This is a genomic window from Neobacillus niacini NBRC 15566, assembly GCF_001591505.1.
Classification (GTDB): Bacteria; Bacillota; Bacilli; order Bacillales; family Cytobacillaceae; genus Neobacillus; species Neobacillus niacini.
Genome location: NZ_BCVA01000013.1, coordinates 57,672 through 115,342, shown reverse-complemented (window position 1 = coordinate 115,342; position 57,671 = coordinate 57,672). Strand labels below are relative to the sequence as shown.

Sequence of the window (57,671 nt, the reverse complement as noted above, 5' to 3'; positions counted from 1 at the left end):
ATATCATTTACCGATACACGAAGACGGGTAATACATGCATCTAAATGAGCAATATTCCCTTTACCACCCATCGCCTCTAAAATGTTAGAAGCCAAGTCACCAGAGTTAGCTTTACCAGTTGGTGCTTGATTTTCTTCTTCCTCTAGCTCACGTCCTGGAGTTTTCAAATTAAACGTACGAATTGCAAAACGGAAACCAAAGTAATATACAACCGCAAAGACAAGACCTACCGGTATAACAATCCACGCATTTGTTTGCGGGTTAATTAACCCAAAAAGAATATAGTCAATTAAACCACCTGAGAAAGTCATTCCGATTTTTACATCTAACATATGCATAATCATAAACGAGAATCCCGCGAAAATCGCGTGTATAGCAAATAAAATTGGTGCTACGAATAAAAATGAGAATTCAATAGGTTCTGTAATACCCGTTAAGAAAGATGTTAGGGCAGCCGATGCCATTAATCCTCCGACAAAAACTTTCTTTTCAGGTTTAGCTTCATGATAAATTGCCAGTGCTGCAGCTGGTAGTCCAAACATCATGAATGGGAATTTACCTGTCATAAATGTTCCAGCTGTTAAATTCTTAACATTATCTGTAATTTGCGCCATAAAGATACGTTGATCTCCACGAACCACTTCTCCTGCTTTTGTTGTATATTCTCCGAATTCATACCAGAATGGCGAATAGAAAATATGGTGTAAACCAAATGGAATTAACGATCTTTCAATGACACCGAAAATAAATGCAGAAATTGTTAGGTTTGCATGAACCATGTTTTGCGAGAATGCATTTAGACCATTTTGAATTGGCGGCCAAATGAAAATCATCAATATTCCTAAAACAAGAGCAGATGCAGCGGTAATGATAGGTACAAAACGTTTACCTGCAAAGAATCCTAAATAAGATGGTAATTCAATTTCAAAAAACTTATTGTACATAGATGCTGCTAGTATACCGACGATAATACCACCAAATACTCCTGTTTGAAGAGTAGGAATTCCAAGTACACTCGCATAACTTAAACCATTAACATCCTCAGCTGTAATACCAAGTACGGTACCCATTGTTACATTCATAACTAGGTATCCGATAATAGCGGCCAGACCAGCAGTTCCTTCTCCACCAGCTAACCCTACAGCAACACCAACCGCAAACAAGAGCGGTAAGTTTCCAAAGATAATATTCCCGGCATTTTGCATAACAGAAGCAATCAAGGCCACCGTGCTATTATCCAAGAATGGTGCTATTTCTAAAAGTGCTGGATTTAAGAGCGCAGCTCCTAAAGCAAGTAATATACCAGCAGCCGGCAACAACGCAACTGGGAGCATTAATGCTTTACCAACTTTTTGCAAGACGCCAAAAGCTTTTTTAAACATAATATATATACCTCCAATTTTTCATATAGCTCATTAAGCGTTTTCATTTACCTCAAAAACACAAAAAAAGGCATGAGTAAAAGTTCAATTGAAATGAGACTACGGGTATAGATTACCCAAAAGCCTTGGTTTCAATTAATACTTTTCACTCATGCCTGATCGAATCAGTAACACGTAAAAAATAATAACTATTTAAATTTTTTCTGTATTCTCTGCAAGTGCATAGTTAAGTAAACAGCTTCTGCATCAAATACTTTCATTTTCAATGTTTGTTGCATCACTTTAATGAGCTTCCATGAGAGATTATAGCACACAGGATATTCTTGTTTCAATAGAAAAGATATTTTTTCCGGCTCATCTACCTTTTCCCCTTTAACCACCCTTTCAATGGTAAAACGAAGGTGTCGCACAAGTCTCATATAATCAATACTCTCTTTATCGATATCAATCTCAAACTGCTCTTCCACCATTTTTACCAGTTTGCTGACGAGCTGTGAATGCTGATTCACTTCAGATAAGTTTCTATTTGTCATGGCACTGTGAATATGGATAGCAATAAAACCTATCTCTCCTACCGGCAGAGAGATGCCCGTTTTTTCATTAATAAATTCAACAACTTCAGAAGCAATTTCATATTCATGCCGATAGAGCGTTTTTGTTTCTACCAGGAAGGGATTATTCATTTCCATGCCTTGAGATACTCTATTGATTGCAAACACTAAATGATCCGTCAATGCAACATGGATATGCTCATCTAATTGTGTATGGGTTCTTTGTTTTATTATTCCAATAGCAGATATAATCACTTCTTGTAGATCATCATCAATAAAAGGAAGCAATTTAATATAATTTTGTTGTTCCTTTTCATTTTTAAGCACAAATAGTTTTTCTACCGAATCTGTCTCGATAAAATCTCCCTGTTTCCGATTAAAGCCTATTCCTTTACCGATTAAGACAACTTCCTCATAGGAAGGATGCTGTGCAATCAAAACATTGTTATTTAATACTTTATCAATTAATAGCTTTGCCATTGCCTTCCTCCCCATTATGTCTAATGTCTAAATTACCTTAGTATTCTCATGTTATAAGAGACAAAACAAGAAGTCAACGACATTATTCGACAGCTATCCCTTATACGAAATCCTCTTGTTATGTATTAACAATCCAATATAAAAAAAGAGCCTGTGATTGCTCACAGGCTCCCTTGACTTCCTTATAGAAATAAGAAGTATAAAACGAAAATAACAAAGAATAAGTACATGATTGGATGAATTTCCTTCATACGCCCCTTAACGATCATAGTAATTGGGTAAAAGATAAACCCAATCGCAATCCCTGTTGCAATGCTATAAGTCAAAGGCATAGCAATCATCGTAAGGAAGGCTGGAACTGCCACTTCAAATTTTGTCCATTCAATTTTCCCTAATGAACCAACCATCAATGCGCCAACAATGATTAATGCTGGTGCTGTAACGGCGGCGGTAACAACTGATAGTAACGGGAAGAAGAACAGTGATAATATAAACAATGCTGCTGTAACAAGTGAAGCAAACCCTGTTCTCGCACCTGCCGCTACCCCAGCAGATGACTCAATATAAGATGTTGTCGTAGAAGTACCAAGTACGGCACCAACAGTTGTTGCTACTGAGTCAGCAATTAACGCCCTGCCAGCACGTGGTAATTTATTGTCTTTGATCATTCCCGCTTGATTCGCCACTGCCACAAGTGTCCCAGCATTATCAAAGAAATCAACAAACAATAGAGTCAAGATAATTCCAAGCATGCCCATTGTGTAGAATGAACTATCGCCTAAGGAAGAAAATGCCGCTCCAAATGTAGGAGCTAAACTTGGAACAGAGTCGACGATTTTATCTGGAGTTTCAATTAGATTAAAGATCATTCCTACGATAACTGTAATAATCATTCCGAAGAATACTGCTCCATTAATTCCTCTGGTCATCATAATAACCGTAATAATTATTCCGAAAATAGCCAGTAATGTTGGTCCAGCCGTCAAATCACCTAAACCAACCAATGTTGCATCATTGTTTACTACAATACCAGCACTCTGTAATCCAATAAATGTAATGTATAAACCAATACCCGCTCCGACTGCATGCTTTAACTCTATAGGAATAGCATTGATTAATTTCTCACGTAAACCCGTTAATGTCAGCAAAAAGAAAAATACACCGGAAATGAAGACTGCTCCTAAAGCATGCTGCCATGGAACGCCGCTTCCTAACACAACAGAGTAAGCAAAGAATGCGTTTAATCCCATACCAGGCGCTAATGCAAGTGGATATTTACCAAGTAACCCCATCACAATAGAACCGATCGCTGCAGCTAATGCTGTGGCTACAAACACTGCTCCATAATCCATACGAAGTGAATCTGGTAAATCCGGTACACTTGATAGTGTTAATGTTAGCGGGTTTACCACTAATATATAGGCCATTGCCAAGAAGGTGGTCATGCCGCCAATAATCTCACGGCGATAATTCGTCCCTAATTCCTTAAACATAAAATATTTTTGCATTAGTTCTTCCCCCTAGGAATATATATCTTTTTAAAACGAAAAAAACGTTCCGAATTCTACCGGAACGCTTGACTTGGGGCAAGTGTAAAAAAGAGGAATACCCCTCCGATTATCACTGCCTCGTAGTCAAGCCATTTACGGTGGCTCGGTAGAAACTTTTGGGCCATATCCCCAATATTATACGAGTTAAATCGACAAATTATTTACTTCTCCTTTATCTTATCAGGGATTTCCCAGCTTGTAAATAAAAAGCGAACGTTTTTAAAATTATATTTAAAAACGTTCGCTTTTAGAAGTGTTATTTTAAATTTATTCCCATTCAATCGTTGCAGGCGGCTTGCTGGTAATGTCATAGACCACTCGGTTAACGTGGGCTACTTCATTAACAATCCGAGTTGAAATTTTTTCGAGTATATCCCATGGGATACGTGCCCAATCAGAGGTCATCCCATCGATGGAAGTTACGGCGCGAATACCAATGGTATAATCATATGTCCTCGCATCGCCCATTACTCCAACACTGCGAATGTCCGGAAGCACAGTAAAGTATTGCCATATTTCACGATCAAGTCCCGCCTTCTTAATTTCTTCACGGAGGATCCAATCAGATTCACGGACAATTTCAAGTTTATCTTCAGAAATTGCACCTAAGACACGAATTCCAAGACCTGGCCCAGGAAATGGCTGTCTCCAAACAATATCATCCGGAATTCCAAGCTCTGTACCCAGTGCACGAACCTCATCTTTAAACAGCGTATTCAATGGTTCGATTAACTTGAATTGCATATCTTCAGGCAGCCCACCGACATTATGGTGAGATTTGATCGTTTGTGCAGTAGCAGTTCCACTCTCGATAATGTCAGTATAGAGTGTTCCTTGTGCTAAAAACTCAATTCCTTCAAGCTTAGTCGCTTCATCATCGAATACATAAATAAACTCATTTCCAATGATTTTCCGTTTCTTCTCTGGATCAGATACTCCTTCTAATTTAGATAAGAAACGTTCTTTTGCATCAACTTTTATCACATTCATATGGAAGCCTTCAGCAAATGTCTTCATGACACTATCAGCTTCATTCTTGCGAAGTAAGCCATGATCAACAAAAATACAAGTCAGCTGATCACCGATCGCTTTATGAATAAGCACAGCTACAACGGATGAATCTACACCACCACTAAGTGCACAAAGTACTTTCTTATTTCCAACCTGCTCACGAATCTTTGCCATTTCCATTTCAATAAAGTTTTCCATGGACCAATCGCCTTTACAGTCACAGACATTAAAGACAAAGTTTTTAAGCAGCTCATTTCCATAGACGGAATGACGAACTTCCGGATGAAATTGAACAGCATAAAGTTTTCTTGCTTCATCACTCATTGCTGCAATCGGGCAGTGCGGGTTTGTTCCATCAACGGTAAAACCAGCAGGTGCTTCCACTACTAAATCTCCATGGCTCATCCAAACGATTTGCTCCTCAGGCAAATCATGGAATAGTTTGTTTTGATTTTGAATATTCATGACAGCTTTTCCGTACTCACGGTTCTTGGCCTTTTCAACTTTTCCATCAAAGTGAACAGTCATTAGCTGCATACCGTAGCAAATCCCTAAGATAGGAAGACCCATTTCGAAAATCTCTTCATCACAGCGGAAAGAATTTTCATCATATACACTATTCGGTCCACCTGAAAATATGATTCCTTTTGGATTCATTTTTCTAATTTCCTCAGCCGTAATCGTATGCGGATGAAGTTCACTGTAAACACCGAACTCACGAATTCTACGTGTAATTAACTGGTTATACTGGCTTCCAAAGTCTAAAACCACAATCATATCTGTATTTGTCAACACGTCCACCTCTTCCAAAATATTAAGGTTAGTATTTACTTCAAAAACAAAAAAAAAACTAGAATTCCGCCTCCAAATAAAACTAGGAAGGCAGAATTCTAGCTTTCTCTTAATTGCTAAAGCCGAAAATTCTGCCTTCATAGTCAGGTTGTTTATGGTAACCCGGTAGAGACTCTCGAACCTTATTTTCGAGGATATATGAAGGAAATCTATTATTCGAAAAGCGGAAGCGCCTTGTACAGGGTTGTGAGTCTAGGACGAGCCGGCGGGAAGGTTGTTCTTCAACCTTTCTGACGGATTGGCTTATGACCGAGGAAAAAGTGTTTTCCTGTTTCACCAAGCCCTAGGCGCTGCAGCTAAACATTAATTTTACGCCTTATTGTAACAATAGGTTGTTTTATCGGTCAAGCTATTGTCTTTTTAATTAAATTTTCCCATAATTCCCGTGAATCCTTCCAGCTTCCTTCGGGGAGTTTTTGATGATATAGATATTGCTCATATCTATCCGTCAGCTTAGACATCTCTCTAGTTGCAAAGAAGGTATCAATGTATCGGGCATAATTTCGCAATGTTTGTCCCTGATTACGCTTTAAACCATAACGCTCTAATTGGTCTAAAAGGATAAGATAGGCTTTACCGATATTTTCATCTTTTTTTCTCATTCGGAACTGAAATAAATATAAACGCGGGATCCACTTTCCTCGCAGCCTATATATAAGGCCAATTGTACCAATAACTACCAAAACAAAAATGACAATCCATTTCCAATTTTTATCTAAGAAGACTTTTGCGCTAATCCAGAATCCATTAAATGAAAAAGTTTGATCTTTTTTCTGAGAGCTGCTGCTATTTTTCTCCACATCCTGCTGTGGCTTAGGTGTTGGCTGAGCTGTTGCTTCAGTTGCAGGAGTTGTTCCATCATCATTTGTATAATCAATGGAAATAGTATTGGTGAAGCCCTTTGTCGGTTCAAATGGAACCCACCCTTGATTAGGAAAATAGACTTCAACCCATGAATGGGCATTATTATTGGTAACTTCATAAATTTGTTTTGAAGAATCATCTTCACTGTACTCTAAAAATTCCCCGCCAGTATAACCTTTTACCCAGCGTGTAGGAATTCCTATTGATCGGAGCAGCACCGCCATTGAGGTGGAAAAATTATCACAATATCCTATTTTTGTTTCAAATAGAAATTGATCTACGTAATCATCATTTTCTCCCGGAATGGCAACATCACTCTGACTATAGGTGAATCCAGAGCCGCCAAAATGGCGCTCGACAGCTTTTGCCTTATCAAACCAGTTTGATTCTTTTTCCGTTATACTCTCAGCTAGCTCCCTCACTCGACCGGGCAGGTTATCAGGCAATTGCGTATATCTCGCAACAAATTCTGCGTCGATCTGTTCGGGATCTGCAGCAGTTGTTTCCCTTAGATCAGCAGCATGATATTTCGGTACCTTATACTCCATTGAATAAGAATCAGGAGCAACGGGACTAGAGTCCGTGTTGTTCAATATTGAAATTTTTTCCTTTGTTGAGTCGATTTCTAACATATAATTACGTTGGAACTGTACCCTTTGGATACCGGCCGGATAAATGAGGTGATTATAATCCATAAACATAAATAAGGAGGCACTCTCAACCCGTGTTTCAACATTAGATGGGATCGGGAAAATAGGTATTACATCCTCTCCTCCTATTCGGAAGGGAGTAGATTCAGAAGGAATCCAGCCTTTACCTGTATAATGGTCCTTTGTTTCTACCTTCCAATAATTTTTTTCAACTGCTTCACTCCGAAAAACGATACTATCATCCCCAATAAATGGACCACCCAAACGAGAATCATCTGTGCCGTAGCCTACTTTAGCAATCCCATTGCCTGGTCCGTCCTCCCTGTCATTCTTGCTGGCAGCCTTTAGATATGGAACAGGGTCTGGCCATATTGGTGCGAACTTTGGGGCTATAATGCCAGTGATAACACTAAAAGCAATCATGAAAACTAACGGTCTCATCCATTTTCGAATAGTAAAGGAATCACTAATTACATTTTCCTTAGCGAGAATTCGGTAATAGGTTAACATTCCCATTACAGCAAAACCAACTACAACCGTTCGGACAATAGCTGTTTTTGCACTATATAATGTGAATGTATCTAAAACGGTTATATAAATGAGTGTCATAAAGAAGAAAATGAAAAGCCTTTTCCGATTCAAAAGCCAATAATGGACTAAATACACCATTAACCAAAGGAGAATAAACAACAAAAAGGTCCTGAATTCATTGGTCATCCCTAACCAATTGCGAGCGATAATCATCTTAAAATTTGCAGGTAAATCATTCGTAAAAAAAGTCAGCCAAGTAACTTGAAAAAAACCTTCCTCATAATGAAACATATTAAGCGAAAAGAAGATAAACCATAGCTTTACTATCGTTTGCCAAATCCACTTCATCCTCAGAAAGGCTAATAGAAACGAGAGTAAAATAAAGATCACAAACATTTCAATATGGTCTGTTTCCGTTAATTGCTCGACTGGTCGAAGCCATTCCCATAAAAGCAAAAAACCAAACAAGTATAAAAGAAAAGACTGAAAATCTCTTTTCATCGCAAATTCACCTCCGAAAAGGCAGATGCAAATTGCCCTTCATGAACCATTATTACACGTACATTTCGTGCGTTCGCCAATGCAATTAACGATCTTTCTTCTTGAGTAGGAGATTCCTTTTCTCCTTTTATGAGGAATAAGGTAATCTTTCCTTTTCTTTGCCCTAGGAACCCAGCCTTCTCTAATAAAGGCTTCGATAATTGTGCTGACACCAGCAAGAATGATACTGTTTGCTGGGTAAACATCCCCTCGGTTTCTAACACTTTTTCAAACGAGGAAGGATTCTTTGCTTCTATCTTTGCTAAATGATAGAAAAGCTGGTGCAGTTGGGTTTCCCCGCCCCTTATAGGAAAGGAAGCTCTTTCTCGACTAATCGTCAAAAGTCCAATTTGTGCTCCCTTTTTCAAAACGGCACGTAATAAAGAAGCGGTAAAGGAAACAATTGCTTCAAAATTCTTATCAGGTACGCAATCCATTACAACAAATACATCATGAGATTGACGCTGTTCAAATTCCTTTGTCATGATTTCATTTCGTTTTGCAGAGGCTTTCCAGTTAATCCATGAAAACCGATCACCAGGCTGGTAATCCCGGACACCAATCGCCAATGTGGTATCACGCTGTACCCGTTCTCTTGAAGCAGTCATACCCTGATCAAAATGGGTTTCAAAGGGGCGGTACAGTAACTCTGTATAAGCAGGGTAGACAATGATTTTACTTACATATGTTTGAGATTTTTCTTTCTCAACTAAGCCGAGAATATCACCGGTTTTGACAATAAAACCTTGTAATATATGCTCCCCCCTTGGAAGTTCATCAATAACATAATCATAGGTAAATTCCTTCCTAAAGCCTGGCAGCAGCAATGCCTTTGCCTTCTTTTTCTGCTGGGAGTGTTTGAGGGAATCATCTAGATGATCCTCTATGAGCAGATAAACTATAGGAAAAAAAGAGTTTCTCTTTACATTTACGGTTACCTTTAACGTTTCACCGGCGTTGTAGTCATTTTTTGGTATATGTCGTGTTATTTCCAGCTCATTCAAAGAATAAAAGGATAAACCAACACAATAAAGGGCAAAAGGCAAAAAGCTATAAAATAAAAACCAGCTTACAAATCCACCTTGAAACATGGCGTAAGAAAAGGTAAGCAGAATCAAAAATAGTAAGACGACAAACTTCCATACCTTTTTGAATGGAATCCATAACTTTTTCATTGTTACTTCACAAGCCTTTGTATTGGAACAGGAATTCTTGCAATGATTCGGGTAACAATTTCTTCAGCTGAAATTCCTTCAAATTTTGCCTCTGATTTCAAAATGATCCGGTGAGATAAAACAAACGGTGCTAAATACTGAATATCGTCAGGAAGGATGTAGTCACGGCCGTACATAAAGGCATAAGCCTGTGCCGTTTTCATGAGGGCAATTGATCCCCTTGGACTGGCGCCAAGGTACACTCCAGCAAACTTTCTAGTTAGGTTAACGATATCAACAATATAGCGTTTAATCGTTGGATCCACATAGACTTCTTTGATTTCTTTTTGTAATGCAATTAATCCTTCTAGGTCAATTACTGGATGAAGGTCTTCAATTGGCGGTACCTTTTGTGCTCGATTTAAAACTTCTATTTCTTCATCCACTTCGGGGTAGCCCATTTTCATTTTCAATAAAAAGCGATCCAGCTGTGCTTCAGGCAGGGGGTAAGTTCCTTCATACTCTATGGGATTTTGTGTAGCCATTACAAAGAAGGGCTTTTGAAGCCGATGGGTGACTCCATCAATGGTTACACTTGCTTCTTCCATTCCTTCAAGCAGAGCAGATTGGGTCTTTGGCGAAGTTCGGTTAATTTCATCTGCGAGAATAATGTTCCCCATCAATGGTCCTGGCCGAAATTGAAATTCCATTTCCTTTGGGTTATAAATTGAAATTCCCGTTACATCTGATGGTAATAAGTCAGGAGTAAACTGTATCCTGCGGAAGTTAGCATTTACAGACTTAGCAAGAGCACGGACCATCATCGTCTTCCCAACACCAGGCACATCCTCTAGGAGCACATGCCCTTCTGCTAATAAGGCAATAAGGCTAAGTTCGGCAACATTCCTTTTTCCAATCATAACCTTTTCAATGTTTAAAAGAATTTTTTCTATTATGGGATTCATTTGTTCTCGGGCCACTTTATATCCTCCTTAAAAGTTCTATCGATATAGAACATTATATCTCACGTATTCTATTTTTCTTTCGGAAATTCCTGTAAAAAGAAATGAAATATTCAAAACTAAGTAATATTATTGAAGTATAAATCTCCTTAAGAACACATCACTCCTGAAGCAAGGACCATTTTAATTTTGAAAGTAAAACAACCCACACTGATTTCCAGGAGGAGCATAACCTATTATTGCTGAATAACATCATGACTAGTGTTGGGGGCAAAAGGATGAACAAAGAATCATTTCCTACTAACCAGAGACCAACTATCGCGGTCACTGGGAGTGCCGGGAAAACGACAACGAAATCGATGATTGCTTCGATTTTAAGACAACGATGGACGATATACGAATCTAGAGATGTGAATAATGCATTTATCAATACCGAAAGAAGCGCAAGAAGGCTTAGAGATACACATCAAGCAGTGGTGGTTGAATTTGGTATCGTTTACTTCGGGCACATCATCAAGCATTGCGGTTTTATTAAGCCTAATATCGGCGTAATTACGAATATCGGCACCGCTCATATAGGCAACTTTGGCGGAGACGTAACGAAATTGGCAGCAGCGAAATCAGAACTGATTCAACATATGGATCAATCCGGTGTTTTCTTATTCAATGCAGACGACGAAAATTCTAAGCACTTGCTTATCGATTCCTTTCCTGGAACCATAATAAAAGTCGGAATCAATAAACAGGCTGACTATCGTGCTGAAGAAGTGGAATATATCGAAGGCGGGATGAATTTTCGCGTAAAACTAAATGAAACCTATTTCCCATTTCACATTCCGATTTATGGTGTTCACAATATCTATAACGCTTTATTCGCTATTGCTATTGGTGACTTGCTGGGCTTTACGCCAGATGAAATTTCTCGAGGTTTGGAGCAGTACAACAAGCCTGTCATGCGGATGGCCACCATTACACTTTCCAATAATATCACCGTAATTGACGATACCTTCAGTGCGAATGTAGATGCCATGAAAGCGGCAATTGACGTTCTGACTAACGTAGGTAAGGATAGAACAAAAATTGCTATCCTGGGAGACATGAAGGGACTAGGTGTCATCTCCCAAGAAGCACATATGGAAGTAGGCGCATATTTAGCCAAGAAAAAAGTAGATTACCTTTATACGATCGGCGAGCTTGCCAAAATGATTTCTCAGTCTGCACTGGAACAAGGGATGCCACCAGAATGCGTCATTCATTTTGAACAAAAAGAAAGCCTATTTCAAGCCCTTACTAATCTATCCCCAGGTACTGCTATTTTGGTGAAAGGTGCCCGCAAATCTAGGATGGAAGATGTAGTTAAATATTTAATAGCCAATTATGGCGAAGCATAATATATTCGCTCACTCAATCATGGAAATGCATTAACGAAGAAAGGCCTTCCAGCAGTTTGTCGAACTGTTGAAAGGCCTTTTCTTTCACCATAATTAGCGATTTACCACTCTCTGTATATGGATAGCCAAATATAATTTTTCATTATTCGTGAGACTATAGTCAAATTGATTTTGGATGTAGTCATTAATCTTTTCTGTACATTCCATTGCCTCTTTATGCTTCTGCTTAAAGGACTCATATAGGAATGGATCATCATCTTCAATATAGTTCTTGCTATACAGTCTCTGTGCAAAAAATTTCAAATGCGTCACAAAACGAAAATAATTCAATGATTCCTCATCAAAACTGATCTTATAATGATATTTAACAATGTTTAAGATGTCTTGCATTACTCTCGTAATATTAGCGACATTCGGCATTTCCTCATTTAATCCTGAGTTAACGATATGCATCGCAATAAAACCAGCTTCATCCTCCGGTAGGAGAACACCTACTTTTTCTTTAACTATTCTTAGTGCCTCCATACCAATTGAATACTCGTCCTTATAAAACCTTCTGATTTCCCATAATAACGCATTTTTTATGTCGTAGCCTTTTCGGTGTCTATCTACAGCAAAGTGAATATGATCCGTTAAAGAGACATAAATGCTGTCGTTCAGAGTTCTCCCTAACCTGCCTTTAGCGAGTTGGATAATCTCCTCCGTTACTTCCATGTATTCCATCGGCACTTCATATAAAAGAGTTTTGAATCTCTCAGATATATCATTATTTTTTAATACAAAGGTCTTTTCAATCTTTTCTTCATCCACAAGATCTCCAGGCTTTTTTTGAAAAGCCAGACCTCTCCCCATAACTACTAACTCATCGTTTTTTTCATTAAACGCACTGATGACGTTATTATTGTATACTTTGGCTATTTTCATATGACCACCTATAAATATGAAATATGGTTTTATAACTCGAACAGTGATCGGAAAAAATCTAGAGATTCAAAAGTAGGAAAGCTTTAAAAGCTTTCCTACATTATAGTATATACTATAGTTTTTCTCCATTTGTTGCAATGACATCCTTATACCATTCGAAGCTCTTCTTTTTCGAACGCTTAAGTGTCCCATTTCCCTCATTATCTCTGTCCACATAAATGTAGCCATAGCGCCTTTTCATTTCACCTGTTGAAGCACTGACTAGATCAATCGGTCCCCAGCTGGTATAGCCGATAATTTCAACTCCGACTTCAATCGCTTCAGACATTTCTGCATGTGCTTTCACAGGTACTCTATGATTTATTATTTTGTGTCTAGTTTAAATAATGAATCTCCTGCTTTTACATGCTTTTGTTTCATCAGCTCTAAGCCAAATTCCTTGTGATTCGTCACAACAATCGGTGTTGTGACCGGCTTACCTTCTTTTTTGATATGCTCGATATCGAACTCAATTAGTAATTGGCCTTTTTTCACATATTCACCTTGAGCAATATGTGCTTTGAAGTACTTTCCTTCCAATTGAACAGTGTCCATTCCAATATGAATTAAAATGTCTGCACCTGAATCCGTTGTAATGCCAATCGCATGATTCGTTGGAAATAATGCTGATACTGTTCCTGAAACAGGAGCGAGTAATTTCCCTTCGCTAGGCTCGATTGCTACACCATGTCCAAGCGCACCGGATGAAAATGCAGCATCTTCAATTTCTGATAATGCCTTTACTTCTCCATTTAATGGACTTACTACTTCTTCAAGCTGAGCTTTTGTTGCTGCTACTTCCTTAGAGGCTGTTGTTGCATCAGTTGTTGACTTTAAAGATTTCTCTTGTTTAATTCCACCAAATAAATAAGTTAAAACAAATGCAACTGCAAAACCGGCAACCAATGCAATAATTGATCCGTAGAAAGACATATCAAGAGCTGAACCTGGTTTAATAAAAGCTGGGAAAACGAAGATACCCATTCCTCCGAACATCCATAACTTTCCTGCTGTAGCACCGATGATACCGCCACTAACCGCACCGCCGATACAGCTCATGATGAATGGCTTTTTAAGTGGTAAGGTAACACCATAAATCGCTGGTTCGGTTACACCAAAAATTCCTGAAATGAACGCTGAAACGCTTAGTGATTTTAATGCTTTGTCTCTAGTTTTCAATATAATGGCTAAAACTGCACCGATTTGTGCAAAACATACCATTACGGTAGTTGCTAAAACTGGGTCGTTACCCATGGTAGCCAAATTGTTAAATGCGATTGGAACAAGTCCCCAATGAAGACCAAAGATAACAAATACTTGCCAGAATCCGCCTAGAACCAAACCAGCCACAACAGGGCTTAACTCATATATCCATACCGTTGCTGCCCCTAACAAACTACCCGCCCATGTTGAGATCGGCCCGATAGCAAGGAATGTTAATGGCACCATAATTACAATTGTTAAGAATGGAACCACGAATGCTTTTACAACAGCTGGAATAATTTTCTTAAAACCTTTTTCTACTTTAGATGCTACAAAGCTTGCAAGAATGATTGGAATAACGCTTGATGCATAACTCATCATAATAACTGGAATTCCTAAGAATGTAATGTGGATTGGCGATTCAAAGAGTGTACCTTTGAAAAGCACCTGTGAAACTTCTCCTGTTGTTAATGTTGCTAATGTAGGGTGTACCAATGCTGCGGCGATTGCCATCCCGATAAACGGTGAACCGCCAAATTTCTTCATCGCTGTATACCCTAAGAAGATTGGTAAGAAGTTAAATAAACCATCACCAGCGAGATTCAATAGTTGGTAAGTTCCTGAAGTTGCTTCTACCCAGCCTAACGCCAAGATTAAAGCAGCAAATCCTTTAATCATACCTGTTGCGGCCAAAACGCCAAGGATTGGATGGAACACGCCTGAAATCATGTCAATAAATTTTGCACCCATACTAAGTTTTTCATCACTGCTTGAATCTGTATTTTCGCTTATAGCCCCAAGATTTCCTACTGTTAAAACAGCTGCATAAACATCAGGAACATGGTTACCAATAACAACCTGATATTGTCCTCCGCTTTTCATGACGGTCACAACACCATCCATATTTTTCAACACTTCTGTATTTGCTTTCTTTTCATCTTTTAACTTAAAGCGAAGGCGTGTAACACAGTGAACAACACTGGAAACGTTTTCTTTTCCGCCGACATTTGCAAGAATATCTTTTGCTAATTGCTCATATTTCATTTTTTGACACTTCCTTCTTTATTTGATTTATATATTTTTCAAATAAAAAACCTGACCCGATTAGAAACAACACACACGTAATTTTTGAACGTGATGTTTCTAATCGGATCAGGTTATGCCCACTTAAGGTAACATTCCTGCAAAGGAATTTTATTAAGTTTTATTTGATACGTGTAATTTAACATGGGTATTTGGTAAGTGTCAACGCTTTCTTTTTAAAAAATTTTGTAGATTGATAGATAACCGTAAACTATCTTATATATATAAAAATACATAAAAATAACGTTTACAAAAATCCTTGCTTCCCTAAAAAAATCATGTTATAGTAAACGCAATTAAATAAACAACCTTTTAGGATTGTTACTGGTTATGCAGGCAAAACCTAAATCACGTAATCTATGAGACCTTTATGTCTTCATTTGCGTGGTTTAGGTTTTTTTATTTGCCCAATTAGAAAGCGTAACCAAAAAAATGGAGGGATACTATATGAATCAATCAACATATCAATTTCCAGAAGGATTTTTATGGGGCGGCGCAACAGCTGCTAACCAATTAGAAGGTGCTTATCTTGAAGGCGGCAAAGGAATGAACCTTGCTGATGTTATGCCTGGTGGAAAAGTAAGATTAAAGGTTATTGGAGAACCAGGTTTTGATTTTAAGATCGATAGTGAGAAATATGTTTATCCAAACCATGATGGTATTGATTTTTATCACCGCTATAAAGAAGATATCGCTCTTTTTGCTGAAATGGGTTTTAAAACATATCGAATGAGTATTGCGTGGAGCCGAATATTCCCTAAAGGTAACGAATTAGAAGCAAATGAAGAAGGTTTAGCATTCTATGACCGTGTATTCGATGAATTAGCAAAATATAATATTGAACCAGTTGTTACGATTTCTCACTATGAGATTCCACTGCATTTAATCACAGAATATGGCGGCTGGCGTAACCGTGAAGTGATCGGTTTCTTTGAGCGCTATGCAACAACATTGTTCAATCGCTATAAAAACAAAGTAAAATACTGGTTAACCTTTAACGAAATCAATGGTGCAACACACATGCCGCTTCTGGGACTTGGTTTCTCACCAGAGACGGAAGAAACAAAGTTACAAGATAGCTTCCAAGGTCTACATCACCAATTTGTAGCAAGTGCACTTGCTGTAAAAGCAGGACATGAAATCATTCCAGGAAGTCAGATCGGCTGTATGCTTATTTATGCACCGACATACTCTTATGATTGCAACCCTGAAAACGTGATGCACGCATTACAAGAGGAGCGTCTATTTAATAATTATTGTGGTGATGTTCAGATCAGAGGAGCTTATCCAGCATTTGCAAAACGTTTCTTTAAAGAAAACGGCATCAACCTTGAGATTAAAGAAGGTGACTTAGAAATCATCAAGGAAGGTACAGTTGATTTCATTTCATTCAGTTACTATATGTCACGCACAGATAAAAAGAATAAAACACCAGAGGAAATTGGACAAGGTAATCTAATTGGCGGCGTGAAAAACCCATTCTTAAGCGCTAGTGATTGGGGCTGGGAAATTGACCCTACTGGTCTTCGGATCGCTCTTAACCAATTATATGACCGTTATCAAAAGCCACTATTCATCGTAGAAAATGGGCTCGGCGCATATGATAAGGTGGAAGAGGATGGCTCCATCAATGATGATTATCGTATTGATTATCTAAGAAGCCATATCGATGCAATGGGTGAAGCCATTGAAGATGGAGTAGATTTAATGGGATACACTCCTTGGGGCTGTATCGACCTAGTTAGTGCATCAACAGGCGAAATGTCAAAGCGTTATGGCTTTATCTATGTAGATAAACATGATGATGGAAGTGGTACGCTTGACCGCAGTAAGAAGAAATCATTCTTCTGGTACAAAAACGTGATTGCTACAAATGGGCAAGAACTATAAGAGTATAAAGGTAGAGACCAAGGAAGCATTAACGAGTTCAGTTTCAAGTCTCCCCTTATTAAAGACACAAAAATTGACGTAAGCTTTTGCCTACGTCTTTTTCTTTGTTTATCAATGTTGGGGGGCAGGTTAGACTACGCACCCGCGTTGCTAGATAAACGGAAAATTTCCGCTTAATTAGAAATTTTTTTAAAAAAGGCTTAATTAGACGGAGAAATTCCGCCTATTGGCTTGAAAAAGTGGAAATTGAGAGATTTTGCTTTGCATAGGCGGAAATCCTCCGCTTATTTTCCCCAAAACGAGCTTCATTTTGTATTTAACCGGAAAACGTCCGCCTATTTTTAACTTTTACTTGTTACTAGATTAAGGACAAAACATCTAATTTTCCCAATAAAGAAATTTGATCTCTGTTTTTTTAAGTTAATACTAAATTATAACTTTATGCCATGACGTTCAAATGCTGCTGCTTCAAGTACGGACATACCTTGTCCCTCTGCAGCCTTCGCCACTTTTTCCGAAACTTGCGGTGCAAGATTGACAGGAGCAGAGTAGGACATTTCTCTTGCGCGCGCAGAGTTTCTACGTTGGAACGGTCCCCATATTGCAAAGGTTTTGCCGGGACTTTGAATATTAACAAAAAGTGTATTTCCATCAGGGGAGAAGGTTGGTCCTGCCAATTCAGATCCACTTAGAACGTTGGCAGCAAAAGGATAGACTTTGCCTTCTGGGGTAATTCCCATAAGTCGGTCTTGACCTGAACCATCTTCTGCATACCAAAGATCGCCCCATGGAGTGCAGCAAATATTATCTGGATATTCCATTTCTCGTGCATCATTTCCCTCATAGAAAAGTTCTAATGTATTAGTGTGTGGAATATAACGGTAAACGCGTCCAAGCTTTTTGTCACCAGCAGAGGTGTCATCGAACCAGAAAACACCCTCTTGGAAGAATGCGCCCTCAAGTCTAGAAAACTTAATACAATTCTGTGCAGCAGCTTCCTCACGGCACAAATGAGGGTCTACTTTCTTCCAAACAATTTTAAATGTTTGTCCTGTTTTAAATGTGCTAGCTGCTGGATCAGTTACTGCTTCTATCGCAGCTGCAAACAGCGTACCACCTTCCTGTAACGCGCCAGGCTTTTGGCTCAGGTTATTTGGGATAAAACGGTAAAGGTAACTTGGGCTAGCGTCCTCAGTTAAGTATACGTATCCTGTCACTGGATCAATTGCACAAGCTTCGTGTGCAAAACGGCCCATCTCCTTGATTGGAGTTTTGGACATTTCGTCTTCCGGCTGCTGTGGATCTACTTCGAATACATATCCATGTGTCTCAGAACGTGTTTCTTCACAAGTTAACCATGTACCCCATGGTGTCGCTCCGCCAGCGCAATTACGAATGGTACCTGAAGAGGTTACATATTCTTTTACCACTTCTCGATTAGCTCCTACAACTAGAGCCGTTGTACCACCTTGAGCAGCTGCATCAAAAGGATTGCTTCCAAATGCTGCGCCTGCCCCCAGTTCATGGTTACGAACTAAAATAGTAGTATTGTTTGGCCCTTCGAATGCTGCCATTCCATCAAAGGCACCCGGGATTTTTGCCCCGTTTGACATTAAACCGCCTTCTGTAGAGATAATTTTGTAATGAAAACCTTCTGGTAGGTCGAGAATTCCATTTGGATCCGGTACCAGAGGACCATAACCGCCAAAACCGCTGGTTGGATTATTCGCCTTATCTGCAAATGCTTTTGATCCAAGTGCCAATACCCCTGATGAACCAATTGTAAGGGCAAGTGTACCCATTCCTCCCGCTTTTAAAAAGTCTCTTCTGTTCAAGCCATTTTTAGAAGTTTCATTATTCACAGACTATCTCTCCTCAACTATTAATTATGAATCTAGTAATAGATTAAATGAATAGTTTTAAGAGAAATCAGGATTTACGTAAATATTCAGTAAATTAATGATAAAGAATTGTAAATAGTTCTTAGTTTCATTTCAATCACAAAAAAATGCCTAACCCTATTGACTTTAGGGTCAGGCAGTATAAACTGATATCTTCTATAAAAGCCTTTCAAACGACTCCACTTCTGAAGAAAAAATCTCGATTAGATTTTTGGCCTCATTACCCAATAAATTGGAAGCTTTATTTAATAGGTCTTTGAATTTGAGCGGGTTACCTGGTGAACCTATCGGAGCATCAACCCTTGATACAAACCTTTGCCCATCCATTAGGGATATTTCTACTATACAATATCTCCCTTTTGGATAACTAACCTCTTTTTTTGGGATGTTTCCATCATAATTTCGCTTTATCTTGCGCATAACATTGTGAACTTCTCCAGAAATCGTGCCCACTGTAAAGTTTTCAATCGATAAATCTTGATCCAACAACAGCAGCGCCGTGCAATATTCAGCACTAAAACGACCTTGTTCTCCATTTTCAGGGCTAGTATGAACCAATGCTGCATCCCCATTAGGAGGAAAGAATAGTTCGACAGAGGCCACTTCACCAGCTGTAAATCTATGTTTCTTCTTAATTTCCTTCACTGCGTCTATCACATGCGCATTAGCAGAACAGCAAGGATATAATTTAAACCACAATCCAGGAGTGTCAATCGCCCACGATTCTCCCCACTTTTCAAAAAGCTGCCATGGTTCTCTCTCATTTTCTACATACATAGACAGCAATCCATTTTTGGAAAGAATGGTATTTTCACTTCCGGTGACATTATTTTTTACAAGATGTAGGATTTGCCATGCATTCTGTGCTGCCAACCCAGCATGTAAGGGTTTAATCAATGTCCCAAAATGACTTCTAGAACCGCTAATTTTAGAAACACATAAATTAAAGGCTTGAGCGATTCGGTCAGAAGAAAAATTCAAATAATGTGCGCCAGCTGCTACCGCTCCATAAACCCCTGCCGTAGCTGTCGTGTGAAAACCTTTTTCATAATGCTCTGTTCCCAATAACTTAGCGAACCGGGTCATCGTTTCTATCCCTATTAAATAAGCTTCATAGAAAGAATTGATATTGTCCTTTTCTTCTACTAAAGAGAACAACAAGCTTAAAATAACCGCAGAGGGATGACCGCGAATCTCAGAATGGACATCGTCTAAATCTAAGGCATGTGCCGAATACCCGTTAATCAGGCACGCATCAAAAGGATGTACCTTCCATTCCGTACCAATAACAGCAGCCTTATCAAGGCTGCTGTAAATTGCTGTGTTCAATACATTTTGAAAGTTTGGATCATATTTCACACTTGCAAAACAAGAAATAAAATAGTCCAATACTCCGTTTTTTAAATTTCTTTTGGTCACGGTTCCCAGCTTTTCATAATCAGAAGTGCTGTTTATCTGGCCAACAATGAATCGGGTAAAATCAGTCATTTCCTAAAACTTTTACCGCTAAATTTGCGAAAAACTCGGAAGCAACCTTTATAGCGTCTTCTTTCAAATCATACTCAGGATGGTGCCATTCTTGTGGTCCCTCTACCCCCATCCAAACAAAAAAGCCTGGAATGTAAGTTTGATAAAAGGCAAAATCTTCTCCGCCTGCACTCGGTACTGCCTCTGCAACCTGATAACCACTTTCCACTACTGTCGCACGAATGACTTCTTCGAATTTCGAATCGTTATTAACGACTGGCAAATAATCTTCCCAGTTAAATTCGACTGAACCACCATTTCCTTCAGCAATGGACTCAGCCAATTTCTTCATTAAACCTGGAATCGCTTCACGTGCTTTCGGCTGGAACGTACGAACGGTACCTTCTAACGTAACAACATCAGGAATCACGTTCCATGTGTTGCCGCCATGAATACTCGTGATACTAACGACAGCATTATCAAACAAATCCATTCTTCTAGAAACAATCGATTGCACAGCTGTTACGTATTGACTAGCAATGACAATCGGATCAATGGAATTATGAGGTATTCCTGCGTGGCCGCCTACACCAATAAACTTTATTTCAAACTTATCGACACTTGCCATCAGACCGCCTGATTTTACACCAATGGTTCCTACAGGTAAATCAGGCTTATTGTGCATACCAAAAATGGCAGAGACGCCTTCTAATGCACCTTTTTCAACAAATCTCTTTGCCCCTTGGGCCACTTCTTCTGCAGCTTGAAAAATAAATCTGACAGTCCCATGTAACTCTTCTTTCTTGCGATTTAAAAGAATCGCTGCCCCTAAAATCGAAGTAGTATGGAAATCATGACCACATGCATGCATTTTGCCTTCAACTTTAGACTTAAATGGTACATTCGTTTTTTCATTGATTGGCAAAGCGTCAATATCCGCACGAATGGCAATGGTTGGCCCATCAAATGCCCCTTTTACCTCAGCAACTAATCCTGTTTCTAAATCAAGCGGCAGGATCGAAATCCCATGCTCTGTTAACCATTTTTTTATATGTTCAGTCGTATTGAATTCTTCAAATGCAAGTTCTGGATTCTCATGTAAATATCTTCGTTTTTCAATTAAATCACGTAATAGTTCATGAGACATGTTCATGTTTATTCATCTCTTTCCAATGTTTTTAAGAATTGTTTCGTTCTTGGATTTTTCGGGTTATGGAAAATTTCCTTTGGTTCATTTTCTTCAACAATATTACCATCTGCCATAAAAATAACCCGATTGGCTACCTCTTCGGCAAATTTCATTTCGTGAGTCACGATAATCATCGTTGTTTTCTGTTGAGCAATATTTTTTATTACTTGTAGAACTTCAGAGACCCATTCTGGATCAAGCGCTGAAGTTGGTTCGTCAAATAAAATTGCATGCGGGTTCACAGCAAGCGCTCGGGCAATCCCAACACGCTGCTGCTGACCGCCTGATAAGGTAGCAGGATACTGATGAAACTTGTCCTCAAGACCAACCTTGATTAAAAGCTCTTTTCCTATTCTTTCGGCTTCCTGCTTATCCATTTTCTTCGCGACAATCAATGACTCTGTAACATTTTGCAAAGCTGTTTTATTTTTAAAAAGATTATAGTTTTGGAAAACCATGGCCGTTTCCTGCCTGAGCAGATGCGTTTCCTTTCTGCTCATTTTCGTTACATCCACTTTTGTATCGCCAATTTCAATAATGCCTTCATCCGGCATTTCTAATAAATTCAAGCAGCGCAGTAACGTCGATTTCCCCGAGCCAGACGGTCCAATAATCGCTAATACATCGCCACGATTAACATGTAAATCGACGCCATTTAATACGATATTTTCACCGAACCTCTTTTTCAGATTTGTAACAGTTATCATGGTAAAACTCCTTTACGATATATACGGTTTTTCCATTCGTTTTTCAAGCGTCTGCTGGATCAAGGTAAAGATGATAATTAAGAACCAATATAGTAACGCCAATGCTAAATAGGTTTCAAAAAATTTAAGAGATGATGCCGCTAAGATTTTTCCTTGTGCGAATAATTCCACTACCCCTAATGTAAACGCAAGGGATGTTTCTTTAATTAAACCAATAAAAACGTTGCTTGTCGCAGGAATCGCATTACGCGTTGCCTGCGGCAGGACAATTCGGCGAAAGGCTTGAGCTCTTGTCATTCCGACGGATAAACATGCCTCTACTTGTCCTTTATCAACAGAATTTAGGGCTGCACGGAAGATTTCAGCCAGAAAAGCTGCCTGTTTTAAGCTTAATCCCACAATGGCAGCCGTAATGGCCGTCATCGCAGTAAATGCCGGAAAAATCTGCGGTAACCCATAATAGATTAAAAACAATTGTACCAATGTTGGAATGGCACGGAAAAACGAAATATATATCGTCGCTAACTGTTTGAGGACTGGAATATTCGATCTTATAATTAAGGCTAAAATCAAACCGCCGATAATAGCAAATATCATCGATATGACAGCTAGAAACAGCGTAAGAGGTATGAATGATAAAAGCTCTGGGATAATTTCGACTAAATAGCCGAAATCTAGTTTAAATTCCATGTTATACCTCCAGATTATTGCTTAACTGTGATGTCTTCACCAGAGAAATATTTCTTTGATAATTCTGTTAACGTTCCATCTTCACGTAATTTTTGAATTTCAGTATCAAACTCTTTACTTAATTTCTCGCCTTCTTCCGTCTTCACAAAAGGAAAAGCAATATCTTCATATACAAATGGGTCGCCAACAAATTTCAATGGCAGGTCGCCTTTAGCAATTTCAGCAATTAAGGAAGATTTAGAGTTTACATATCCATCTACACGTTTGTTAATCGCGTCATTCATAGCTCCATCACGTGTTTCATACGTTTTTGGAATAATTTCAGGGTCAAAATTTTGTAAGTTTTTAACATTGTTAGAACCTAGAACACCGGAAACCGTTTTTCCTTTTAAATCTTCTAAACTATCATAATCGTTGTCTTTATGTGTAACAATTGTAGCCCCTGCATATGCGTAAGGCTCAGAGAAGTTGTATTTTTCTTTTCTTTCTGCTGTTACTGCAACAAAGTTCGCAACTGTGTTAATTTTACCTGTTTCCAACTGACCCATTAATCCTGCAAAGTCAGATTTTACCCATTCCACTTCATAGCCAAGGTTTGCTGCAACTTTTTCGAACACTTCTACGTCAAATCCAATTAACTTACCATCTTCTTCATAACCGTTTGGATAGCTTTGTGCTGTTGAACCTGCACGAATTACCTTTTTTTCTTCACTTTTTTCACTATTTCCATTATCTTTTGATTGTTCATTTGTACCGCCGCAAGCAGCTAAAAATAATAAAAGTGCGATACTAATAATTAATGCGATTTTTTTCTTCATCATGTTCCCTACCTTTTTTTATATGTTTTTGATAATAACAATTTTTCTAAATAAACGGTGGTGTGCCCTTTTCCTAAATCTGCCTCGCCAACCTCTTTATACCCGCGCTTAAGATACATTTCAGCAAGCCAAGGGTGTTCTTTTGCAGTCCCAAGCGTTACAGACGGACAATGAAGTTTATCTCTTAAAAAATCATACTCGACAAAATCTAATATTTTTGTAGCATACCCTTTTCTCTTAAATTCAGGAGACACCGCCACCCACCAAATATGTGGAACTTCATATGGTCCATGATGGGTACCCCATGGCATCCGTATAGAAGCAGTCGCCACCATTTCGTCCCCGTCTTTCATATAAAAACAAATATTTTCATTAATATTTCTTTTTACCAATTCCTCATCTGCAGTTGCAGCAGCAAAATGAATTCCCAATTCACGGATAGAAGCATACCCTCGTAAGGATAAATCGATTAATGCAGGGATATCCTCATTTGTCGCTTGATGGAAGGTCACATTACTCACTTAGATTTCCTCCATTTTTGATTGAAGAAATGACCTCGTCGACTTTTTGGCTTGCTAGCCCAATATACTGGCCTGGGTCTAAAAGTTGATTAATTTGCTCCTCAGAAAGGACTGAACTTACCTTTTCATTTTGAATAAGAAGTGTTTTAAATGGAATTTTTTGTTCCGTCGATTCCATTGCGATTTCATAAACAAGGTGATGTGCTGATTGTTTTCCTACTTTTTCAGATAAAGCAAACATGACACGTTCTGAAAGGACAAGTCCACCTTGAAGTTCCAGGTTTCTCATCATATTTTCAGGTTTTACTACAAGCCCTTGTAGAACTGTTATGGTACTTTTTAGTTGTGACGATAAATATAAACAAATTTCAGGTAAAGCGATCCATTCACTTCTCCAGCTCATCGCATCTCTTTCATGTTCCATCATTAAGGATTCATGCAGCAAAGCAACACTATGAAGAATTGGTCTAGTTAGACTTGCAATACCTTCAAAAATAGCAGGATTTCGCTTATGCGGCATTGTTGTCGAACCAACATTCCCTGCAGCAAATGGTTCTTCTACTTCATCAATCTCTGTACGCATTAAATTATAGAATTCATTCCCCAATTTACCGAGTGAACCACTGATTAATCCAAGCACAGAACCGTACTCTGAAATTCGGTCTCGAGAAGAATGCCAACAGATATCAGGGGTATCCAGCTCTAAAAGTTCCAACGCTCGCGCTTCAACTTTTGGACCGATACCTCCTAGAGCTGCATATGTACCAACACCGCCAGCAAGAACCCCGGTTAGTACCCGCTCTTCGGCAGCCTTTAATCTTTCTAAATGACGTTCAAACTCACTTAATACAACTGCAAGCTTAAAGCCAAACGTTGTCGGTAATCCTTGCATTCCGTGTGTTCTACCTGGCATTGGCGTTTCCTTATACTTGGAGGCCAAACCAATTAAGAGCTCTGCTACCTTCCTAGTATCGCGCTTAAGAATCTCATTTGCTTCTTTCAGTTGGAGAATAGTACCTGTATCGGTAACATCTTGTGTGGTTACGCCATAATGAACATATTCGCCGTATTCTCCTGACAATGATTGCAGATGATTGACCGTCGCCATTAAAGAATGTTTTAATTTAGCCGCCTCAGTTGCAATTTTCTCAATATCAAAGTTTTCTATTTTAGCAGCGTCTTTAATCGCTCTTCCAGCCTGTTCTGGAATAACTCCAAGTTCGCTCTCCGCTAAGGCTAACGCTGCTTCAACATCAAGGATTTTTTGCAATCTATTTTCATCATTCCAAACAGAGCGCATTTCTTCCGTACTAAAGTTATTTTGCAGCATTCTTAAATCTAAAACATGAGAACCCAATTATGCCCACCCCTTCAAAGAAAATTTAAAAATCATTGGAATTTTCTCTAAAAATATAAAAACCTATAGTTTTACTATGAATAAGAAGTATTTTAACATAATTAGTCTTTCTATTAAACAAATTAAATCAAAAAATGATAGATTCCGACATTGCCAAAAAAATCCAGACAATTGAAAAAGGTAAAATGCTAAGAAGGCTGTAAATGATCTGTTCATCATTTACAGCCTTCTGCTGATTTTAGTCCTCCACTGCTGCTATTTTCTTTCGTCTAGCTAATACAGTGATTCCAAGTCCCATTACTCCAAATAGTCCGATTAACGAACCTGCAAACAATGGTTTGTTCTCATAAAACTTCACTAAAGCCGTTTTCTCGGCAATCTCAAACGGAATGTCTATAGTCGTTTCATTTCCCGCATCATCCACTGCTGTAACTTCTACCTTATAGGAATTGATTTCTGAGAAAGTAGATGTAAAGACGGTCGCACCATTCTCACCAGCTGATTGTTCAAAGTGGTGAACCTTGCCATTTACCAGAATGGATTTAATGTCATCCTTTGGATTATCAAGGCTTATTGTTGCTTTAACAGCCTCATAGTATTGCTCATTCTGCTTAATTCCATCATAAATAATCTTCGGAGCTTTTTTATCTATAACAAACTCAACACTTAATTGCTTAATATTTCCGGCTTTATCCTTTACCTCGAAAAACAAAACATGCTTACCTTCAGAAGTAATCGGATCGCCAAGTTTATATTCCTTGCCGTCCAAGGTTAGGGCAATGATATCATATTCGTTCAAATCCTCAATCAACAACTCCGGAATTACATCCTTATTAAAATACTTATTCGAAACAGGTTCTTTAAACTTGATGACTGGTGACGTTTTATCAATTGTAAAAACGATGGTTCTCGTACTAACATTGTTCGCTAAATCTGTCACGATTGCTTTGAGAACATAGTCTTTTTCCAATTCTAGTTTCGTTCCGTTTTTGTAAGGAGCACCATTCAACGTTACAGAAGTTCTGCTTGGATCTAAATGAATGTCTGAATACGTAATATTTGGCACCACATTCTCATTAAAAAATCCATCAAGTATACCGGAAATTGATAATGCCGGCTTTGTTGTATCGACAGTAAACTTAATTTCCAACGTTGTTTCATTACCCGCTTTATCTCGAGCTAATACATGAAAGTGGTAAGCCATTTCCTTCGATGCAGTCGGAGCCGTTCTGCCTGTATTTGTACCGTTTAATGCAACAGAAACGATCGAATCATCTTTCTGATCAAGAGCAAATTCCGGTGTGAAGATTTCGTTTATATATTCACCGTCCTTGATTACTCTGTTTTGTCCTTGAAATTTAGGGGTGATGACTGGCTTTGTTTTATCAATCGTGAAGCTCACTTGCTGTGAGAAACTATTTCCAGCTTTATCGGCAGCTTCTACCAAGACTTGATAGTCTCCTTCTTCACTAAAATTGTGATAAAGCGATGCCGTATTATTGCTGATAGAGAAGCTGCCGGCATTATATCGGGCACCATCTCTTGTAACCGTTATTTTGTTCATGTCTAAGTTCACGTCGCGAATCGCTACACTTACTTTCTTATCCACATTATAAAAGGCATCCTGATCCACACCCGTTATTTCTATAGTAGGTTTTGATTTATCAATCGTAAATGTGCGGTTTACCTCAACAGGTCCATTGCCAGCTTTATCAGTTGATTTAACCAAGATATCGTACAATCCATCTTCGGAAAAATTATGACTAATGGAGGAAAGCTGTTTTTGGTACGTGATGAAAGAACCCAAATCATATCGCTTGTTATCTTTTGTTACCACCAATTCAACATTATTTGTTGAAAAATTCTTCTCATTTACGGATACTGTTACGTTTTTGTCTGTAGGGTTAAAGGAATGATTGTCCACACCTTCGACTTTTACAACCGGCTTCGTTGAATCAATAATAAAACTTATCGGTCCATGGACGCTTTTTCGCTTCGCTTTATCAGTTGTTTCCAACGTCACTGTATAATTTCCTTCTTCTTTAAACGTATAGCTTAGTGCACCTTCTGTTTGATAACTTAATGCAATATCACCAATGCTATAAGGCACCCCATCTTTTAACACATTCAGCTTCGTATTAGATATGTCGATATTCGTATCCTTGACCCAAAAAGCCGCTGACGTACTTTGGTAATGCTGACCATTCTCAATACCATCGGTTGCTATTATCGGATTGATCGTATCAATCGTAAACGTTACGGATTTTTCATCAGCAGTGTTGCCAGCTGCATCTTCCGCAATCACCTTGATGAAATACTCATAGTCATCTTTAAATTGATAGGAAAGACTAGATATTTCAGCAAAGTTTCTCCACTCACCGATCCATACCGTTTTACTTTCATTCGTAACAGTATTTTTTTCTATTACTTCATACTGGACATTGTTGTTAGCAAAATTATGTTCATTGACTACGATTGAAACATTTTTGCCCTCTGCGTGATAGGAGTGATTCTTCACCTGTTCGCTAGTGTTCTCGTCGATAATCTCGATTACTGGTTTAATCGTATCGACGGTGAACGATAATTCCATGTCGGAGGCTTTGTTTCCAGCCTTATCTTCTGCAGACACTTTTATGCGATAATCTCCATCTTCAGTAAAGTCTAATGCAAGTTTAGATTGCTCATCTGTATTCACAAACGTTTCTTCTTTTTCACTTTCATCTTTCTGAACTGTAACCGTTACCTTATTTGTTTCATAATAGTATTCATTAACCCCGATGACAACCCCACCGCCTTTAACAAAGGCACCTTCATTAATCCCGGTGATATCAACCATTGGTGCAGTTCTATCAATGGTAAACGTTACGGTTTTCGAGCTCACTTTTCCGAATCTGTCCTCTGCCGTTACTTTAAGCTGATACACGCCTTCATCTCGGAAAGTAAGGTTCATTTCCCCTTTATACAGCCACTTCAAATAATCATAGATGTCCCAGCTGCCTGGTTTGAGTTCGGTCATCTGATCACCATTAGTTCTTGTCATTTCAAGGGTTGTTTTGTTTTTATCAAACGTGAAATCATTGACGATTACTGTTACATCCACCGTTTCACTGTTATAGTGTTCCTGATGGTTAACCCCTTTAAATTGAATATCTGGTTTGCCGGTATCAATCGTAATGGTTTTTGTCAGAACATTTTCATTACCCGCTTTATCGGTAGATTCTACTTTAATTTCATAGACTCCGTCATCTTTAAATAAATGTTCCGCTGCAACTGTGTCACCGTCACGAATGAATGGGTTGATTCCATACTCTTCACCATTCTTCCTAACCGTTAGGTTGTAAGCATCATGGTGCTTGTCGGTTACCATTATTTTTACCGTTTTCTCGCCATCCACCACTAGTTCATCTTCTGTCATCATCGTGCCATCTAGGGTAACAACCGATTTTGGGGCTGTATTATCAATGGTAAAAGAAACTGATTTTGCTGTCGCAGCTTGTTTTAGTTTATCTGTTGAAGTAAGGGTAAGCTTATATTTCCCTTCAGCTGTAAAGGTATGTTTTGCCTCTGCTCTTGAGTCTGATACGCCGCTCAACTGAATCGATTCTGGATAAGCAGCCCCATCTTTCTCGACTTTTAACGTTGTTTGCGTTAAATCAAGGGTTAAATCTTCTACGGATACTGTTACTTCCTTTTTATTTTTATCCGAGTTGTAAAATTCCCCTGTATTTACCCCAGTGATATCAAGTGTTGGCGCAGACTTATCGATTATAAATGTTAGTTTTTTAACTGCGGTATTCTGAGCCCTATCGGTGGCGCTTAATTCAAGTACATAAACACCTTCCTCGGTAAAAGAATATTTTTTGTAAGCTTCTTCACCCTTATAGGTTGTTACTCGGTTTCCTGCCGTTATTTTAAGCTCGGTTTTACTATTATCGACATTCGCATCAATCACACTGATTTGAGCATCTTTAGGTTCCTTGTATTCACCTTGGTCAATGACACCGTTAATGGCTAGGACCGGTGCTGTTTGATCAATCGTAAAACTTGTGATCCCTAACTGATGTCCAGGATCAATATTTTGCCGATCTTTTACCGTAACACTTACCTTGTAGTTACCATCCTCTGTCAGGGAAAGGACAGCATTTTTACCTTTTTTCTCGAAAATTCTCACTTCCGACGTCGTTTCACCATTGATCGTTTTCTCAATCACTGCTGTTGCGTCATAGATAAGAATGTCGCTTTCCACTTCCAGTTCAACATTTTTATAAAAACCACTGTCGTTTTTATCCTTTATCGTTAATCGCGGACCTTGTTTCACGATACCAAACGTGACTTTTGTGGAATCACTTTTATTTCCGGCTTTATCAGCGGCAGCAATCGTTACTTCATAAAATCCGGTATTATCGAAAGTTAGGAACGTTTCATTTTCTTTCCAGACAGGTGCCTGTGCTGGTTGGTAGGCAATCCCATCTTTTAGAATTGAAACCGTATTGTCTCCAGGAAGAAAATTACTGTCCGTTACTTTTATACCCATTGAGACCGGCTTGTTAGTAAACCCTCCGTCTTGAAAACTTCCATTTTCGAACCAAGGTGTAATCGTCACTACAGGCTTAACAGCATCTCGATTTATGGTAAATGTGTTGGTTGAAACTGGAATATTCCATGAATTACCTTCAGCAAATTTCACTGTTACATGTAGGCTGCCCTCGGGACTATCAGGCTGCATTGGGATTGAAACCAAATATTCCCCTAAAAAACCTAACTCAGGGTCCTTCATTTCTTCCATGGTTATTGGGACCTTACCGCCTTGGTAATCAGCCATAACTGTAAACGGTACCTTCCCCTCCGTAACACTATCACCCTGACTGTTATTCTCAAAATCTTCCTTTAAATCTACCTTGAAGGTAACACTATCTTTATTGGTCATCCACTCTGGCTGATCCATTGATTCCATGTCCCATTTTTCCTCATTAAAGACAATATATCGCTTTGCCCCATCAAGTGAAAATGCATTTGTGCTAAATATAAACACTGAAATTAGCAAAAGAATGACCGTTAATGTCCAGATTACCTTCTTTTTACTTTTGTATCTTTTAGCTATCCTCTCTGCCATTCTACTACACTCCCCTTAGATAATCGTGGTGGAATGAACAACGATTACATCAACTTCTTTTTTGAAAAAATCTTCTTTCTCTAGTAATAATGAAGTTTCCTCTGCCTCCTCCGATAAAACCGTTGTTTCATCAAGGTCGGCTGTTAACAAAGTGGTTTCTTCGATATCTTCATCACCTAGTAAGGCTGTTTCCTCTAGCCTATTGTCCATAAGTTCGGTTTCTTGACTAGCTGCAGCCTCCCCAGCATATTGCTTCTTTAACATAATTTCCTTTGTCAGCCGCTTTTCATTTGATTTATCTTGGGCTTTTCGCTTTTTATGTAATCTTTTCCGAAGGCTTATACCGGTTAAATCCTCGACCACTTGGGCAATACCCATTTTGACGTAGAGGATAATTGAAATAATTAAGGTTATCAGTGCACCGGCCATTCCTCCGTAAAGCATAATTTGGTACTCCATTTTCCAGCTCCTTTCTAGTTAATACTTAAGCTATCAAACCTCCTTTTTAGCTTTTTGAAGGCTTCATCCTCACCTGATTGATCTAGTGCGCTTGCTTGTTCATAAACCAGCTTTGCGGCTTGATAATTTCGACTGGACTCCTCTTTACTTTGTTCGATATCTAACAATAAATTTCCAAGCTTCACATAGGCATCCGTACTTTTTGGAAACCTTTTTATCGCTTTTTGGAATTGCTCACCCGCGCGGGCATGCTCACCCATTTCTTGATAAATGACCCCAATTTTCACTACGATTTCTTCTTCATTACTAGCATTTAATTCTATAAGGTTTTGATAATGCTCGATTGCCTGCTCGTAGTCTTCCCTTGCGGTCACTTTATCCTTTGAATTTACACCTCTGCTATAGAAGGCTTGGGCTAATTTTTGTTCAAAATCCAATTCATACTTGATTAATAAGTTCTCATTTTCGAGTAATCGTAGAACCTCGTAGGCTTTTTCAACAATTTCAATTGCTTTGGTATTGGCATCGGTTATTTGCCCTTTATACGAGATGTATATATTTGCTAAAGAATTATAGTTATCAATTTTCTTTCGTCCATTTGGCAGCCGATCATTGAACGTTTCAAATTCAAGTAGATTTTCGGAGAACTTCTTATAGTCAATATTCATTGAAATCATCGTTGTCGCTAATGCTTCATAATACTGCGCATCTGGAATTACCTCTGGATCGACTTGATTGAAATGCTTTAACGCCTCCGAGTAGTTATGTTTGATATCAAAATACGTCATCCCCATTTTAAATCGGACCTCATTATTCTCATGGATATCTCCATACTCATCCTCAATATAGGCTTCTATTTTCGCTAACCCCGTATCAGTTTCATTTCGATTACTATATAAATCTAGTAAATTGATATAGGCTTCAGCTCGGCGATTATCGATGGTTGTGATTGCTTTTTCCAAGGTTTCAATTGCTTTCTTATCGTTGCCATCCATTAAATAAACCGAGCTATCATTCACCAAGCTCATATAATCTTGGAACTGCGTATTTTTCACGCCTTTATATCCAAACACGGTTGTGGTCGTAAAGATGAGACACAAAACAGCAGGTACAAGAAAGATGGATAGCTTCTTGCGCAGCTTCTTTTTATACCCTGCTGTCAGCTTGTTAATATTTTCAAGGTCATAGGATAGTTCACTGCAGCTTTGATAGCGATTGGCTGGCTCTGACTGTGTCGCTTTCATAATAATATGTTCTAGCCCTTCAGGAAGGGCTGGATCCCAATGACGGATTGGTTTAAGCTCAAAGGGCGGCTCATTCAAACTCTTACCGGTGATTAGATGATACAAGGTAACGCCTAAGCTATAGATATCCGTGCGCGCATCCGTCTGCTTGCCGGACATCTGCTCAGGTGCGGCATAAGATTTCGTTCCTAAATTGGTTGTGTCCGTAGAACTCTCGCTCTTGAATTCCCTTGCGATTCCAAAGTCAATCAGCTTAATTTTCCCTTCAGGGGTAAGCATGATATTATCTGGTTTCATATCACGATAAATAATTGGGTAGGGTTTTCTTGTATGTAAGTATTCCAAAACCTCACTTAGCTGCCTTGCCCAGTCAATAACCTGATTCGTCGAAATGGTCTTTTCTCGTTTCAGCTTTTCTTTTAAAGACTCTCCTTCGATATAGTCCATGACCACATAGATATCACCCTCAGATTCGATAATATCGTAGATCTTTGGCAGCGCCCCATGGTCAAGAACTTTGAGCATATTGGCTTCGACAATCAAGCTGTTGATCAGAAGCTCGTTATTGCTAGATGCGCGTTTACGAATGTCCTTTACGACTAATGATTTGTTCAGTCTGTTATCCATTGCTAGATAAACGATACTCATGCCGCCGCGGCCAATTTCCTTTAATATTTCATATCTTTCATCAATTACCGCTCCAATTTCTATCAAGAAAAACGCCCCCGCTAAATTACAAAACTTTTGCTGCTACAACCGAAATATTATCTACTTCTTTCCTAGCCTTTACTAACTCTACTAACTCGACAATTTTGTCCTTCAGCTGCTGATCACTTTTTATCGTTTCTGGACTAAGATTTAGCGCTAACTCTTCCTCGGTTATTTGATGGTAGAATCCGTCGGAACATAACATAAACACCGTGTTTAATTGGACATCACCTGTGGAAAAGCCAACTTCAATTTCTTTTGTTGCCCCAACACATTGCAGCAGCACATTTCGGCGCGGATCTACTTTGGCCTGCTCTTCCGTTATGTTCCCACGGGCTACTTCCCTTCCGACTAACGTTTGATCCTGCGTCAGTTGATGCAGGCTGTTAGAAATGCTGTATGCCCGGCTATCTCCGATATGAGCAATAAAATATTTATTGTGGAAGATCAATAATGCGGTCAGAGTTGTGCCTAATTTCACTTTTGAGGTTTCACCGTAGTGGAGGATTTTCTCATTCAATTGATTAATGCACTTTGTTAATTCTGCATAAATTTCTTCCCCGATGTACTCTGATTGAGAGAGTCTCGGCATTTCCACATCAAACCACTCTGCCATACCTCTAATGACCGTCGCGCTGGCCAGCTCCCCGTGCGACAAGCCGCCCATCCCATCACAAACGATGAAAAGGGCGACTGAGCCTTTCGGGGTTTTCGCTGTCTTTAGTAACAAAGCATCTTGATTGGTATTCTTTTTGATCCCTACATCTGTGTGGTGCGCTGTTAAAAACGCCATGAGGTAACCTCCCTTTTAAAACAACTTAAAAATAAATTCTTGATTGGCAAGCTTTATTCGATCTTCATGTTTAATCTTGGTCTTTTCATTTGAAGACAGTTTGACTCCGTTCACATAGCTGCCATTTCTTGAATGTTTATCAATTAAAAAATATTCGCCGTCAGTGGTAACCAATTCCGCATGAATCCGTCCCACCACTTTACTGTTCAACGTATAATCGACTTGTTCAGGGTCTCTTCCTAATTTAAAAACTTCTTTCGTTACAACAATATTCGTACCGCTTTCTGCATCGATGAGATATGGTTTTGACAAATTTCTATTGTCTACCCCTAACGCCGTGGTACCTTCTTCATACTCTTCCAACTCATTTAATTCCCCTAAAACGGTTGTTCCTTCTTCATCAGTTGCCATTAAGGCACGCGTGATGAAACCTGGACTGTAAAAATTTGAATTTGTTTCTCGTACTTGCTCTTTTCTCTGTTTCCGACCGGTGGAAAACTCAATCAGTTTTTCTTTAAAGTCCTTCAGTTGGAATGCAGGTGTACTTGCTATGTAATTATGAAGCTTGATAAAACACAGCAAATCATCATTTTCATCATAGGTAGTGGAGGCGATTAGTTCTTTAAAGAATTCACCCATTGATACCTTTTCAAAGACATTATCCTTTATGGGAACACACATAAATACTAATCTATTTGAAAAGTGATCAAGAAAAATATGTTTCTTGTCTAGCAAGATGTTTTCGAAATCTACATTGTTTTTTTCTAATTCCGTTAAACTGTCGACGATGTTTAGTAAATGATTCATCAACTGTTCTTTCGTAAGCGTTCCTGAAAAAAGCTTCTCCAAATCCGTTTTCATTTTATCGTCTCCATCTTAGTTTTTTTGCACTACCATGTGTTACGTGCTCTAGAAATGATGTTGTTCCTAACTCTCCTCTAAAAAGAGAGTTAGGAACAATACAACCTGCAGGCTTATTTAAATGCACTCGCGTTGCTGTTGATTGCTGATTCTGTTGAGTTATAGGCATTTACAGTTTGATCTAAGAACTTTGAATAGCTATCAACAATTTCACGGAAATTATCAAACTTTGGTGAAAGTGCATTGAAATTATTACGAATTGTATTGGATGCATCACTATTCCATGAATTCGCTAAAGCATTCATTTCTCTCTTAATTTCATCCAATCTACCCGTTAATTGTTGATTTAGATTACGGATTTGATTGGCCGTACTGCTAACCTCATTCAGAGATATTTTGATTCCTTCTACTGCCATGGTTACCACCTCACATTCATTATGACTCTATTAGTTTGTTAAACGTTTCGCTCCACTAATGACTTCATTTTGTGTTTCACGATACGTGCGTGCACTTACTTTCAAGAATTCAGAGTATTGTTTCATCAAGCTCGTCATCTGATTGAAATCGTCCATAAATCCTTTAATCTGGTTTACGTAAGCCAAGTTATCAGCGCCTTGCCAAGCAGCCTGCATCCCTTCAACCTCGTTGAAAAGGGCTTTATAAACACGCTCATAATCAGCTGATTGCTGGTCAATCTTTGCTGCAGCAGTATCTAGCTTTGCAGGATCAACTGTGATTGTTCTTGCCATTGTTTTCACCTCCTTTAAAGTACGTCAGCAACCAATCTGTTTACAGAATCATCAACTTCGATCCATTTTTCAAGCCAAGTTCCTCAATGGTTTTGTTGATATCAAATACATTTCCAGTAACTCGATCACATAGAATCGTTTGCTCTGTTGCGATGTAATGGCCTTGTGAAAGTTCAGAGATTGTAGTCGACAGCAAATAAACAACTTCATATACAGGACTTTTCAGAGGGATAAAGACATCATAACTATTGTTTGAAGCCGGATTATATACCTCGACTAAAATCTTATGCATATTGTACTGCCTCCTCTTCACTCGCCGCAGTGGTCAGAAGTTTTACTAGTTTTACTTTTCCTTTGTTCACCACATAGCCAAAGTCCTCAGCTAATTCGCCATACATATCATTGGTAATTTTATTAATTTTGAGCGTGTATTGGTCAGCAATCCCATTTCCTACCCAAACACCCTCACTCAGTGATACTTGTTTTTGGAACCAAGGTTCATATGTGTAAGAACTTAGTTTGTCAACGGCGTCGGAAAAGATTATTGTTACGTTCAATCCATTGACTCGTTCTAAAAAGACCTTCAGTTTATCTTTTCCATCATCGGATAGTTGTGCATTCAATTCTGTGAACGAATGGATGATACAGGTAATATTTTCAAACACCGGTTCTGGCTTACCTTCCGCAATTGCATCCTTTGTTGTGTTATTGCGATACACCAATGTCTTAAATAAATAGACAATCATCTCTTCTACCGGCTTTGGACCGGTCACATATTGATAGGTGCGGCCGTTGTCATAAACAAAGCTGCCAGCAGCGTCGATAACGATTACTTCTCTGCTGTCTTTCATCGCGATGACTTCCGCAAGTCCCTGCATGAAAGTGGAGCATTCATCACCAGTATGCGAGGTTACGAGATGAACCGCAGATGCAGTAAAGTCAAGAGTTGCGAGATTCAGTGTGCTCTTCTCAATCCCAATCGGAATTCTGTTTGTCTGATTAAAACGAATTTCATCCTGTAAGTAGTGGATGTCTACTTTATCTGGAAGAATCGGAATTCGTTTCGCCGAATTCTTATTCCATTTCTGCTGATAATCACGGCAATATCCAGTAACAAAGTGATACAAGTCCGATGCGTCTTTTGTAATTTGCGCAATCTGGAATTCGTAAACATTTTCAGTTTTGAAAATTCCTCTACCCTTATTTTTCGAAGGATAGACACCATCCACATTGCCCAACACACCAGAATATTCTGTTGTGTCATTCAACTGCAGGACATACATTTGTTTGAAGTTTTGAAGAAGCCTGTATCGAATCGCACCCGTATTTAATGCTGTAACGATGAAATAAATTCCATATTTCGTTCCTTCTCGTGTCAAAAATGAAATAGCTTCCTCATATTGTTCATACATCTCTGAAAATGCCGAGTAATTGTGAATCATCAGGACGATCGATGGTACCTTTTCGTTTGACTGCTGATTAAAGATTTTGAAGTCTCCTCCATAATTAGAGAATTGCTTCTTTCTTGTTGCAATTTCGCTCGTGAGCATTTTAAAGAGATTATCAATTTTTTCTCCTTCATGTGACAGCATTACATCGCCGACATGTGGAGACTCACGGTACCAGCTTAACGTTTCTGACCCAAAGTCTAGTAAATAGAGATTTACTTCTTCAGGTGTGTGTTCCTCCATCAAGGAATAGATAAGTGAGGTTAAGAAGGTTGTTTTTCCGCTTCCAGCAACCCCATATACAACGGTATTCCCTTCTTGGGATAGTGGGAGCCTTAACACAGCTTGACGTTGATTTGCTGGATCATCAAACTCACCGACTACAGGATTAAGTTCAAACCGCTTCGTGATACTCTCACGATACTTTTCTTTTAATTCATCTAAGTAGATATTAGCCGGGATTGGATCTAACCAAAGCTGTTTTACTTTAATATTTTCCTGCTTTGCAAGATTGGCTAGGTAGTTGGTGACCTCATCAATTTGGCTCACTGGTTTTTTTATCATATTTTTCCGCTTATCGACTCTCGCCGATTTTAACACACGTCCTAAATTATCAATCACCATAATCCCATCATCTTTAGATTTATCTACTTTATCTGCAGGATAATACGGCGCCCCTGCCCATGCGGATTGGCCAAGTTCAAACAGTTCGTTATAGCCAACCTGCAAGTAGAAACGACCCGTTTGCGATAACTCCGCCGCATCCGGCCGTTTGATGACCTCCATACTGTCCGCCTTTTCTTGCACCTTCAGACTGATACGGAATTTACTGTTACTCCAAATTTGGTCATCGACAACCCCCGAAGGCTTCTGCGTCGCTAAAATTAGATGGACACCCAAGCTTCTTCCTATCCGTGCAGCGCTGACCAGTTGGTCCATAAATTCCGGCTGTTGCGTTTTTAACTCAGCAAACTCATCTGATATCATGAATAAATGCTGTAATGGCTCAGAGACAGCACCTTCACGGTATAACTTTTGATATTTATAAATATCAATATTGCTTTCATTCAATACTCTGCTAGTTTCACTAAAAATTGCCTGTCGCCGCTTAAGTTCACTTTGAATACTAATGAGTGAACGTTTGACAGCTGCACCATCAAGGTTGGTAATCGTCCCTGCTAAATGCGGCAGGCTGCGGAATGCATTCGCCATCCCGCCGCCTTTATAATCAATTAAAATAAATGCAACTTCATCTGGATGGTAGTTGACCGCTAACGATAAGATAAAGGTCATAATAAACTCACTCTTACCAGATCCAGTCATACCAGCAATCAATCCATGCGGCCCATGGTATTTTTCATGAAGATCAAGTTTGAACGGCTCTCCTGCCTGGTTGACACCGATCTGCGTTTCGATTGTCTGAGTGGGATTATTTTCCTTCCACCGTGTCGGTGCGTTTAAATGCTCTACTTTTCCAATGCCAAACATTTCTAAAAAAGTGATCATATCAGGAAGTGTGTAGGCCTTCACAGAAGAAGCAAGCTGTATGTTGGCCAACTCTACGGCAATCGGTTCCGCGTCCTGCTGTAAGAAAATATCGGCAGTAAAGTTTTGATACTTACCGGATATATCGTCTTTATCATAAATTTTGCTTGTTTTTTCATTAAGCTCCACCACATTGGTGCATTCTTTCGGCAACATTTCCAAGGTGTCATATAAGGTAATCAAGCTGAAGCTAATGTCTTTCTTTTCTTTTAATAGTAAATTCACCATTTCAGCTTTTCCTGCTAACTCTTTGCTCATTGAAAATACAACATAATGCTGTTTTATCTCTGCTTCATTACTGTCTGCCAGTGCTGCTCGATTGTTTATTTCTTTTTCAAAATAAGCGGAAAGTTCCTTTAGTTCATTCGCATCGGAGGCTATATAGCGGACATTCTTGCTATCATCCCACACATGCGGCAGCCACTTCACGAACCTCCAACACTCTTGTTCTTCTTTATCGTAAATAAAGACAAATTTTAATTCATCATAACTATGTAAGGCAGCTAACTGAAAAATGATCCCTTTAGCAAACTCGACAACGTTTTCCCTTTTTCCAATAATCCCACTTATGCGCTCTTCCATTAGCGATAGGGTGACAGGCACCTGTCTTAAAATTTGAGGAGATTCTACCCATTGATACAACTCATCTTGGAGGTTGTCATCAAGAAGCGTAAATTTCTTTTCAGGGTATTTGATTTCCGCATCTACCGGCAAATCACCGAGACCCACTCTTATTTTGAGAAAATCATTTTGTCCTAGTGTCCGTTCCCATAAGGTACGTTCACGATTGCGAATTCTTTTTAAGCATAGGTAAAGGGGAATATGATTTTCATGCAAAATATCACTCTGATACTTGCATGCGTCCGCAACCGCCTGCTTCATCTCTTCTATGTACTTTTTATATTTTTCCTGCCGTATTTTCTCCTGAGCAATCCGCCTCTTCTTCTCATACCTTTTGGTTAAAATTGGCCAGAGAATCATCCCAATCATCATGCTTAAGGACATGATAAGTGTAGGCATCGCGTACATAATGTCTCCATTCGTCCGCATGACATTTTGGACGGCAAATATTCCTGTAAATAGCGACGCCATCCCCATTGTAATGGACGGACCCAGCAACAGCATTAACGGGGTTTCTTCGGTATTATTTTGCTGCGGTGGCGGATCAATTTTGATTGTCTTTCGCTCAATATCTCGCTTAAACCTCGGTGAACGAAAAAATAAATCATCCTGTTCTTCCTCAATTTGAAATTCATCGAACTCATCATTATCCTGGACATTGGGCTGGCTCGCAACAAACGGTTTAAAAGCATCTCGGTCTAAAAATACTAATTGATGTGGATTATTTAACGAAAGTAATCGCCCATTATAAATAATCCGTAAGCCCATAATTGATATCACGTCGCCAATGGCCAGCGTTTTTTCAATAATTCTTTCACCGTTGACATATGTACCGTTTGAACTGTTATGATCCCGGATTACCGCTAGACCCTTATCGTTATATTCAACGGAACAGTGTGAACTGGATACCAATTTATCGGTAAAACAAATATTGTTATCCTTAGCCCGTCCAATTTTAATGACATCCGCAGTCACCATATGTCTAGTAAACTTATTTCGTCCTTCACTTGCTGGTTCAACATATAAAAGCGCCGATGAATCCCCATCACGGTAGACCGTATACGTCATAAAAGGCTCTACCGGAACTTTTCCAATCTTTTCTCCGGCAGCGCCCTTTAAGTAGGCATATTTATTTGATTTTACATACCACTTACCATTTTCAGCTTCAATTGCCAGCAAATCTATCTGATTTTCAGCTTGATCAACAGTGGTTAAGATATATCTTCCAGTGATTTTTTCCGGCAAAACAAGATTAAATGCTTTACCTCTATCAAACAGCGTTACGATCAAAATAATTCTCTCCCTATTTCTAGCTCAGTAGAAACAATTTCCTATATTTGTTATTATAAAGTAATTTTCTAATCGGTCCGTCATACTTTAGACACAATTTGGCAAAATCTTTATCTAGGTACCCAATAACTGACACAGCAGTCTTATAGCTCTTTAGTCTTATTAATCCTTCAAAAGAATATAAGAAAATAGAACCAAAGATGATTTTTCCATAATAAAAATCCACATGAGAATTCTCATATGGATCTTCGCTTTTATCTATTCACTGAGGCTTCATAACCGACACTGTTTAACAAATCACACCACTGCTCAAACGTATTTAATGTTACTTTTACTGGTGCAGTTGGATGATCCATGTACTCTACAACCCATATCCCTCTTGCAGAGGGAAGAAAGAAGACGATATTTTCAAGAATCGGATCTCTTTCAATACTTGGATTATGGAACAGTGAAATATTATAAAGAGACCAGTCCTGCGACTCTAAATCATTGAGAAAGATACGGAAGCTCAGCTCTTCTTCAGAAGAAAAACTGGTTATTTTCCTTACTTTGCCCGCGTTACGGCGCTCACTCAGTAAATCAAACGCCTGATCGGAAAGATGGAACGTATGCGGTTCTTCAATCCCCTCTTCCGAAAATGAGTAATAGTTTCGTATTATGTCCGGTATATCAACTGCATTGATATAGGCAAATTCATGGATAATGTCACGATCGATAATATGAGACATCCATGTATCGTTTTCAATATGGTGTATCATGAGAATGTTCGATTGCCCTTTATTTGAGCAGCGAATCATCCTTTTCGATTCTACATAGTTTTGAATAAATTGCTGAATTTCATCCCTTAATGGGATCTCTCCCTTACTCTCTTTTTCATCATCCCAGAGCTGCTTTAGGATTAATTGATGGGTAGTCACTTCCATAATTGCTTCCCATTCTTTTTGACGTTTTTCTCCTACAGAAGCCTCGGCAATACCTTTTGCCACACCAGGATAACCACTAAGTGTTACTAAGAGAGCTAGCTCCGCTGATGTACAAGTCATGATATAATCCATTTAATTCACAATCCTTTTCGTTAGGAAACCATTGGGACGGTTCTCCTGGTCTCTATCTCTATAGAAAAATAGCCCGGAGCAGATTTTTAAGTACATAATAAACAATTATAGAGGCAATAATTTGGACAACTATAGAAATCAACATAAAGAACTTTCTTTTTAGGAAAGAGTACTTTAAAAATTTCTTGTTCAAATAGGGCCCGATACCAAAAAAGGCATTAATCACATAAGTAAACGTCTTTTGAAATACCGTTTTTGGATTTTCATAAACACCTGTTTCGTAAACATCAAGCACAATTCTTCCGAGTAAAAACACCAAGATACTGAACATTACTTGAACGCTCAGATAATAGGATAATAAGCCTTGAATCAGTTTCATTGTTTCTAAAGTCATGTTTCACCCTTATCCTTTATTAAGAGATTTGCTGAAGATACCAAAGTTCAAAATTCTTACAATACGTTTTTAGTTGAACCAGCTTCCAACGGATTTAAAGGTGTTACTAATCCCCGCACCTATATCTTTAATTCCTTCTTCAACTGCTCCTCCGAGCTTTTCTCCAACATTTTTAATCTGATCCTCAAAGACTATACTTCCGACTCCGCCGACCAAGGCACCAACAGCACCTCCAACTACAATTCCTACAGGTCCACCAACGCTGCCAATCATCGCACCGACTTTAGCTCCTGCGCTGATTGCAATAATATCTGCGGTAATTCCAGCAGCTGCACGTCCAGTTATCTCACCACTGGTCTTACCTGCATTGTCAGGGTCAACAAACTCTGCACCGTTTGCAGCGAGTGATATTCCCCAGCCAACCACCGGGACTTTCTTTGCCACTTTGCTCCAACCCTTGGCATCAATTATGTGCTCAGCAATTTCCTTTGTACCTGTTGTTATCCGTTTTTGGAATGTACCAGATAAAGTATCCGCTTTTAACAGATTCAAATTCTTTGGAAAACCAGCAGCATGCTTTAATAGCGCTGAAGGATTATTATATGAAGCTGCAATCTTTTGAAGTTGCTTTACGACCGGATTCGCAGGGCTCGATTTTGAAAAGTTATAGATTGCACGAGCCAGTTTAGAGTCATATCTTCCTCTTCCTCTACTCTTCCAGGATGGATGGGCTCCTACTGTAAATTTATATTCACCTTTAATTTTCTTCCAAAACGTTGGCTTCCCGCCTATGTAATTAATTTTAAGCTTCCGTGAAATCCCAGTACTAAGCGCAATTGTAAAAAGTTGTGTTCCGACTAAGGCGGCATCCCCGATACTAAGTTTTCCATTGATGTAATTAAAGACATTCAAGATACTAGCAATAGTTGATTTCTTAGATTCAGGGGTTAAGGCAGATTCGGATTTCTTGGTTAGCTCAGTTTCTGTCCGGCAATACTGATCCATGGATTGAGCAATAAACCGGTCCAAGTTTCTTATCCGCGTCTCTAATTGATTAGCTGACGTGATAGCAGCATTGAACCTTGAATGTAAATTCCCCCGATTCATAATTTCGTGATCAATCGAATACCTTAGAGCACTTAAACCATCACTAACCTCTGATACTTTTTGTGACATAGGACCAATACTGGCACCAGTCATTTTAACATAATCTGTTTGAATCCTAATGGGCGGCAATTTATAGCACCTCCAAGCACTCTAGTAAAATTAGTTTCCAGCGGCATTTGCCTTTTTTTCAGCTTCCGCTTTTGCCTTTGCTTCTGCTTCCGCCTTTGCTCTTGCCTCAGCTTCTTCTTGACGCTGAATTTGTTGTGCAGCGGAAAGAACATCCGACCCAATTGAACTTAGTTTCGAAGATAGGGCAGCAATCTCCCGATTTATACTGTCAATTGTTTGGTTTATGTAAAACATCTCTTGGGCCTTCCAGCCATTGTTGAGATTCCCTTTTACCCTATTTAAGTTACTTTTAACTTCAAGTAGTCTTGCGGAATAATCATTGATTTTATTTGCCTGCGAAGCCGCTAAATGAACGTTAATACTCACTTTATCACCTGCTTTTAACGAAACCGTCTTTGATTTTTATTATTTCCGATTCCCTCTATTTTCCTATTTATTATAAAAGCTATTTATTTATTATTCTATAAAAAAGAAAAAATTGGTTATTTTGTACCGGACACCCCCCAAATTTTATAAAAAATAACGTCTGAAGACCCAGACGTTACTGATTGACCCTTCTTAGGGACGTTGATATTTAATGAAGTTAGTTCAAGTCACAAGAACCGTCCCCGTGTTATTCCATTGCTTTTAAAGCTTTTGTTTTAAAGCCGCATTGCCCCATGGCTTCGGAAAGCTCTATTCTTAATTGTGCTTCATCAAAGTCCACTAACTTTTTTCCTGCAACCACTTGCTTTCCCGCGATAAATACATCTCGTACATTCCCACCATTAGCCGAGTACACTAGAGCAGAATATGGATCAAAAATAGGAAACATATTGACTGAATCGGTTTCAACTAGGATGAAATCCGCCTGTTTCCCTGCTTCAATAGAGCCAATTTGCTTCTCCATCCTTAAAACGGCAGCTCCTCCGATTGTTGCTAACCTTACAATTTCTTCAGCCGGAAAGGCACTGCGATCTTGTAAATAGGTTTTATGAAAATTCGCAAACAATCGCATTTGGCTAAATAAATCCAAGGTATTTCCGCTGCTTGGCCCATCTGTTCCCATTCCCACCGTTATACCAGCAGATAACAAATCCCGGACACGGGCTACACCTTTAGCAGATTTCGTATTCGCCCCGATACAATGAGCCACTTTTACATCATATTTCTTCAATAACTCAATATCATTGTCTGATAAATGAATACAATGTGCAGCGACAAATCTTGGACTCAATACACCAATATCCTCTAAAAATTCTATCGGGGATTGATTGCGTTCATTACGAAATTTATCCATTTCAAAATCCATTTCACTGACATGCATCATCCATGGTACATCGTATTTCTGAGACAAAGCGTCTGCTTGCTGGAGTACTTCAATGGTATTTGAGTATGGGGCATGCGGTGCTACTGACGCTTGAATTCTTCTATTTCCCTGCCATGTCGGAATAAAACGTTGAGCATACTGTAAGCCGCCCATTGGATCGGACACATCAACCGTTACTGAATCAATCACGGTTTCTGCTAAAATTCCGCGGCTATGCATTTCTTCAGCCGCTTCAGCTAAACGTTGTTCAAAATAATACATATCAAAAAATGTCGTCACTCCTGCAAGCTGCATTTCAGCAATGGCGTATTTTGCGCTTGTGTACGCCAACTGTTCATTCATACATTCATTTTCTAATGGAAATAAAAAGCGGCGTAAACGGTCGGGGTAGTCATCCCCTAATGAACGAAATGGGATCATGCCAATATGCGTATGTGTATTAACCATACCTGGCAGCAAAATGGCCCCTTTGGCGTCGATACATTTATCATAGGTAAGTTCATTTGGCAGTGAGTCCATCGCACCAACCTCTAAAATTTCCTCATCATCTGTTATCATATACCCTTTTGGGAACTGGTCCATCTGCTCATTCATGGTTAAAATCCAAGCATTTTTAATCACTATTTTCAAAATTGTTCACCCTCAACTAGCGGGATCATCATTTGAGAACGCACATTCATCATCCCTTTATCTGTAATCTTGATAACAGGTGAAACTGGCAGGGATAAAGTCGAGAAGGACATAATTTCATTACTGTTGCGGTATCCTAACCGATTCATCGCTTGCCGCACTTCCTTCAATTGCGCACCTAGTTCTTGTATCGGTGCATCACTGACAATACCGCCAACTGGCAATGGACAAACCGCTTGCACCTTCCCAGCTTGTACCACGACGTAACCGCCCTGCAAAGCCAATAGTTGTTTTTGTGCTGCTATAATATCCTCCGAGCTCGTTCCCATTACCATTAAATTATGATGATCATGCGCCCAAGTAGTGGCGACAGCTCCTTTTTCATATAAAGCTCTGTCCACAAATCCGTAAGCAATGCTGCCCGTTTTTCCATATCGCTCCATCACCACAATTAAGGCTAACCCGCTATTTTCCCAATCTAAATATCCATCTATGACGTTAACCTCACGTTGTACATGCTCTGTAAATGTACCTACTTCTGAAATTTGAATGACGTTTACTACAGTCTTTTCAGACTCCTTCACCTTGAAACGTAAATCCTCTAATGTTAATTCCCGGCATTTTAAGGATTGATAGAAATGCTTGGGAAAATTAGGTTTTTCAGCCGGATATCTGATTTGATTACCTCGTGCATGGACTAACCTTCCATCTTTATATACCGCGTCAATCTCAAAACTATCAATGTCATTTAACAATACAAAATCAGCTTTAAAACCTGGCACAATCGCACCTCTGTCTTGGAATCCCATTCTTCTTGCAGGCGTATAAGTAGCACAATAGATGGCCTGTTCTGCTGGCATCCCAGACAGAATAGCTAAGCGTACATTGGCATCCAAATGTCCTTCCAACAAGTCATCCGCCATCACATCATCTGTAATAATAGCCATATAGTCATAGAAATGATTTTCCACTACAACGCGTATGTTCTCAGGAGTAATCGATTTCTTCTGAAATTCTAAAAACATTCCATTAGTGATTTTTTCATAAATCGATTCCGGCGATTGATGGGTGTGATCAGCTGTTATACCTGCATATAAAAACTTTGATAATTCTAATCCCGAAACACGTGGAACATGACCTTCTAATGGCATAAATGGCCTCTCCGTTTGAACAGCGCGTAAGATCTGCCGAATCAAAGACTCTGGTTCATTGACAATGCCGTTAAAGTTCATCGCTTCCCCTAGCGCAATTACTTTCGGGTGCTTCAAGAGCTGCTTCACTTCTTCTACACCGATATAACCGCCCGTTGTTTCTAATTCTGGAGTTGTCGAAGGTACAGACGAAGGAATGGCATAGAAAATATCCATGACACTTGGCTGAGAAAAGAATGCCTCCAGCCCTTCCATACCAAACACATTTGCTATCTCATGCGCATCAGCGATAACCGTTGTTACCCCATGGGTTAACACTGCCTCTGAAAAAATGGAAGGGGATGTCATTGAGCTTTCTATATGCATGTGAATATCCATTAAACCAGGAATCAAATACTGATTTTTAGCGTCTACCACTTTTTCAACATGGATATTTTCAATGTTATCAGCTGTTAGATAGTAAAATTTATCCTCAACAATAAACACATTTTTCTTTTCGAATTTTTTGGTAAAAGTGTTAAAGACCCGTGCATTGATAATCGCCAAATCCACTTTCATTTTATATTCTCCTTTCTCAAAATCTAAGTTTTTTATCAAAAGCGCCTTTGGGTTACCGTTGAACACGAAATATCATGCTAGAGGGAATCAACGGCGCCTTTTGGTTACCGCAGAGCATGAAAAATTATGCTAGAGGGAATCAAAGAGCCCTTTTGGTTACCAAAACTGCCTAATAAAAGAAAAAGGCCAAGAATGATCTTAGCCCTTTCCTATAAACTCAAACTATTTGTTCAAAATTCGATTCCATTGATTAATCCAAGATTCAAAGTTTTTATTTACGAATAATGAATCGACTTTATTTGTACGTTCTGCCACATCACCGTACGTTTTATTTTTAGCAGTTTCCTCGTCAAGGACTACATTTTTATTGGTTGGTGCTTCATTAAGAGACACTGCCGTTTTTTCCTGAACTTCCTGACTTAGTCTCCAATCGATATACTTATATGCCAAGTCTTTATTTTTTGAGTTTTTGTTTACGTTAATCGTATTAAAGTTTGCGTACGTTCCAGACTCAGGTACAACATAGGCTACATCTGGATTAGATTCTGTAATAATCGGAACAGCAAAGTCGCCGACAACAGCTGCTGCAATTTCTCCCGACTGGAACATGTTGGCTAAATCCGAAGATTTGCTATACGTTTTTACCACGTTTGGAGCTAAGTCTGTGATTGCTTCAAATGCAGCTTTTCCTTTATCACTTGCAAGTTCCACCTTCTTATGACCGCTTGCTACATATAGCATCGCCGGGCCAAATGTGGTAGTAATGTCTGGAATGGAGATTTTCCCTTTTAAAGAAGCGTCCCATAAATCATCCCATTCCTTAATCTCTTTACCAGCTGCCTTTTTATTGTAAACAATTCCGATACTGTTCAGCGTGTATGCTGGACCAGAACCATCTGCCGATAAATCTTTTGCGCTATCGATTAAGTTGTCCATGTTCGGAACATTCTTGCTGTCGATTTTTTCAAACAGACCAGCCGATACACCGTCTGCTGCATTTGATTGGGACAGTTCAATTACATCAACCGTTGAGTTTGGATTGCTTTTCAATTTTGTTAAACGCTCAGAGCTTGTACCCGTTTCTAATACAATGTCGACATTGTATTTTTCTTCAAATGGTTTGAAAACATCTTCTTGCATTTTATCTTCTTCCAACCCAAATGTTGAGATAATCAATGTTTGTGGTTCTTTATCTGCAGTTTTGTCTCCACCGTTGCCCCCGCCGCATGCAGCAAGGATACTAGCTGTTACGAAACTTAAACTTACTAAACCTAATGTCTTCTTCATTTTTGACTCCCCTTTTCTTAGATGTTTTATATTCTTAAACTATGATTAGCTTGTGAGCAGGAATGGATAATGTTACTGCGTCTCCGACTTGATACACTACATCATCGGCTTTATTTGCGATTAAAGTGCCAATGGAAGTTTCCACTTCATACTGATAGGACTTACCCAGGAAGGTCCGGACTTTTATAACCCCTGACACCATATTAGTAGTTTGTTGCGTTGTATTTGCTGCGATTTCTATATCATCTGGACGAATGGTTCCTGTTTGTTTTCCAGGTTCCCAATCGCGATTACTTAGGAAAACTGTTCCATCAACAGCCTTATACTTCCAGTCTTCTGTCGGTGTTAAATCAAAGAAGTTTTCAAACCCGATAAACCGGGCAACGAATTCTGTTTTTGGGTTTTTATAAATTTCTTCAGGTGTGTCAAACTGTTCGATAACACCTTTATTCATAACAGCCACCTTGTCTGAGATGGAGAAACATTCCTCTTGATCATGTGTTACAAACACAGATGTAATGCCTAATTGACTTTGAATTCGTTTAATTTCGATACGCATGGATAAGCGCAATTTCGCATCTAAGTTACTCAAAGGTTCATCCAATAATAATAATTTCGGTTCAATCACTAAAGCCCGCGCTAAAGCAACACGTTGTCTTTGTCCACCTGAAAGCTGTTTGGGATAGCGGTCACTAAGCGCCTCTAAACCTGTAATTTCAAGAATATCTTTTACCTTTTTGTCTATACTATTCTTTTTTTCCTTGCGTAATTTTAAGCCGAAGGCAACATTTTCCTTAATCGTAAGGTGGGGAAACAAAGCATAACTTTGGAACACCATACCAAATTCACGTTTGTGAACGGGCACTTTTGTTAAGTTTTGATTGTCAACAAGAAACTCACCATCATTTGGCTCGATTAAGCCTGCAATAACACGTAAAGTGGTTGTTTTCCCACAGCCTGATGGGCCTAATAAGGAAACCAATTCTCCCTTTTCAATGGATAAATTTAAATCTTTTAGGATATCAGTTTTGTTATCATAACTAACTCGAATATCATTTAATTCAACATAGGACATAATGCTGTGTTACCCCCTTCGCTGTTAACATCTTAGATGTTCCTTATGAAATACTTGCTAATCCTAGTGTCTTCTCAATAACAAACATCAGAACTATCGTACCAAGCATTAAAATAACGGATAAAGCAGAAACAGATGGATCATAGTTGTATTCTATATAATTCATTAAACTAGTTGGCAGCATGGATACACCTGGTCCGGATAAAAACTGCGAAACAGGTATATTGTTGAAGGAATTAATGAATGCCAACATGAAGGAAGCAAAAATTCCTGAAGTAATGTTCGGTAAGACCACTTTGATAAACGTTTGTAATTTTGTACAGCCTAACGTCCACGAAACTTCTTCAATTGAAAAATCTAACTGTTCAATCGTTGAGCCTACTACTCGAATGATGTAAGGCAGGCAAATCAAGAAGTGACCTAATAACAACCCTTGAATGATAGGAAATTGAAACTTGATCACAATAAATTGATACATGGAATATCCAACTACCAAACCCGGAACAATCGTTGGAGAAAGGAAAAAGCTCTTAATCCAATTTCGTCCGAACACCTTGTGACGTGCCAAAGAATAAGCAGCCGGAACACCAATAACTAATGCCAAAAGCGTCGCAATAAATGCTACCTGTAGACTGAGCAAGAAGCTGTCCATAAAGGATTCATTGTTAAATACCTTACTGTACCAATCAAGGGTAAAACCTTGAATGGGAAATTGAATCGTTGAATTTGTTCCAAAAGAGGTCACGATGATAATAAACAATGGAACTAAAAGAAAGGCAAAAACCAGACCTGCAAATATTTTTAAACTGATATTTTTACGCATTTATCTCACCTCTTTTATCCATTCGTCCCGCAACCCAGTTGAATAACTTCATCACAATTAAAGTGGCCACAATCATAATCAAGGCAATAACACTAGCACCTTGCCAGTTCCCTAGCGCAGTGGCACTTTGATATAAGAAGGTAGCTAACATGATGTTTCGGTTCCCGCCTAATAATTGCGGGGTTGTATAAGCTGTCATACTTCCAGTGAAAACTAAAATACTGCCAACAATAATCCCCGGTACACTTAGTGGCAATATCACTTTTACAAAGGCTATCAAGCGATTCGCGCCCAATGTTTCAGCTGCTTCCATAATTTCAGCATCGATGTTCTCTAAAATACCTACTAACGTAATAACCATTAAAGGTAAGAAGAGATATACAGAGCCAATGATAATCGCGAATTCTGTGTAAAGTAAGGTAAGTGGTTTAGACAGTACACCCATACTCATTAAAGCATTATTCAATATACCGTCTTGTCCCAATATGGTAATCCAAGCAAAACTCCGCACAACTGAATTGGTTAACAACGGAAACAATGTTATGGACATCAGCAGGCCGCGCCATTTTTTTGGACTTTGGGAAATGTAGTAGGCAGTTGGAACCCCCAGCACTACACAAATCAGAGTGGCAATCAGTGATATCTTTAACGTCCGCCAAAAAATACTAAAATTATACTCATCTAAAAAGAACGACGTATAATTCGACAAGGTGAAACCTCCATTAAAAAACGTCGGGAAAATCGTGGAAATCAGAGGTAACACCAAGAATAAAATCAAGAGAATTAATCCTGGAGCCAAGATGAGATAAGGGATTCTTCGCTGCGTCATTTCCGGCCTCACTTTCCAATTCTAATAGTAATTTTGAATGTTAATAAACTCATAAACTGGCTTAATCTATTTCTTCTACGTTTAGATTATAAAGAATAAGATACAAATTAGCAACCCTAAAAACGAACATTATTTTATTATATATTAAAAGCGTTCGTGAATTATTGAATCACATTCGATAAAAAGGTGAAAAAAACAGGACTATTCATAAGTTTTTACGAACAATAGAAATAAATCATTCTGTAAAATATCCCTATTTTTTACACAAAAAACCACTCCCTATTTTTTACTAGGAAGTGGTTTTTCATGGTATTCCCTTTTCAAGTAACTAAACCGGTTCTTATGTTTTTTAATTAATGGGGGTAGTTTATTCCCAAGTGCCTTCCTGCAACGTCTACAAAAATTATCTTAACTTAATCCTTCTCATCAATAACTGTATTGGCGTCGTTTAAGTACTTTTCCAACTCATTTTGAAATACCCGCTTCTGTCCTGGCTCCCATTTTAAAACAGAAGCCATCGTTTCAATCACTTTGTCCTTCCATTCTTTTGCCCAATGAATATCAAATAAAAGAGTACCTGTTCTTCTGAAGAAAAAGTCGATTGGTTTTGTCGTCATTTCATGTCTAATAGAATAGATCATTTCTAAGTATACATATAGCGGCAAACCACTTTCAGCGTCAAAATCTTTTCTATACTCAAATACCTTATCGATATTAGATCCATACCTTTTTACAAGCTTCTCGGCTTCTTCCCTTGATAGTCCATATGCAATTCCCAACTTAACCTTTTCATTAATAAAGCTTTGGAAATTTTTCGAACCACCAAAATTTCCGCCTGAAATGGGTAATGTTTTTGTAAGGCATGAAGGAAACGTTCTATCTTCTTCCTCCTTAAATTTCTTCACTAGTAAATCTACTACTAGCTCAGCCATTTTACGGTAGCCTGTAAGTTTCCCGCCTGCAATCGTGATAAGTCCTGAATCTGATTTCCAGATTTCATCTTTACGCGAAATTTCTGATGGACTTTTTCCATCTTCATGAATTAATGGGCGTAATCCTGCCCAGCTTGATTCAATATCTTTTGAATTTATATTTAATGAAGGAAACATATAATTAATAGCATTTATTACATACTGACGATCTTCAGTTGTCATTCTCGGATGAATAATATCTCCTTTATATGCCGTATCTGTAGTTCCTACATAAGTTTTGCCATCCCTAGGTATGGCAAACACCATTCGGCCATCGGGCGTGTCAAAGTAGATGGCTTGATTGAGAGGGAAACGACTTTGATCAATCACTAAATGAATTCCTTTTGTTAACTGTAACGATTTCCCTTTTCTAGATTGATCTTTTTCACGTAATGAATCTACCCAAGGGCCGGCTGCATTGACAATTTTATTGGCATAGATGTTATAGGAATTCTTAGTTAATTGATCGACAACTTTAACACCTTTCACTCTGCCATTTTCATAAATAAACGCTTCGACTTTTGTATAATTAACAGCCGTTGCTCCTTGCTTTACCGCTTCTTTAATAACCTCAATCGTTAACCGTGCATCATCAGTTTTATATTCCACATAGTAACCTCCGCCTTTCAGCCCTTCCTTTTTGAGTAAAGGCTCATGCTTAAGCGTTTCTTCAGCACTTAACATTTTTCGGCGTTCACTACTCTTAACACCTGCTAAAAAATCATAAACGAATAGACCTATGGAAGTAGAGAACTTCCCAAAAGTACCTCCTTCATAAATCGGGAGCAGCATCCATTCCGGTGTTGTTACATGAGGGCCATTTTCATAAACAATGGCTCTTTCCTTACCAACCTCTGCAACCATTTTCACCTCTAATTGTTTCAAATAACGCAAACCGCCATGAACTAATTTTGTTGATCTACTTGATGTTCCAGCAGCAAAGTCCTGCATTTCAACTAAAGCGGTTTTAACTCCGCGGGTGGCTGCATCTAAGGCAATGCCGGAGCCTGTTATGCCCCCTCCAATAACAAGGACATCAAATTTCTCTTGCTCCATTTCCTTTAGAATCAAGTTCCGGTTTTCACTTGAAAAATCCATCCATCTCACTCCTATTCCTTATTTATACTGAGTTAACGGAAAGTTCGTTCCTTGCTAAATACAAAAAGAGAATCCATAAATTCAGTTTATCAAAGATCAGTAGTTGAAAAATGACAGAACAAAAATATATGGCCTCCTTTCAGTTTTAGAAAACAAAGGGTGGCCATCTCGACAATATTCTTTATTACCCTAGAGGATTAAACATAGGATTGGCGGCATATATAGCTTTTTTAATCAAACGTTTAATTAAAACAGATTCAACTAATTAATCATTTAATTGAATACCACCTAAACCCTTATAACAAACGGAATTCAGGCTACTTTCGAGAGAAAAAATTGTCGTATATTAGTTTTCGTTGTTATGGAATATCTGAGAAACTGACAATAGAAACTAGAAGTATACAAATACTTACAATTACAGACACGTTGTTAAACCAACTAAACGTTTGATTAGAAGTGCAGTAAATCCTTTTAAACCAAATTTTTACCTATTTTCTTATAAAATTAATTGTCGAAGAACAACTGTGATATTGGGAGAAGAATAAAAATTTACCAGCTAGCAAATCAGAATCACTGGGATGGGTCTTTTAGGAGCCAATCGGAATTTTTCATAAAAAAAATGCCTGAATAACAATAGGTGTTAGTCAGGCATTTTTTTGAATTTTTATAGTAGACTTTTCGCAAACATTTTTGATAACCCAAGGTAAATGCAGTCATGCTCCTATCCTATAAGCTCCTCAACTTCCCCCTTTGTTGGCAATGCCGAGATAGCTCCTTTTCCTGTTGCAGTAAGAGCGCCGCTGGCATTGGCAAATTGGAGGATAGCGCACTGGTGATCTCGCAGCACTTCTTCAATGTTTACTGGATTCGCATGCAATTCCAGTAATTGATATAAAAATCCGCCAATGAATGCGTCACCCGCACCGGTTGTGTCCACTGCTTCAACAGCATATCCTTCTGATTCAAACCTTTGATTTTTTAAAATTAAATCCGCTCCGGCAGCTCCCTTTGTGTAGACAACCGCCTTAACGTTTCCAACGAACAACGATTGTATCGCCTCCGACTCATCTTTTATTTCTGTAATAAACTCAAGCTCTTCATCGGAAACTTTGATGATATCAGCAGTTGGCAAAAATTCGAGAATCGCCATACGACAGTCTTCTGGATTTTCCCAAAGCGGAAGTCGAACGTTCGGGTCAAAGCTGACTAAGCCGCCTGCCTCAGAAACAACAGCGATCGTTTTCTTATGTGCCTGTTTCATCGGGCTTTCTACTAAATCAACCGAGCAGAAATGGAGAATATCCCCTGCCTTAAACCAAGCTGGGTCGATTTCCTCCCCGCTTAACAGTAAATCGGCGGAAGGATTACGGTAAAATGAAAAATCACGTTCCCCGTTTTCTTTTAAAGAGACAAACGCCAAACCTGTATTCGCCTCACCCGTCCGATATATTTTGTCCGTCTCAACACCAGATTCGATAAGCTTGTCGACTAAAAAGTCCCCAAACGCATCGTTTCCTAATTTAGAAATCATTGCTGCTCTCTGCCCATATTTAGCAACAGCAGCAGCGACATTTGCCGGCGCCCCTCCTGGAGCTCTCTCAAAGGAGACTACATCCTTTAACGCTACCCCTTTTTGAAGAGGAATAAAATCAATTAACACTTCACCAATCGAATAAAGCTTTCCCATTTTTTCACCTCTTGTACAACTATTAGATTACTTGATATCCCATTTAACAATTTGTACATTCGTTTGGCCGCCGCGGGCAAACACACGAATTCCATTACTATTTTTACCAGGGAAGATTCTTCCGGTAAATACTTCCTCGCCATCATTTACAAACACTTCAATAGAGGAAACATCAACAAAGATACGGAATGAAATCCTTTCAGCTTCCAACCTGCATTTCCGAACGGTACCAAACTCCTCAGCAAAGGGTTCGCCTGACATAGTCCGATCAAACACAACCTTTTTTGCAGCACGGTCATATTTTACTATGGTCTTCTCATTTTCACCCACCCGGAGTTCCAAACCAAACTCCTCAGCGGTACTGCCAGAGAATTCAGCAAGAAGCTCATACACGTCTCCATCAAAGTTATCCAAACATATTGTTCCATTCTCAACCTTTTGACTCGTTTCTACCTTTTCCCCGCGCAGCAACTTCAGCTCATCAACTGGCTGTTGAAATAGTTTTCCTTCTTTAACTGTTAACTCACGAGGAAGTGTTAGACAATGTGCCCAACCGTGTTTATCCGTAGGATAGTCAATTTCCGGCAATCCCATCCAGCCGACTAAAATCCGGCGCCCAAGATGATCGACCGTTGTTTGCGGGGCGTAAAAATCAAAACCGCGATCCAGCTCATGAAATGGACCATGCTTTAATTCGATTTTCTCTAAATCTATTGGACTTCCAACTACATACCCTGATTGATAAATATTTTGGCAGCTGTCGCCCTCCGCTTTTAACCCTTGCGGAGAGAAGAGGAATATGCCTTGTCCATCTAGTTCAAAGTAATCGGGACATTCCCACATATAACCGAAATCTTCACCTAGCCCTGTCTTTACTTCACCGACAAACTGCCAATCGGTTAAATCCCTTGAGCGATATAGAACGACACTGCCAGTCTCATTTTCTCTTTGAGCTCCAATTACCGCATAGAAGAAATCTCCTTGTTTCCATACCTTTGGGTCGCGAAAATGGTCGGTATACCCACTAGGAACGTCTGGAATCACCGGAGCACCCATTTTGATGATGCTTCCATTAGGACTCATCTCAGCCAAACATTGATACGGGTGACGATTCCAATTGTCATCACGGGTATTGCCCGTGTACATTAAGTACAATTTCCCCTCATGCTCAATCCCACTCCCGGAATACGCCCCATGGCTATCAAATTCATTTGACGGTGCAAACCCCAATCCAACATTCTCCCAGTGAACAAGGTCCTTAGACTTCGTATGATACCAATGCTTCAACCCATGTACCGGCCCAAGCGGAAACCATTGATAAAATAAATGATATTCCCCATTAAAATAACTAAAACCATTGGGGTCGTTTAACAATCCCGTCACCGGCTGAATATGAAAAGACTGCCGCCATGGGCATTGATTCACTAGTTTGGATAACGCTTGAATTTCCTCTTCATTCACGTCATCCATGCTTCTGTATCGCTGCTCTTTTGTCCATTCCATGGTGATTCACTCCTAATACAGAAAGGAGAATCACGGGATTCTCCTTTTCATTCTTTTTTATTATGCTGCTGCTTGATCAGATGTTTGTTTAACTGCTTTTTTTTCGTCTCTTTTTGCTAAAACAATCGTGACGATAAATGCTGTGATAAATGCAATCGCCATACCGATGATATAAGAAATAATGGAATCTGGGCGAATCGAGATAATTCCTGGGATACCAGCAGCCCCTAGTGCAGTGGCTTTAACCTTGAACATCGTTACAAAGCCTGATCCGACGGCAGAACCAATAATGGCACCGATAAATGGATAGCGTAATTTCAAGTTAACCCCGAACATTGCTGGTTCTGTAATTCCTAATAATGCCGAGATTCCGGCTGCTGAAGCCGTTCCTTTGATCTTGCCATTTTTTGTAGTCTTTAGTACCGCAAGTGTCGCTGCTCCCTGCGCAATGTTTGACATCGCTGCGATAACAAAGATAAATGATCCACCCGTTTTCACGACATCCGCAAGTAATTGTGTTTCTACCGCTATAAAGCTGTGGTGCATACCTGTAATAACAATCGGTGCATATGCCAAACCGAAGATGATTCCTCCTATCACACCTGTTGTATCATATAACCAAACAATTCCATCTGTTAAAAGATTACCAGCCGAGCGAGTCAGCGGTCCTACCAAAGTGAACGTTAAAATCCCAGTAATAAAGATAGAGAATAACGGTGTTAATAGATTGTCTAAAGCAGAAGGAACAACCTTCCGTAGTGCTGTTTCGATTTTTGCTAGAATAAATGACGCCGCAAGTACAGGAAGTACGCTACCTTGATAGCCTACCTTCTCAATTTCTAAGCCAAAGATATTCCAAACGGGGACTTCATTATTAAGTACCGCCGCACCATAACCGTACCCATTTAATAGGTCTGGGTGAACCATCAGCATTCCAAGTGTGGCTCCAAGGAAAGGATTCCCACCAAACCGCTTTGTTGCGGAGAAACCAATTAATATTGGTAAAAAGACAAAGGCTGCATTTGCAAATGTATTAATGAGTGCCGCTAAATCTGACATTTCTGGATTTGCATCTACTAAGGATTTTCCCTCAAAAAATAAATCTGGAGCTGTTAAAACATTGTTTATCCCCATTAATAAACCGCCAGCTACAATCGCTGGAATAATGGGAACGAAAATATCTGACAGCATTTTAACGAACTGCTGAATTGGATTTAGTTTCTTGGTCGCTGCGTCTTTTACATCACTCGTTGACATTTCTGTTTGACCAGACATCTCCGCTAGGTGTTTATAGACCTCGTTTACTGTTCCAGACCCTAAAATAATTTGGAACTGACCTCCTGTTGAAAAAGTCCCTTTGACAACATCCATATTGTCCAAGGCTGCTTGATTAACAACTGATTCATCTTCTAAAACAAGACGTAAACGTGTGGCGCAATGCGCTGCAGCCGATAGATTTTCCTGCCCGCCAATGGCATCCAGTACTTCCCGTGCAATTTTTTTGTGATCCATCTTAATCCCTCTCTT

Annotated in this window: 42 protein-coding genes, 1 pseudogene and 2 riboswitches (1 of these 45 only partly in view); of the genes and pseudogenes, 2 read left to right on the top strand and 41 right to left on the bottom strand. The window is 39.0% G+C overall.

What is annotated here, in order from left to right; genetic code table 11:
• The 7 genes from ptsG to BANA01_RS12790 form a co-directional block, all read right to left on the bottom strand.
• Positions 1 to 1,382 carry the 5' portion of a glucose-specific PTS transporter subunit IIBC gene (gene ptsG / locus BANA01_RS12820; protein WP_063253388.1) on the bottom strand. The gene continues 688 nt to the left of window position 1, outside the view, so the window shows 1,382 of its 2,070 coding nt (coding positions 1-1,382); its start codon is at positions 1,380 to 1,382; its stop codon lies beyond the left edge, outside the window.
• A gap of 188 nt (positions 1,383 to 1,570) precedes the next feature.
• The gene (glcT, locus tag BANA01_RS12815) at positions 1,571 to 2,413 is read right to left on the bottom strand and encodes a glucose PTS transporter transcription antiterminator GlcT (RefSeq protein ID WP_063253387.1); all 843 of its coding nucleotides are present in this window, start codon (positions 2,411 to 2,413) and stop codon (positions 1,571 to 1,573) included.
• A 182-nt stretch (positions 2,414 to 2,595) separates the two neighbouring features.
• Positions 2,596 to 3,921 carry an NCS2 family permease gene (locus BANA01_RS12810; protein WP_063253386.1) on the bottom strand — a complete coding sequence of 442 codons (1,326 nt, stop codon included), beginning with the start codon at positions 3,919 to 3,921 and terminating at the stop codon, positions 2,596 to 2,598.
• Between the two features lie 103 nt (positions 3,922 to 4,024).
• A riboswitch (purine riboswitch) is annotated at positions 4,025 to 4,126 on the bottom strand.
• Positions 4,127 to 4,230: 104 nt separating this feature from the next.
• Positions 4,231 to 5,751 (bottom strand): glutamine-hydrolyzing GMP synthase, encoded by a 1,521-nt coding sequence (guaA, locus tag BANA01_RS12805; protein ID WP_034675438.1) that lies wholly within the window; start codon positions 5,749 to 5,751, stop codon positions 4,231 to 4,233.
• A 135-nt stretch (positions 5,752 to 5,886) separates the two neighbouring features.
• Positions 5,887 to 5,988: riboswitch (purine riboswitch) on the bottom strand.
• Between the two features lie 182 nt (positions 5,989 to 6,170).
• Positions 6,171 to 8,372 carry a transglutaminase TgpA family protein gene (locus BANA01_RS12800; protein ID WP_034675421.1) on the bottom strand — a complete coding sequence of 734 codons (2,202 nt, stop codon included), beginning with the start codon at positions 8,370 to 8,372 and terminating at the stop codon, positions 6,171 to 6,173.
• Positions 8,369 to 9,586 carry a DUF58 domain-containing protein gene (locus BANA01_RS12795; RefSeq protein ID WP_034675419.1) on the bottom strand — a complete coding sequence of 406 codons (1,218 nt, stop codon included), beginning with the start codon at positions 9,584 to 9,586 and terminating at the stop codon, positions 8,369 to 8,371. The genes BANA01_RS12800 and BANA01_RS12795 overlap by 4 nt, the downstream gene beginning before the upstream one ends.
• Positions 9,587 to 9,588: 2 nt before the next feature.
• On the bottom strand, positions 9,589 to 10,530 hold the full coding sequence (locus BANA01_RS12790) for an AAA family ATPase (protein ID WP_411835060.1): 942 nt from the start codon (positions 10,528 to 10,530) through the stop codon (positions 9,589 to 9,591).
• A 275-nt stretch (positions 10,531 to 10,805) separates the two neighbouring features.
• On the opposite strand from BANA01_RS12790, the gene BANA01_RS12785 reads away from it, so the two are divergent.
• Positions 10,806 to 11,918 carry a UDP-N-acetylmuramoyl-tripeptide--D-alanyl-D-alanine ligase gene (locus BANA01_RS12785; protein WP_034675413.1) on the top strand — a complete coding sequence of 371 codons (1,113 nt, stop codon included), beginning with the start codon at positions 10,806 to 10,808 and terminating at the stop codon, positions 11,916 to 11,918.
• 93 nt (positions 11,919 to 12,011) lie between these two features.
• Here the strand turns inward: BANA01_RS12785 and licT are convergent, their stop codons facing one another.
• From licT to BANA01_RS12770, 3 genes and pseudogenes are all read right to left on the bottom strand, one after another.
• Complete coding sequence (licT, locus tag BANA01_RS12780) at positions 12,012 to 12,842, bottom strand: BglG family transcription antiterminator LicT (RefSeq protein WP_034675409.1); 831 nt, start codon at positions 12,840 to 12,842, stop codon at positions 12,012 to 12,014.
• Positions 12,843 to 12,954: 112 nt separating this feature from the next.
• Positions 12,955 to 13,173, bottom strand: a pseudogene (locus BANA01_RS12775) (family 1 glycosylhydrolase); the annotation flags it as partial.
• A 32-nt stretch (positions 13,174 to 13,205) separates the two neighbouring features.
• Positions 13,206 to 15,128, bottom strand: coding sequence for a beta-glucoside-specific PTS transporter subunit IIABC (locus BANA01_RS12770; protein ID WP_034675403.1), 1,923 nt, complete (start codon positions 15,126 to 15,128; stop codon positions 13,206 to 13,208).
• Positions 15,129 to 15,614: 486 nt separating this feature from the next.
• On the opposite strand from BANA01_RS12770, the gene BANA01_RS12765 reads away from it, so the two are divergent.
• Positions 15,615 to 17,057: a glycoside hydrolase family 1 protein gene (locus BANA01_RS12765; RefSeq protein ID WP_034675401.1), complete on the top strand. Its 1,443-nt coding sequence runs from the start codon at positions 15,615 to 15,617 to the stop codon at positions 17,055 to 17,057.
• 431 nt (positions 17,058 to 17,488) lie between these two features.
• Here the strand turns inward: BANA01_RS12765 and BANA01_RS12760 are convergent, their stop codons facing one another.
• The 31 genes from BANA01_RS12760 to BANA01_RS12610 form a co-directional block, all read right to left on the bottom strand.
• A complete protein-coding gene (locus BANA01_RS12760; RefSeq protein ID WP_034675398.1) occupies positions 17,489 to 18,919 on the bottom strand; it encodes an alkaline phosphatase PhoX in 1,431 nt (476 codons plus the stop codon).
• Positions 18,920 to 19,114: 195 nt separating this feature from the next.
• Positions 19,115 to 20,446, bottom strand: a complete 1,332-nt coding sequence (locus BANA01_RS12755) for an MmgE/PrpD family protein (RefSeq protein WP_052106378.1) — start codon at positions 20,444 to 20,446, stop codon at positions 19,115 to 19,117.
• Positions 20,439 to 21,578 carry an amidohydrolase gene (locus tag BANA01_RS12750; protein WP_411835058.1) on the bottom strand — a complete coding sequence of 380 codons (1,140 nt, stop codon included), beginning with the start codon at positions 21,576 to 21,578 and terminating at the stop codon, positions 20,439 to 20,441. Before BANA01_RS12750 ends, BANA01_RS12755 begins: the two co-directional genes overlap by 8 nt.
• Before the next feature lie 2 nt (positions 21,579 to 21,580).
• Positions 21,581 to 22,321 carry an amino acid ABC transporter ATP-binding protein gene (locus BANA01_RS12745; protein ID WP_034675396.1) on the bottom strand — a complete coding sequence of 247 codons (741 nt, stop codon included), beginning with the start codon at positions 22,319 to 22,321 and terminating at the stop codon, positions 21,581 to 21,583.
• Between the two features lie 12 nt (positions 22,322 to 22,333).
• Positions 22,334 to 23,011, bottom strand: coding sequence for an amino acid ABC transporter permease (locus BANA01_RS12740; RefSeq protein ID WP_034675393.1), 678 nt, complete (start codon positions 23,009 to 23,011; stop codon positions 22,334 to 22,336).
• 14 nt (positions 23,012 to 23,025) lie between these two features.
• Positions 23,026 to 23,832 (bottom strand): transporter substrate-binding domain-containing protein, encoded by an 807-nt coding sequence (locus BANA01_RS12735; RefSeq protein ID WP_034675391.1) that lies wholly within the window; start codon positions 23,830 to 23,832, stop codon positions 23,026 to 23,028.
• A gap of 5 nt (positions 23,833 to 23,837) precedes the next feature.
• Positions 23,838 to 24,350 (bottom strand): GNAT family N-acetyltransferase, encoded by a 513-nt coding sequence (locus tag BANA01_RS12730; protein ID WP_411835059.1) that lies wholly within the window; start codon positions 24,348 to 24,350, stop codon positions 23,838 to 23,840.
• Positions 24,343 to 25,707, bottom strand: a complete 1,365-nt coding sequence (gene purB, locus BANA01_RS12725) for an adenylosuccinate lyase (protein WP_034675386.1) — start codon at positions 25,705 to 25,707, stop codon at positions 24,343 to 24,345. The genes BANA01_RS12730 and purB overlap by 8 nt, the downstream gene beginning before the upstream one ends.
• A gap of 238 nt (positions 25,708 to 25,945) precedes the next feature.
• Positions 25,946 to 30,820 (bottom strand): Ig-like domain-containing protein, encoded by a 4,875-nt coding sequence (locus BANA01_RS12720; protein ID WP_034675383.1) that lies wholly within the window; start codon positions 30,818 to 30,820, stop codon positions 25,946 to 25,948.
• A 15-nt stretch (positions 30,821 to 30,835) separates the two neighbouring features.
• Positions 30,836 to 31,279, bottom strand: coding sequence for a hypothetical protein (locus BANA01_RS12715; protein ID WP_034675381.1), 444 nt, complete (start codon positions 31,277 to 31,279; stop codon positions 30,836 to 30,838).
• A gap of 14 nt (positions 31,280 to 31,293) precedes the next feature.
• Positions 31,294 to 33,237, bottom strand: coding sequence for a protein kinase domain-containing protein (locus BANA01_RS12710; protein ID WP_034675378.1), 1,944 nt, complete (start codon positions 33,235 to 33,237; stop codon positions 31,294 to 31,296).
• A gap of 19 nt (positions 33,238 to 33,256) precedes the next feature.
• Positions 33,257 to 34,024 carry a PP2C family protein-serine/threonine phosphatase gene (locus BANA01_RS12705; protein ID WP_034675375.1) on the bottom strand — a complete coding sequence of 256 codons (768 nt, stop codon included), beginning with the start codon at positions 34,022 to 34,024 and terminating at the stop codon, positions 33,257 to 33,259.
• Between the two features lie 15 nt (positions 34,025 to 34,039).
• Positions 34,040 to 34,885: an FHA domain-containing protein gene (locus BANA01_RS12700; RefSeq protein WP_052106377.1), complete on the bottom strand. Its 846-nt coding sequence runs from the start codon at positions 34,883 to 34,885 to the stop codon at positions 34,040 to 34,042.
• Positions 34,886 to 34,998: 113 nt separating this feature from the next.
• Complete coding sequence (locus tag BANA01_RS12695) at positions 34,999 to 35,301, bottom strand: pore-forming ESAT-6 family protein (protein WP_034675371.1); 303 nt, start codon at positions 35,299 to 35,301, stop codon at positions 34,999 to 35,001.
• A gap of 30 nt (positions 35,302 to 35,331) precedes the next feature.
• Positions 35,332 to 35,634 (bottom strand): WXG100 family type VII secretion target, encoded by a 303-nt coding sequence (locus BANA01_RS12690; RefSeq protein WP_034675367.1) that lies wholly within the window; start codon positions 35,632 to 35,634, stop codon positions 35,332 to 35,334.
• Positions 35,635 to 35,674: 40 nt separating this feature from the next.
• Positions 35,675 to 35,926, bottom strand: coding sequence for a ubiquitin family protein (locus tag BANA01_RS12685; RefSeq protein WP_034675364.1), 252 nt, complete (start codon positions 35,924 to 35,926; stop codon positions 35,675 to 35,677).
• Positions 35,919 to 40,538, bottom strand: coding sequence for a type VII secretion protein EssC (gene essC, locus BANA01_RS12680; protein ID WP_034675361.1), 4,620 nt, complete (start codon positions 40,536 to 40,538; stop codon positions 35,919 to 35,921). Before essC ends, BANA01_RS12685 begins: the two co-directional genes overlap by 8 nt.
• 254 nt (positions 40,539 to 40,792) lie before the next feature.
• Positions 40,793 to 41,593, bottom strand: a complete 801-nt coding sequence (locus BANA01_RS12675) for a hypothetical protein (protein WP_034675358.1) — start codon at positions 41,591 to 41,593, stop codon at positions 40,793 to 40,795.
• A 58-nt stretch (positions 41,594 to 41,651) separates the two neighbouring features.
• Entirely contained in the window at positions 41,652 to 41,987 is a 336-nt protein-coding gene (locus BANA01_RS12670) for a hypothetical protein (RefSeq protein WP_034675355.1), read from the bottom strand.
• A 69-nt stretch (positions 41,988 to 42,056) separates the two neighbouring features.
• Positions 42,057 to 43,223 carry a hypothetical protein gene (locus BANA01_RS12665; RefSeq protein WP_052106376.1) on the bottom strand — a complete coding sequence of 389 codons (1,167 nt, stop codon included), beginning with the start codon at positions 43,221 to 43,223 and terminating at the stop codon, positions 42,057 to 42,059.
• A 30-nt stretch (positions 43,224 to 43,253) separates the two neighbouring features.
• Positions 43,254 to 43,589: a hypothetical protein gene (locus tag BANA01_RS12660; protein ID WP_034675352.1), complete on the bottom strand. Its 336-nt coding sequence runs from the start codon at positions 43,587 to 43,589 to the stop codon at positions 43,254 to 43,256.
• Positions 43,590 to 43,836: 247 nt separating this feature from the next.
• Positions 43,837 to 45,153, bottom strand: coding sequence for an amidohydrolase (locus tag BANA01_RS12655; RefSeq protein ID WP_235847134.1), 1,317 nt, complete (start codon positions 45,151 to 45,153; stop codon positions 43,837 to 43,839).
• Between the two features lie 5 nt (positions 45,154 to 45,158).
• Entirely contained in the window at positions 45,159 to 46,871 is a 1,713-nt protein-coding gene (locus tag BANA01_RS12650; RefSeq protein WP_034675346.1) for an adenine deaminase C-terminal domain-containing protein, read from the bottom strand.
• 222 nt (positions 46,872 to 47,093) lie between these two features.
• Positions 47,094 to 48,158 carry an ABC transporter substrate-binding protein gene (locus BANA01_RS12645; protein ID WP_034675342.1) on the bottom strand — a complete coding sequence of 355 codons (1,065 nt, stop codon included), beginning with the start codon at positions 48,156 to 48,158 and terminating at the stop codon, positions 47,094 to 47,096.
• A gap of 34 nt (positions 48,159 to 48,192) precedes the next feature.
• Positions 48,193 to 49,233, bottom strand: coding sequence for an ABC transporter ATP-binding protein (locus BANA01_RS12640; protein ID WP_034675338.1), 1,041 nt, complete (start codon positions 49,231 to 49,233; stop codon positions 48,193 to 48,195).
• A 43-nt stretch (positions 49,234 to 49,276) separates the two neighbouring features.
• Positions 49,277 to 50,056 (bottom strand): ABC transporter permease, encoded by a 780-nt coding sequence (locus BANA01_RS12635; protein WP_034675335.1) that lies wholly within the window; start codon positions 50,054 to 50,056, stop codon positions 49,277 to 49,279.
• On the bottom strand, positions 50,049 to 50,885 hold the full coding sequence (locus BANA01_RS12630) for an ABC transporter permease (RefSeq protein ID WP_034675332.1): 837 nt from the start codon (positions 50,883 to 50,885) through the stop codon (positions 50,049 to 50,051). The genes BANA01_RS12635 and BANA01_RS12630 overlap by 8 nt, the downstream gene beginning before the upstream one ends.
• A 413-nt stretch (positions 50,886 to 51,298) precedes the next feature.
• Positions 51,299 to 52,954, bottom strand: coding sequence for a glycerol-3-phosphate dehydrogenase/oxidase (locus tag BANA01_RS12625; RefSeq protein WP_034675329.1), 1,656 nt, complete (start codon positions 52,952 to 52,954; stop codon positions 51,299 to 51,301).
• A 721-nt stretch (positions 52,955 to 53,675) separates the two neighbouring features.
• Positions 53,676 to 54,641, bottom strand: a complete 966-nt coding sequence (locus BANA01_RS12620) for a carbohydrate kinase family protein (RefSeq protein ID WP_034675327.1) — start codon at positions 54,639 to 54,641, stop codon at positions 53,676 to 53,678.
• 27 nt (positions 54,642 to 54,668) lie between these two features.
• Positions 54,669 to 56,144, bottom strand: a complete 1,476-nt coding sequence (locus BANA01_RS12615) for a glycoside hydrolase family 32 protein (protein ID WP_034675324.1) — start codon at positions 56,142 to 56,144, stop codon at positions 54,669 to 54,671.
• A 60-nt stretch (positions 56,145 to 56,204) separates the two neighbouring features.
• A complete protein-coding gene (locus BANA01_RS12610; RefSeq protein WP_034675321.1) occupies positions 56,205 to 57,656 on the bottom strand; it encodes a sucrose-specific PTS transporter subunit IIBC in 1,452 nt (483 codons plus the stop codon).
• Positions 57,657 to 57,671 lie beyond the last annotated feature (15 nt).

Bases quoted from the DNA above. Each gene is read 5' to 3' on its own strand.
- licT (WP_034675409.1), bottom strand. From the start codon at position 12,842: ATGAAAATAGCCAAAGTATACAATAATAACGTCATCAGTGCGTTTAAT.
- BANA01_RS12640 (WP_034675338.1), bottom strand. From the start codon at position 49,233: ATGTCCTATGTTGAATTAAATGATATTCGAGTTAGTTATGATAACAAA.
- BANA01_RS12675 (WP_034675358.1), bottom strand. From the start codon at position 41,593: ATGGATTATATCATGACTTGTACATCAGCGGAGCTAGCTCTCTTAGTA.
- BANA01_RS12705 (WP_034675375.1), bottom strand. From the start codon at position 34,024: ATGGCGTTTTTAACAGCGCACCACACAGATGTAGGGATCAAAAAGAAT.
- glcT (WP_063253387.1), bottom strand. From the start codon at position 2,413: ATGGCAAAGCTATTAATTGATAAAGTATTAAATAACAATGTTTTGATT.
- guaA (WP_034675438.1), bottom strand. From the start codon at position 5,751: ATGATTGTGGTTTTAGACTTTGGAAGCCAGTATAACCAGTTAATTACA.
- BANA01_RS12670 (WP_034675355.1), bottom strand. From the start codon at position 41,987: ATGACTTTAGAAACAATGAAACTGATTCAAGGCTTATTATCCTATTAT.
- BANA01_RS12810 (WP_063253386.1), bottom strand. From the start codon at position 3,921: ATGCAAAAATATTTTATGTTTAAGGAATTAGGGACGAATTATCGCCGT.
- BANA01_RS12790 (WP_411835060.1), bottom strand. From the start codon at position 10,530: ATGAATCCCATAATAGAAAAAATTCTTTTAAACATTGAAAAGGTTATG.
- BANA01_RS12625 (WP_034675329.1), bottom strand. From the start codon at position 52,954: ATGGATTTTTCAAGTGAAAACCGGAACTTGATTCTAAAGGAAATGGAG.
- BANA01_RS12620 (WP_034675327.1), bottom strand. From the start codon at position 54,641: ATGGGAAAGCTTTATTCGATTGGTGAAGTGTTAATTGATTTTATTCCT.
- BANA01_RS12765 (WP_034675401.1), top strand. From the start codon at position 15,615: ATGAATCAATCAACATATCAATTTCCAGAAGGATTTTTATGGGGCGGC.
- BANA01_RS12800 (WP_034675421.1), bottom strand. From the start codon at position 8,372: ATGAAAAGAGATTTTCAGTCTTTTCTTTTATACTTGTTTGGTTTTTTG.
- BANA01_RS12685 (WP_034675364.1), bottom strand. From the start codon at position 35,926: ATGCATAAGATTTTAGTCGAGGTATATAATCCGGCTTCAAACAATAGT.
- BANA01_RS12645 (WP_034675342.1), bottom strand. From the start codon at position 48,158: ATGAAGAAGACATTAGGTTTAGTAAGTTTAAGTTTCGTAACAGCTAGT.
- BANA01_RS12610 (WP_034675321.1), bottom strand. From the start codon at position 57,656: ATGGATCACAAAAAAATTGCACGGGAAGTACTGGATGCCATTGGCGGG.
- BANA01_RS12750 (WP_411835058.1), bottom strand. From the start codon at position 21,578: ATGAACATGTCTCATGAACTATTACGTGATTTAATTGAAAAACGAAGA.
- BANA01_RS12700 (WP_052106377.1), bottom strand. From the start codon at position 34,885: ATGAAAACGGATTTGGAGAAGCTTTTTTCAGGAACGCTTACGAAAGAA.
- BANA01_RS12720 (WP_034675383.1), bottom strand. From the start codon at position 30,820: ATGGCAGAGAGGATAGCTAAAAGATACAAAAGTAAAAAGAAGGTAATC.
- BANA01_RS12745 (WP_034675396.1), bottom strand. From the start codon at position 22,321: ATGATAACTGTTACAAATCTGAAAAAGAGGTTCGGTGAAAATATCGTA.
- BANA01_RS12690 (WP_034675367.1), bottom strand. From the start codon at position 35,634: ATGGCAAGAACAATCACAGTTGATCCTGCAAAGCTAGATACTGCTGCA.
- BANA01_RS12735 (WP_034675391.1), bottom strand. From the start codon at position 23,832: ATGATGAAGAAAAAAATCGCATTAATTATTAGTATCGCACTTTTATTA.
- BANA01_RS12740 (WP_034675393.1), bottom strand. From the start codon at position 23,011: ATGGAATTTAAACTAGATTTCGGCTATTTAGTCGAAATTATCCCAGAG.
- BANA01_RS12630 (WP_034675332.1), bottom strand. From the start codon at position 50,885: ATGACGCAGCGAAGAATCCCTTATCTCATCTTGGCTCCAGGATTAATT.
- BANA01_RS12650 (WP_034675346.1), bottom strand. From the start codon at position 46,871: ATGAAAGTGGATTTGGCGATTATCAATGCACGGGTCTTTAACACTTTT.
- BANA01_RS12785 (WP_034675413.1), top strand. From the start codon at position 10,806: ATGAACAAAGAATCATTTCCTACTAACCAGAGACCAACTATCGCGGTC.
- BANA01_RS12715 (WP_034675381.1), bottom strand. From the start codon at position 31,279: ATGGAGTACCAAATTATGCTTTACGGAGGAATGGCCGGTGCACTGATA.
- BANA01_RS12770 (WP_034675403.1), bottom strand. From the start codon at position 15,128: ATGAAATATGAGCAATTAGCAAAAGATATTCTTGCAAATGTCGGCGGA.
- BANA01_RS12755 (WP_052106378.1), bottom strand. From the start codon at position 20,446: ATGACTGATTTTACCCGATTCATTGTTGGCCAGATAAACAGCACTTCT.
- BANA01_RS12615 (WP_034675324.1), bottom strand. From the start codon at position 56,144: ATGGAATGGACAAAAGAGCAGCGATACAGAAGCATGGATGACGTGAAT.
- BANA01_RS12635 (WP_034675335.1), bottom strand. From the start codon at position 50,056: ATGCGTAAAAATATCAGTTTAAAAATATTTGCAGGTCTGGTTTTTGCC.
- BANA01_RS12795 (WP_034675419.1), bottom strand. From the start codon at position 9,586: ATGAAAAAGTTATGGATTCCATTCAAAAAGGTATGGAAGTTTGTCGTC.
- BANA01_RS12695 (WP_034675371.1), bottom strand. From the start codon at position 35,301: ATGGCAGTAGAAGGAATCAAAATATCTCTGAATGAGGTTAGCAGTACG.